We start from the raw sequence: 57,533 nt of genomic DNA on the forward strand, positions 1-57,533 counted from the left end.
GTGGCGGAGAACAGCTCCGACGGGGTGATCGCGCCGCTCTTTTTCCTGATGCTGGGGGGGCCGCTTGCCGCCCTTGCCTACAAGGCGGTCAACACCCTTGACTCCATGGTCGGCTACAAGAACGACCGCTATCTCCGTTTCGGCTGGGCCGCTGCCCGGCTGGACGATCTGGTCAACCTGCTGCCGGCCCGGCTGACCGGCTGCCTGATGGCGCTGGTCGCGCCGCTGGTCGGCCTTTCGGGACGTGGCGCATTGCGGGTGATGCTGCGCGACGGCCGCAACCACTCGTCCCCCAACAGCGGCATCCCCGAGGCTGCGGCAGCGGGGGCGCTCGGCGTACAGCTCGGAGGGACCAACCACTATTTCGGTAAACCGGTGGAGAAGCTGACCATCGGCGATCCGGTGCAGCCGTTGGGTGAAGCGGCATGGCGCGGCGCGGTGCGGCTCATGTACGGGAGCGGGGCGCTGCTCATGGGGGGCTGGCTGATGGTGACGATCTGGAGCAGAGGATGGCCATGACGACCTTCGACCATGGCGGCAATCTCTTTGCCGTTGCCCGGCAGCTGGGGCTGAAGCCCCAGGATCTCCTGGATTTTTCCGCCAGTATCAACCCGCTGGGGATGCCGACCGGGATGCGCCAGACGATCATCGACCAGGTCGACCAGCTGGTCCACTATCCCGATGCCGGGGCTCAACCGCTCAAAGAGGCCCTGGCAGCCTATCACGGGGTTCCCCCGGAGCAGGTCTGCCCCGCCAACGGCTCGACCGAGCTGATCTATCTCCTCCCCCGGCTGGTGAAGGGGGCGCGGGCGCTCATCGTTGCCCCGGCATTCTCCGAATACGCCCATGCCCTGAAAGCCGCCGGCTGGCAGGTGGCTTATCATTCCCTCTCCCCCTCCGATGGCTTTGCCCTCTCGCTCCCCCTGCTGGAGCAGCGGTTGGCCGAGCAGTATGACCTTCTCTTCCTCTGCAATCCGGGAAACCCCACCGGCGCGCTCTGCAGCCGCGCTGATATCGACGCCGTCCAGTCGCTCTGCAACGATTTCGGGACGATGCTGGTCCTGGACGAGGCCTTCATCGACTTCTGCGGGGAGGATTGCTCGGCAACCCGCTCAGTTTCCGGTAGCGGTAACGGTATCGTGCTTCGCTCCATGACCAAGTTCTACGCCATGCCCGGTCTGCGGCTGGGGTATGCCGTTACCGACGCCGAGACCTGCCAGCGGTTCGAAGCGGTGCGGGGTCCCTGGAACGTCAATGTCCTGGCCCAGGCTGCAGGGCTTGCCGCCCTGGCAGATGAGCGGTTTCGCGCGCAATCGGTTGTCTATGCGGCAGAGCAGCGGGAGGCGATGACCCGTCAGCTTGCTGCCGTGACCCCGCTCAAGCCGTTTCCGGGTGCGGCGAACTACCTGCTGCTCCGGCTGCCTGCCGGGTATCCGGCGGGCGAACTCTGCCGGAAGATGCTCGGGCGGGGTCTGCTGATCCGCGATTGCAGCACGTTTGTCGGCCTGGATGGGAGATTCGTCCGGGTGGCGGTCCGCACCCCGGACGAGAATGCACGTCTGATCGCCACCTTTGCCGAACTGTTCTGCTAATCGCCCGGCTTTTGTCTGTGAAATGTAAAATTCTCTGAACATGATGTCGGATTACTTTACATTTCCGGTGTCTCGGTTAGGCTTTGATACGCGTAACTACCATGTAATACAGGATTTGAGTTGCAGGTGTGCTATTTGCATGCTAATTAAAATGGTGGTCTGACAAATTTTATTGCGGATTGCGCTGTTATCCAGCCATGCTGGCGATGTGCCGGAAGGAGGAAGGTGTGGACAAGAGAAAATTCAGCAGGGTTTCGTTTCATGCCCCGGTCTACGTGAGCAGCAAAGGCAGGACCTATGCCGGAGAGGTCGAGAATGTCTGTCATGGCGGGATGTTCGTCAAGACGGTCGGTGATTTCACCAGCGGCGAGCAGGTCCTGGTCTCGGTCAACTTTCTCGAGGGGAGTTCCCAGCTCTCCGTTACCATGCCCGGCAGGGTTGCCAGGCTCTGCGCCGACGGCATCGGCGTCCATTCTCCCCACATCGACACCCACTCGCTCATCCATTTTGAATCCCTGCTGGCAAGTACCAGCGATAACCGGGAGCGGCTGGTGGAGGATTTCATAGATTACGTCACCACCCAGCAGGAGCGACATCTCCTTTGACCCCCTGCTGCACGGGGGATGCTGACACCGAACCGACATATGGCACCGGGAACCTTCGATTTTTTTGGTTTTTCCGATGAAGTCGCCGCAGTAGCCATCTCCCGGCTGCGATCTTGCGGCGATGCAGCAACCCTGTGCGCCCTGACCGCCGAGATTGTGGCCCTGGCGGAACAACGACTCGCCGCAGAACTTACCCCTCACGAACGATCCTTCATCGCCTGCAGATCCGGCTGCGGCCACTGTTGCCGGGTCCATGTCTCGATTCTCCCTCCTGAAGCTGCAGCCATTGCCCGTTTTCTGCACCGGTCGTTGTCTGCCGAAGCCTTGGCCGTTGTGACACGCCGCCTGGAAGATTCGTATGAGGTGGTCCGCTGGATGGACGACGAGGAGCGGCGGCGAAACGGCATACCCTGCCCGTTTCTGGCCGCTGACCAGAGTTGCGGGATCTATCCGGTCAGGCCGCTGGCCTGCCGGGGGATTACCTCCCTGGACCCCGAAGCCTGTGCCGTCGCCATGGCGGCCTCGTCCGCCTGCGACGACCTGCCGGTCATCGTCCAGAATATCACCCAACTGCTGCTCATGAAGGGGGCGTATGTGGGGTATGCCCGCGGATTGGCCGAGTGCGGGCTCGACAGCAGGGGGTTCGAACTGTCCGGAGCTGTCCTGACGCTCGTCCGCCAACCGGAGCAGATCGGCGCGCTGGCCGGGGGAAGTCTTCTTGCCTTGACCTGACGGCCTTCCGGCGGTACATTGGAAGTGTAAGAAGCTGTCTTTGGCTGGATACATGGTATGTCGCGTTGCCGAGGCCCGACTTAGCCTGAATCATGGAGGATCTGTTATGACCAATATCTGGCAGGAACGTGAAAAGGCGTTCGAGAACGAGTACATCTACCGGAAGGAAAAGGAAAAGATCGAGCAGATGAAAAAGGAGGCCCGGGAGCAGATGATCCGGGAGCTCTGCCGCAACCGGTGTCCCAAGTGCGGTGATCAGATCGAGGCCATGACCTTCCGCGGCGTACCTCTCGATAAATGTCCCGGCTGCGGCGGGGTCTGGCTCGGCCCCAACGATCTGCAGGTTCTTTCCTCGAAGGATCATCGCACCTGGTTCGACATGTGGTTCAGAGGCGAAGAGGATTGAGCGCCGGGTTGACGGCATTCCGCTGGCAGGTCATGCTGCTGCTTGCTGCCGCGTGCCTGGCGTTTTTCACGGGCTGCAGCCGCGAGACCACTTCCGGGCCCGCGGCCACCAACCGGCTGCAGGTGGTGACGACTCTGTTCCCGCTCTATGATTTTGCCCGGGCCATTGCCGGCAATCGTGCAGAGGTGCGCCTGCTCCTCCCGCCGGGCAGCGAACCGCATACCTTCGAACCGAAGCCCGAGGATATCCTGGCCATTAACCGGGCCGCCCTGTTCGTCTATACCAATCGGTTCATGGAGCCGTGGGCCGAGGATCTGGTGAAAGGTGTGCCCCGTGACCGGTTGACCGTGGTGGATGCCAGCGCCGGCTTGGTGCTGCTGGATGCCGCCGTTGGTCATGACCATGGGCATGGCGCAATGGAGGAGGGGAACCATGACGAACCGTCCGGCAAGGACCCCCACATCTGGCTCGATCTGACCAATGCCGAGGCAATGATCGACACCATCCTGGCCGGTTTCGTTGCCAGGGACCCTGCCAACCGGGACTACTACACGGCCAATGCCGCCGCTTATAAAGGGAAGCTGGCCGAACTCGACCGACGGTACCGGGCCACGCTGGGGACCTGCAAGAACAGGACGTTGCTCCATGCGGGCCATGCTGCCTTTGCCTATCTCGCCCGTCGCTACGGCATCACCTATGTCTCCGCGACCGGTGTGGCTGCCGATGCCCAGACCACGCCGACCCGCATGGCGGAGCTGGTGAAGCGAGTGCGGGCGCTGAAGCTGCAGTATATCTTCTCCGAGGAGCTGGTTTCGCCCCGAGTGGCCGAGACCATTGCCGCCGAGACCGGTGCCCACATCCTCCGCCTCCATGCCGCGCACAATATCAGCAAAGATGAGCTGGCTGCAGGGGTAACCTTCCCCGATCTCATGGAGAGAAATCTCGCTGCCTTGGCCACGGGGTTGCAATGCCGCCAGTAATCGATGTCAAGGGGCTGTATTGCCGCTACGGGGCGACCCATGTCCTGAGCGACATTACCTTCCGGGTCGAAGACGGGGACTATGTCGGCATCGTGGGTCCCAACGGTTCGGGGAAAAGCACCCTGGTCCGGGCTCTCCTGGGCCTGTCCAGCCGGGACGAGGGAGAGATCGGTCTGTTCGGCGTGCCGTTGTCGGAATTCGAGGATTGGCAGCAGATCGGCTATCTTCCCCAGCATTTCAACCTGTTCACGTCCAATTTTCCGGCCACCGTCACCGAGGTGGTCAGGCTGGGGCTCCTCTCAGGCAAGCGTTTCCCCCGCAGGATCAGCCGTGCCGATACCGCCCGGATCGATGATATCCTTGAGTACATGGGGGTCCAGGACCTGCGGCGCCGTCTCATTGGCCAGCTCTCCGGGGGGCAGCAGCAGCGCGTGCTCCTTGCCCGTGCCATGGTCAACCAGCCGAAGCTCCTGATCCTGGACGAACCGACTGCCGCCCTCGATCCCGAGACCCGCGACCGGTTTTACTCCCTGCTCGCGGAGGTGAACCGGGAGCGTAACACCACCATCCTGTTGGTGACACACGATTCGGCAACCATCGGCAGCTGCGCGTCAAAGCTCCTCTACCTGGACAAGCGGCTGGTCTTCTACGGGACCTTCCGGGAGTTCTGCGTCTCCTCTGCCATGACCAATCATTTCGGGGAACTTGCACAGCATCAGATCTGCAGGCTGCATTGATGCTTCTCACAGGTTCACGACGGGAGTCGACCCGACCCTTTCCCTTTGCATCTGACGAGCAACGGATCGCCCATTTATGGATATAGCCGAGATACTTTCCTATGGTTTCATGCAGCGTGCGCTTCTTGCCGGCTCGCTGATCGCTGTGCTCTGCGCCGTGCTCGGCTGTTTCCTGGTGTTGCGCCGCCTTTCCCTTATCGGCGACGGGCTTGCCCACGTCACCTTCGGCAGCGTTGCGCTGGCCCTCCTGCTCAAGTTCTACGCCGCATCGGCCCTCTTTGTCTCGCTGCCGGTGGTGATGCTCTGCTCGCTCGGCATTCTCAAACTGACCGAACGGGCCCGCGTGACCGGCGATGCCGCTATCGGCATTGTCTCCTCGCTCGGGATCGCCATCGGGGTCATCCTGGCGAGCCTCGGCGGCGGCTTCACCGCCGACCTCTTTAGTTACCTGTTCGGCAACATCCTGGCCATCAGCCGGGCCGAGGTGCTGCTGGCAGTGGTGCTCTGCACGACGGTCCTGCTCCTCGTCACCTTTTTCTATCACGAACTGGTTGCCATCACCTTCAACGAGGAGCTGGCGCGGATCAGCGGCATCCGCACCGGCAGGATCAGTTCCCTCCTGGTGCTGCTGACGGCGCTGACCGTGGTCCTGGCCATGAAGCTGGTGGGGATCATGCTGATATCCGCGCTGCTGATCCTCCCGTCGTCGGCTGCCCTGCAACTGGCCAGGGGGTTCAGGACGACCCTGGTGCTTGCCGCGCTGCTGGGGGTGATTGCCGTCATTGGCGGAACCTTTGCCTCGGTGATGCTGAACATCCCCACCGGGGCAACCATAGTGCTGCTCAATTTCATGATCTTCGGCCTTGCCTGTTTCGGGAAACGGCTGCTGGCCCAGGAATGACGATCGGGAGGAGGCTGGAATGGGTGAGACGGTCCGCTTTGGGGTCTCCATGGATGAGGAACTGCTCGGGAGTTTTGACCGGTTGATCGAGCAGAAGGGGTACGGAAATCGCTCCGAGGCGATCCGCGACCTGGTCCGTTCGGCGCTGGTGGAACAGGAGTGGGAGTCGGGCGAGGCAGAGACCGTGGGGACCGTGACCCTGGTCTACAACCATCATGTGGGGGATCTGGCTGAGAAATTGACCGAACAGCAGCATTCCCACCACAACGAGATCATCTCGGCGCTCCATGTCCACCTGGATGCCCACAACTGCCTGGAGGTGCTGGTGGTTCGCGGTCCTGCCCGTGACGTGCAGCAGATTGCCGACGAGCTGATCGGCGTCAAGGGGGTCAAGCACGGCAAGCTGGTGATGACCACCACCGGCAAGGAACTCCCTGCCTGAGGGGTGTGACTGCCGGAGCGTTCTGGCCGGCTGTCAGGGGAACTGGGGGGGGAGAGAGATCAGGTGCCAGCCGACCTGCTTCCCTTCGCTTTCGTACTCCCATTTTTGTTCGTCGATCACGGACTTCACGACGATCGTGTCGAGGTGGTGGTATTTGAACTCTACGGTGACCTGGGCCTTCATGTCCTTGTCGGTGAGTTCCACCCGCTTTATCTCGTATTCCACGATCTTGATCTTGTCCAGCGCCGCCAAGCGCTCAAGGTAATCGGCCCTTCGCCCCGGTTCGACGAATGCTGCCGCTCCGTTGGGCTCCTGCCAGCGGATCATCTGCTGGTAGCTGCGGATGCTGCTGTCGAGCATCTCTCCCGGCACCAGCATGGAGGCGCAGCCCCAGAACAGCAGTGCCGGAGCGAGTACCAGCAGTCGCACGACCTTTCCGTATGCCATGTTCATCTCCCTTCCCTGATGAAACGGATGAGTTCCACTGCCAGTTCATACTTGCCAAAGGGGGGGATGAGGTAGAATCCTCCCACCTCATGGCGCACCCCGTCGATGAATTCGCGGGCAATGGCCAGTCCTTCCCGCACTCCGGCTTCCTTTTCCTTGCCGCGCATCCGGCGGCGGATATGGTCCGGGATGACGATTCCCGGTACCTCGTTGTGCAGGTATTCGCAGTTTCGTTCGCTCACCAGGGGGAGGATGCCGGGCAGGAGCGGGATCGCCAGGTGGCGCGTCTGTTCTGTCATCTCCAGCAGGATCTCCCGGTCGTAGATCGGCTGGGTCTGGGCAAACCGGGCACCGGCAGCGATCTTTTTCTCCAGCCGGGCAACCTGAACCTCTGGTTTGGGCGAATTCGGATTGAAGGCGCAGCCGATGGTAAAGCCGGTCCCCTGGCCGATGGGCTGGCCCAGGGCATTGACCCCGGTATTCAGGTCGTGCATCAGCTTGAGCAGGCCGAAGGAGTTGAGGTCGTAGACCGACGATGCGCCTGCCTGGTCGCCGAGGCGGGCGGGATCACCGGTAACCGCCAGGAGGGTGCGGACCCCCAGCAGGCTCGCCCCCATCAGGTCCGACTGGAGGCCGAGGAGGTTGCGGTCGCGGCAGGTGATGTGGGCGATCACCTCGATCCCCACCTCTTGCCGGATCATGCTTCCCAGGGCGATATTTCCCATTCGGACCCGGGCCAGCGGGTTTTCCGCCAGGTTGATGGCGTCCGCGCCTGCCTCCTTGAGGGCACGGCTGCCGGCGAGGATTTTGTCGACCCGCATCCCCTGGGGCGGGTCGAGTTCAACGGTGATGACCGGCCGCCTGCCCCAATCCGCCAGGAACCCTGCCGGCTCCCGTTGCTCCTCCCGTGCTGCCGGGGAAGGCTCGGAACGGGGGACGCGCGAACGAAGCGCCGGCCGCATCCCTTTGAGGCGGTCCGCAACGGCGCGGATATGCGCGGGGGTCGTGCCGCAGCACCCCCCCACCAGGGTGGCGCCGGCTGCCACCATCTCTTCGGCCATGCTGGCGAAGTATTCCGGGGTGCAGCGGTAGATGTGGCGACCTTCGACGTATTCGGGAAAGCCGCTGTTGGCAAAGGCCGCAACCGGGAGGTCGGTGGCGGCTGCCAGTCGTTGCACGGTCCGCAGCACTTCCAGGGGGCCGGCACCGCAATTGGCGCCGATGGCATCAGCTCCGGCAGCGGTGAGCGTCATGGCCACCTGCTCGGCGGTGCAGCCGCAGGCTGTCCTGCCCCCCTCCTGGAAGGCCATGCTGGCTATGACCGGCAGACCGGTCGTCCTGGCCGCGGCAATGGCGTGACAGAGCTGTGCCGGGTCTGAGAAGGTCTCCAGGAGGAGAAGATCGACACCTCCGTCCGCCAGAGCGTTCACCTGGGTACGGAAGATCTCCTGCTGCTCGTCGGCGGAAAGCTCCCGCTCCTCACCTTTCAGCCGGACGAGAGGACCGACGGAGCCCGCCACCAGGGCCTCTGTTCCGGCGGCCCTGCGGGCAAGGAGCGCCCCCTGGCGGTTGATCTCTGCCAGTTTGTGGGCAAGGCCGATCGGCTGCAGCCGGGTGAGGTTGGCTCCGAAGGTATTGGTCTCGATGATCCGGGCACCGGCTGCCAGGTATTCGGCGTGGAGCTCCAGCACCAGTTGGGGACGGACCAGGTTCAGGTGCTCGAAGTTGGCGTCCAGTCCGACACCCTTGGCGTAGAGCATGGTGCCGATGGCGCCGTCTCCCGCCAGGACCTCGTTTTTCAGCCGTTCACGCAACGTCATGGAGACCATCCTGGGGTGGCGCGCCCTGCAGGTATCGGTTTTGCTGGTCTTTTCGCCTCATTTTGTTAGAATGCTCCGCCGATAGTCCGAACGAGACAGGAGACAATATGCTGCACGAAGTCATCAACTGGCTGCTGGCTACCATCCTGAAGATGGGGTATCCCGGTATTTTTCTGCTCATGGCCATGGAGAGCTCGGTCATCCCGATCCCCAGCGAACTGGTCATGCCCCCTGCCGGCTACTGGGCTGCCGAGGGGAAGATGAACATCTTCGTCGCCATTGTCTGCGGCACCCTGGGGAGCCTGGTCGGCGCCTATGCCAACTACTTTGCTGCCCATTACCTGGGGCGGCCGCTGGTGCTCCGTTACGGCAAATATGTCGGCATCACCGAACACAAGTTTGCCAAGGTCGAGGCATTCTTCCACAAACATGGCGAGATTTCAACATTCATCGGCCGGCTTCTGCCGGTGGTCCGCCACCTGATCTCGCTCCCGGCCGGACTGGCAGGGATGAACCACTGGAAGTTTTCCTTCTACACCCTCTTCGGTGCCGGGATCTGGTGCACGGTGCTTGCCTGGATCGGCTACATCATCGGCGAGAACCAGGACCTGATCATGCGTTATTCCCACCAGGCGGTCATCGGCGTGGTGATCTTCAGCGTGCTGCTGGTGGCGGTGTACGTCTGGGTGCACCGCCGCCGCTCACGATAGCGCCAGCACGCTGCCTGGGCCAGGTTGAACGGGCCGCTCTCCATAACGGGGGCGGCCCGTTTTTTTTGTCCTGAAAATCCGGGGAGCAGGGCATATGCATCTTGTCGGAATAATTTACATTTGTGGCGTAACCCGAAAATACACCCCGCTAAGGTCCCAAGAATTAACACAAAGTAATTATGGCACGAGAATTGAAAATGACTAATGATGCTGAGCTGTTGAGGTGGTTCAATGCACGAGTGCACGGACATTATCAATGAAAATATATGGGGGATGAAATGAGCAAAAAACTGTCGATTCTGGTTGTGACGGTACTGTTCTGCCTGGTTTCCAACGGAATGGCGCAGGCAACCTATTACCACTTCGAGGATTATCGCTGGGACGATGTCAATTACAGTGGCACGGGGGCCACAAATTCCTGGACCTATGATCTTGATCTGGACCAGATGTCGCTTTGGGCAATTTCGAGCATCCCCCTGCAGAGCGGCGGCTTGAGCTGGGATCCTGCACTGGCCACAACCGGTTCCATGAGCGAGAACGACATCCTCCATCGTGCCTATCTGACCATGCGTTTCTGCAAGGCAAACGGCGATGAGATCGATTTCTTTCTGGACGATGTGCTCTCGAACGACCTTACGAAGATCAGCACCGGCGGGACCGGAACCATCGATGTCTTTACCCAGTTGTACGACGATCACTTCCTGAAGGTGACCATAACGTCGGTCTTGGGCGATTTCAAGGTCGACTGGATGACCCTGGCGGGCTGCTACGAAACCGGCCCCGTTCCTGCTCCTGTCCCGGAACCGGGCAGCCTGGTGCTGCTGGGGCTGGGCCTGGTGGCGCTCTTGGCGGTGGTGTCGCGCAGAAAGGTCTGAGACAGGCTGACCGGCAGGATGTGCTAGAAACTGGTGCCTCCGGGGTTGACCGCAAGGGTCAGCCCCTTTTTTTATCCAGCAGCAGTATGGAAACTGCACGGTTCGAAAAGGGCCGCCCGCCATTCCGGAGGGCGGCCCCTTCTGTATGAGGTTTCTGGCGATTTTTATGCCATGTGCGACAAAAGCTTGCAGCATAATTTCCCTGATCGGCATACTAGTTTGTTGCCACAGAGCAGTAAATCAATTTACTGGTATACTGCAATCATACAACGTCGGAATGCCCTGTTGCGCAGTGTTTCGAAATGGTTGACTTTTTCGGTGTCAGAAAAAGAACTGCGGCGAATATCCGATCATGACACCTTATTACCGACAAGGCGCATGGGCATATCCTTGACAAAAGGAGGTGGTGTTATGACCATAAAATTCCGGCTCATCATCAACAACATCCTGGCAGCCCTGATCCTGGCGATTCTGATCGGCCTCAGCGGGTATTCCATGATGCATCTGGGGCGCCTGCAGGACGATGCGGCCCAAAAGGCCCATGCTGCCGAAGTCACCGCCCTGGCGAGCAAGGTCGGCATGTCGCAGTACCAGGCCATTGCGGATGCCATCATCAACCGGGACCTTTTACAATCCGACAAGGAGTGGGACAGAAAAAAGGAGCTGAACCTGAAGCGCATGAACGAGCTGGTCGCGTCGGTCAGTGCGCCCGAGGAGAAGCAGCTTGCCAGCGAGGCGAAAAAGTCGTTCGAGACCCTGGTCTCATTGTATGAAACCCGGCTTCATCCGCTGCTCAAGGCCAATGCCGGCATTACCGGCGAGATGCGGGAGATCGACGATTTGATGGACAAGGAGCTGGAGGTTATCCGGGTAAATACCAACAAGCTCACCGACTCATTCGCGAAATCTGCCGACAAGGCCGACAAGGATTTTGACGGCACCCGGGGCACGAGCATTTCCGTCATGCTGGCCGTCGGCATCATCGGCCTTCTCGTCCTGATCGGCTTTTCCGCCTGGATCTCGACGAGCATCATCGCGCCGCTGAAGAGATTCGATCTCTTTGTTGCCGACCTTGCCAGCGGGGAAGGCGACCTGACCAGGAAGGTCGAGTATCGGGGCAACGATGAACTGGGGTCGCTCAGCAGGAGCCTGAACCAGTTCATCGATACGCTGCACGAAATCGTGAAAAATGTCCTGAAAGACGGGATCCAGGTGGTGATCGGGGCGAGCAGGGTCCATGAAATGTCCGACGAGATCACGAAGGAGTCCGATGCCCTTGCCTCCCAGGCCATGGCAGTTGCCACAGCCAGCGAAGAGATGTCTGCCACCTCCAACGACATTGCCGCGAACTGCTCCCAGGCGGCTCAGGCGGGGGCTGTTGCCAATGGTACGGCCACCGATGGTTCATCAGTGGTTCAGGAAACAGTGGACGGGATGCAGAGGATTGCCCAGCGGGTTCAGGATGCCGCTTCCACGGTGGAAAGCCTTGGCGCTCGTTCCGATCAGATCGGCACCATTGTCGGCACGATCCAGGACATTGCCGATCAGACCAATCTGCTTGCGCTCAATGCCGCCATCGAGGCGGCCCGCGCCGGCGAACAGGGGCGGGGTTTTGCCGTGGTGGCGGACGAGGTGCGGGCTCTTGCCGAACGGACAACCAAGGCCACCCGCGAAATCAGCGAGATGATCAAGAGCATTCAGGCCGAAACCAGGAATGCGGTCGATTCCATGGAACAGGGGGTGTGCGAGGTCGAGAAGGGGTCGATCGGTGCTGCCCGCTCAGGCGAGGCGCTGCAGAATATCATCGAGCAGATCAACGCCGTCACCATGCAGATCAGCCAGATCGCCACGGCGGCAGAGGAGCAGACCGCCACCACCAGCGAGATCTCCGGCAGCATCCAGCAGGTGACGGACATTGCGCAAAAAGCGTCCGGCAGCGCCCATGAAGCGACATCCGCGTCCAACGAACTGCTAGTGCAGGCAGAAGAGCTGATGACGATTCTGGGTAAGTTCAAGATCAACGAAGATGTCTCGATGATCCTCAACAAGGCCAAGAGCGCCCACCTGATCTTTGTCGGCAAGATCAAGGCGCATGTTGACGGCCATAAGAGGGTTGACGGGAATGCACTGCCGACCCATCTGACCTGTGCGTTCGGCAAATGGTACCAGGACAAGGGGCAGGAACTCTGCGGCAGGTTACCGGTTTTCCGCGAGATCGAGGCGCCCCATGCCCGGGTGCACGAGCTGGGCAAGCAGGCCGTTGCTGCCTGCGATGCCAGGGACATGGCCCGCGCACAGCTCTGTTGCCAGGAGATGACGGAGAATTCGCAGAAACTGATCGGCATCATCGAACGATTGGAGCGTGAACGGCTCGGTTAACGGATGCCGCTCCCGGATTGTGTTTCCTGAACGCACAAGGGCCGCTCCCCGGCATGGAGAGCGGCCCTTGTGTCGTCATGAGTCGTGTGCCGTTATTTGGGCACTTTCTCCCAGTCTTCCAGGAACTTCTTGATCCCGGCGTCGGTAAGGGGGTGCTTGGCGAGCTGCACCATGACCGAGTAGGGGATGGTGGCGATGTCGGCACCGATGAGGGCCGACTGGAGGACATGGACCGGGTTGCGGACGCTGGCGACGATGATTTCGGCCGTGTAGCCGTAGTTGTCGAAGATGGTCCTGATCTCTTCGATGATCCCCATCCCGTCCTGGGAGATGTCGTCCAGTCGCCCGACAAAGGGGGAGACGTAGCTGGCGCCCGCCTTGGCGGCAAGCAGTGCCTGCATCGGGGTGAAGATCAGGGTCACGTTGGTCCTGATCTTCAACTTGGTCAACTCCTTGGTTGCCTTGAGCCCTTCGGTGGTCATCGGTACCTTGACGACGATGTTCTTGTGGATCTTGACCAGTTCTTTGGCTTCCTTGACCATCCCCTTGGCGTCCAGCGAAATGACTTCGGCAGAGATGGGGCCGTCGACGATGGAGACGATCTCCTTGATCACGTCTTTGAACTTGCGTCCCGACTTGGCGATGAGCGACGGGTTGGTGGTGACGCCGTCCACCAGTCCCAATTCGTGGGCCTCGCGGATCTCGTTGACGTCGGCGGTATCGATGAAAAACTTCATGGTGTTCCTCCCTGGCGGCCCGGCCGCATAGATTTATTGGTTGATGCTCTTGGCTGCTGCTTCCTTCTGTTCCAGTTGGTCGCGGTACTTTTCCAGGCACTCCATGGAGCAGAAGTAGATCCGCTCATCCTCCACCCGGCCGATCACCGCATCTTCCTCGCTGACGTAGACACCGCAGACCGGATCGCGCTTGGTCTCCTCACCTTTTTTGGGTGGCAGGGGCTCTTCGGTCTTGCGGCTTTTGAGGAACCCCTGGGCGACCTTGTAGATGACGTAGCCGATGACGGCGAAAAAAAGCAGGCGCATCAGTCCCATGTTGGTTCCTCCAGTTTTCTGATGCCGGGCTTACGGGGGAGTCGGCTCAGGAGCGTTGCCACCGGTTCCTGCAGAACCGGATGGCGAAGATTCGGGGCTATCTCGGCAAGCGGCGCCAGGACGAAGCGTCGTTCGTGCAGGCGCGGATGCGGGAGGGTCAGATCGGCTGTCTGCAGGACCTGGTCGTTGTACAGGAGCAGGTCCAGGTCCATCCGCCTCGGGCCTCCCGGCACCTCCCGAGTCCGCTGGAATACTTCCGACTCTATCCGCAGCAGTTCGTGCAGAAGGGGTTCGGGGGCGAAATCGGTTTCCAGGCGCAGCACCGCGTTGTAAAAGTTTTCCTGGGGAAGGGTTCCCACCGGTTCGGTTTCATAGAAGCCGGAAAGGGCGGAGATCTTCGATCCCGGCAGTCTGCCGATTTCAGCAACGCCCCGCAGCAGGTTCAGTTCCCGGTCACCCTGATTGGAGCCGAGCGCAATATATGCCGTGTGCATAGTCGAACGATTAGAGCATAAAACGGGGGTTTTTTCAACCGCAAGGAGTCGTCGCGTCCCAATGCACTGCCAGCCAGACAGTCTGCAGGTTCGGATCTGTCCATGCCACCCGGTGGCGGCAATGCGCGGGTATCAGCACGTGGTCGCCGGGCAGGAGCCGAAGCGGCGACCTGCCATCTTCAAACTGAAGGTCTGCGCCCCCCTGGAGGAGCAGGACCCACTCGTGCCGTTCCTGGTCGTACCACTCCCCTTGCGCTGTCGTCTGCCCTTGCGAGGTGATCCGTTCGATGCGCACCCCTTCCAGTTCGACGAGATTCTCGAACACCTCGGCTGAGACCGCTGCCGGAAGTGTCGCAAAGATGTTTCCCTGCCGGATGTTCATCCGTGTTCCTCCATGAATGCCCTGATGGCTGTGGCGCAGTCTGATGCCCGTTCCTCGTGGGGGTTGTGGCCCGCGTCCAGGACCACCAGCCGCGAACCGGAGATCTCGCGATGCAGCCGTTCCCCTGCGGGCAGGCGGATGACGCGGTCGTGGCGGCCCCAAACGATAAGCGTCGGGATGGTGACCTTCCCGTAATCCGGGAGGCGGTGCTGGTAGACAGCGGGATCGAGCTGCCGGGCCGTGGCGATGAGCGCATAGGCGGTATTTCGCCCCGTGAAGCAGCCGGAGTAGCGCGCTATCCGCTCTTCGGTAACTTCGTCGGGGGTGTGGTAGACATGCTCCAGGTTATAGCGGACCATTACCTTGAGCGGCAGGAGGTGCAGGATGAGGCTACCGGCAACCGGCATGCGCAGGTAGGCGAAAAAGCGGGGGAGCCGCTGGGGATAGGCTGCCGCATCGATGAGGACCAGTCTGCCGATGAGCCGTTCGCGCCTGGATTCCCGCGCCATCTCCCAGGTGAACAGGGCGATCCCTCCCCCCAGGGAGTGGCCGACCAGCACGGCATCATGCAACTGGAGTCCTTCCATGAGGTCAAGGACCAGGGCTGCATGGTCTTCGGGCCGGTAGGCGCCGTCACGGGGCTTTGCCGAGAGGCCGGCACCCTTGAGATCGGGCAGGTAGAGCCGGTAACGGTCAGAAGGGAAGTACGGACGCAGCTCCTCCCAGGTTACCGACGATGCGGCAAAGCCGTGGAGCAAGAGGAGCGTTGTCGGGCCGTCACCCTGGATCCGGTAATGCAGTTGCACGCCATTGGCGCAGGTGTGGGTTTTCCCGTGATGGATGCTTGTGCTTGAGGGGGAATCCGTGCTAAACAACTGAGAACTCCCCGGTTTGCCGGGATATTGTCAACAGGAGGGACCCTTTCGTGAAGAAACCGCAGATCATCTTCAAGTACCTGTATGCAGAAGATTATAACCCGGTCTATGTGAACGGTGCCCACGGCGGGATTTCGCCGCGCGGTGAGCTGGTTGTCCATTTTTACCTGGAGCGGCCCGGCGTGCCGGTTTCCATCACCCACGAGGTGACTCCCGGCGGAACGATCGGCGCCGAACTGGACGAGGTCCCGGCCGATTTCAAGCAGACCCTGTACCGGGCCGTGGAGTCGGGCATCGTCATGAACTACGAGAGCGCCCGCACCTTCCATCTCTGGCTCGGCGAGCGGCTGAAGGAGCTGGAGGCACTGCACCAGGCCCGTGAATCCATGCAGTTTGTCAAGCAGGACACGTCTACTGACATTACCCACTGACCGGCCAAGTGGAACCTAGCAGGTTGTTTGAAAATTCCGGTTGTTCAAAAGCAGTCAGATCGTCGCACCCGCAGAAAGCCCCGCGGAGGCATAGTACCCACAGGGCATAAACAGCGCTACGCCGCACAAGGCGGCTTTTCAAGGCCGGCGGCGAGATGGCTGCTTTTAGCTGCGCTGAAACTTCGTTTTCAACAACCTGCTAGAGCCAGCGCCGTTTCCTGAACCAGAGGAGCATGACGCAGGCGACAACCGTCATGATGCCGAGAGCTGCCGGATAGCCCCACCGGAGTTCCAGTTCCGGCATCACCTTAAAATTCATCCCCCACAACGACGCCAAGAAGGAAAGGGGCATGAAGACCGTGGCGATGACGGTCAGCACCCGCATGATCTCGTTGGTGCGGGTGTTTATGCTGGAAAGGTATGTGTCCAGGGTGCCGGAAAGGATGTCCCGGCTTGTCTCTATGGCATCGATGGCCTGAACCGTGTGGTCGTAGAGATCACGCAGGTAGATGGCGACCGGTGCCGAGATCAGGTGCGACTCCAGCCGTTCCAGCGACAGTATGACCTCCCTGAGCGGCCAAACGGCTCGACGCAGGAATATGGCGTTTCTTTTCAGGCGGTGGATCTCCCTGGTCGTCATGGGGGTCGGTTTTGCCACCACCTTCTCCTCCAGGGCCTCGATCCGTTCCCCCATCTCCTCCAGCACCGTGAAATACTGATCGACGATAATGTCCATCAGGGAATAGGCGAGATAATCCGCTCCCATCCCCCTGGTCCTCCCCTTGCCGCTCTTGATCCGATCCCTGATGGAGATGAATAGATCGCCCCTGATGCCTTCCTGGAAGGAAAGGACAAAGTCCGGGCCGAGCACGAGGCTGACCTGTTCGGCGGCGATGCTGCCATTATCGCGGGGGTAGAGCATCTTCAGGACGATGAACAGGTAGTTGTCGTATTCTTCCCGCTTTGGTCGCTGGCTGGTGTTGAGGATGTCTTCGAGGACCAAGGGGTGGAGATGCAGGCGTTCGCCGATCTCCCGGATCATCTCCACGTCGCTGAGCCCTTCGATGTCGTACCAGGTAACGGCAGAGGGGGGGAGAGCCATGGTCGGGACCTCGGTGCTGGAGCCGATCTGCTGTTCCGTGATGCTCTCCTGGCTGTAGGAGATGACACGGACCGCGGTTGCGTGCGTGCTCTGCTCGCCGATATGGATCAGGGTGCCGGGGGGAAGTCCGGACTTGACGGATCGGTGCGTGGCGCTGCCGTTCATGAGCGATCCCCCGGTTTCTTACGTTGTTGCGGACATTGCCGGCGCAGTGTCGCAGCAGGAGAAACCCCTGGGCGTCGATGGCCGTTGCCGTGCCGTTTCGCGCTCATATGTCCAGGACCACCATGGCCCGCCAGCTCCCGTCAGGCTGCTGCTCCAGGCAGAACCGGTGCAGGGTTACCGCCTTGACATCCACGTTCAGCGGGTGACGGGAGACATCGATCGCTTCGCCGCAGAGCTCTGCCGCCAGTTCCCAGGCGCCATCCTCTTCGGTGAGGGAGAGTTCCTTCGGTCGCAAGAGGAGCCGCCCGGCATCCTTGTGGAATATCAGTTCGCCGAGAAAGTCGAACAGAAGCAGATCCAGCGCGGTGTTCTCCAGGAAGCAGGGAACCGTCTCCGTGCAGCGGACCGTTTCCAGCTCTTCCACCATGACATTGAGGGTGGCGTCGGCTGCCGCTTTGAACAGCTCTGCCAGCGTCGCGCCCCATGCCTCGAAGGCTATGTCGGCAGTGGCAATGTCATCACGATAGCGATACGGCATATATTCCTCCGATCCTGGGGGTGCGGTTCATGCCGGCTGCCTGCTGCGGCCGACTCCGGTCCTCAGCCTTTGATATTGCCGATCGGGACCAGCCTGGCCACCCGCCTGCTCAGGCCGGCTGTCTCGGTGGCGGCAGCGACCTCGTCGATATCCTTGTAGGCAGCCCCGGCCTCCTCTGCCAGCCCGCCCCAGGAATCGGTCCGGATGTAGATCCCCCGTTCTTCCATCTCCTGCTGCAGTTTCTGCCCCCGGTAGAGTTTCTTTGCCTGGTGGCGGCTCATGGTTCTGCCGCTGCCGTGGGCCGTGGTGGCAAAGGTGGCACTGCTGCTTTCGAGTCCGGCAAGCAGATAGGAGCCGGTCTCCATGCTGCCGCCGATGATGACCGGCTGGCCGGTCTCGCGGTAGCAGGGGGGGAGTTCCGCTGCACCGGGTCCCAGGGCGCGGGTGGCACCCTTGCGGTGCACCAGGACCTCGCGTTCTTTCCCTCCCACCATGTGCCGCTCCAGTTTGGCGGTGTTGTGGGCCACGTCGTAGACCATCCGCATCCCCAGGTCAAAGGGGTCGCGGCCGAATGTTTCGCTGAAGACCTCCCGGATGCGGTGCAGGATCACCTGGCGGTTGGCAAAAGCCAGATTGACGGCGCACTTCATGGCAGCGAAGTAGGCTTGACCTTCGGGTGATTGAAACGGGGCGCAGGCAAGTTCGCGGTCATTGACGGAGATGCCGTATTTTGCTCCCATCACCTTCAGGAAGAGCTGGAGGTAGTCGGTGGCCACCTGGTGGCCGAACCCCCGGCTGCCGCAGTGGAACATCACCACCACCTGGTTGGGGATGGTCAGGCCGAATGCGCGTGCCAGGCTCTGGTCATGGATGTTTTCTTCGCGGGCGACCTGGATCTCGCAGTAGTGATTACCGCTGCCGAGCGTGCCGAGCTGGCTGATGCCCCGCTCGACAGCCTTTTTGCTGACAGTTGTCGCATCCGCCCCGGCAAAACATCCCTCTTCCTCGGTCCGTTCCAGATCTTCGGGGATGGCATACCCGTTCTTCAGGCACCAGCGCGACCCCTGTTCCACCACCCGCCTGAATTCCGCATCCTTGAGCTTGATGAACCCCTGGCAGCCGACGCCGGTCGGTATCCGGGCAAAGAGGCGGTTGACCAGCCCGTGCAGCCGCGGGGTCACCTCTTCTTCGGTCAGGTTGGTGAGGACCAGCCGCATGCCGCAGTTGATGTCGAAGCCGATGCCACCGGGGGATATGACGCCGGTGCGCGGGTCCATGGCTGCAACGCCGCCGATGGGGAAGCCGTATCCCCAGTGGCCGTCAGGCATGCAGAAGGCATAGTCGAGGATCCCCGGCAGGCACGCCACATTCGATACCTGCTCGAAGACCCCGTCATCCATTCCGGCAATCAGCCCGTCGGACCCGAAGATCCGTGCCGGCACCAGCATCCCCGGCTTATAGCCGAGCGGCAATTCCCAAACTCCCTCGCGGACTTTCCTGAGTTGGCGCGGCATGGTCATGGCGAACCTCCGTTGCCACGGGAACCTCTCTCCCGTATATGCAAGCATACACAACCCCGTCCTGCTCCACAACTGCCCAACCGGATCGCCTGGCACAACCTGCGAATAAGAGCAGCAAATTGACAACGGCATGGTATATTCTATCCCATATATGGAATGCTGATTGCTTGATTTGATATGAATTAATGTGAGCCGTACGCCAGTATTCGTAACATGCCGAAGTAGAGGGGTTTTGATTTGGGCTTGCGTGGTCGGGGCCAGTCATTTCACCGGCAATCAACAACAGCAGCCGGAATTTGCCGGAGCGTGAATCAGTGTGGGACGATCAAGCAGGTATCTGCCGAAAAATATCGAAGGAGGTGAGTAACCATGAAAAAGCGTTATGTCCCACCGCGCGTGGTGGGGAGCGCAGCCGTGCATCCCTGTTGATGCGCGGAACAGTGCTGGATCGGGGCAACCTCCACTACGGAACGTTGCCCCATTTTTTTGTCGAAACAGCTGCCCCGTGCGAAGAGGTTGAACGGTATGCGCTTGGGAATCGACTCCACAGGTCTGCCCCGGTTTCCACGCAGGAACCTGCTGATCAGGATGCTTCCGCTGCTGGTCCTGGCCATCTCTTTGTCAACCACGTTTATCACATGGGACATGGTCAAGGGCAGTATCCGGCAGAAGGCATTTACCGTCTACAAGAGACGGACATCGGACGTGATTTCCCATATCGTGAACCGGATGCAGAATCATGAACTGATTCTCCTGGGAGGGAAAGGGCTGTTCACGCTCGGCATTGACGTCGACCGCAGGAAATGGCGCAGCTATGTCTCCTCGCTGCAGCTCGATCAGAACCTGCCCGGTATTCTCGGTGTCGGCTATGCCCAATGGTTGACTCGGGAGCAGAAGGACGCACATCTCCGGAAGATCCGGTCAGAGGGTTTTCCCGAATACAATATCCTGCCGGCCGACGATCGGCCGGTCTATTCCTCCATCGTCTATCTCGAACCATTCAACTGGAGAAATCAACGGGCATTCGGCTACGACATGTATTCGGAACCGACCCGTCGTGCCGCACTGGATCGGGCGAGGGACACGGGGGTTACGACCGTGTCCGGCAAGATCACCCTTGTGCAGGAAACCGAACGGAACCGGCAGAGCGGCATCCTGATGTGTGTCCCGGTCTATCGTCCCGGCATGCCGACCGATACCGTTGTGCATCGCAGGTCAGCGCTGCAGGGTTTCGTCTACAGCCCTTTTCGCATGAACGACTTCGTGTATGGCGCTGTTGACACGACTCCCATCGGGATTGCCTTCGAGATTTTCGATGGTGATACCACCCAGTTGGTCCGGATGATGTTCAGCAGCATCCCCAGCGATCCGTCGGCATTGCCCGGCGGGTATCAGCCGGATTTTGCCCATACGACCACGGTCGAGGTCTATGGCCGCACCTGGACGATCTCCTTTCTCAGCCTGCCCGAATTTGCCCGCGAACTCGACCAGGGGCGGTCGACCGGGGTCCTCATCGGTGGTCTGATCGTCAGTGTGCTCCTGACGCTGATCACCCTTATCCTGCAAAACACCCGGGAAAAAGCGCTTGCCCTGGCAGGAAGCATGACCAATGAACTGCAGTTGAGCGAGAAGCGCTATCGCGAGCAGTTCCAGGAACTCAGCCAGATCTATGCGAATACCCCGGCAGGGATCTTTGCGGTCGACCGGGAGTTGCGTTTCCTCCGCATCAACGAATATCTGGCAAGTTTTGCCGGAAAAAGCATTGAGGAGCATATCGGCCGCACGATTGCAGAAATCCTGCCTGCAGATTTTGCCGACTACCTTATGAATCTCTGGCGGTCTGTCATCGAGCAGGGTGCATGTGTCGACAATCTCGAATTCGAGGCTCTGCTGCCGAACGATGCATCTGTGCGCAGATCGTTCCTGGCCAGTTTCTACCCGCTAAGAACCGATGGTGGCGGAGTTGCCGGGCTCATGGGGTCCGTGCTGGACATCACGGAGCGCAAGCAACTGGAGGCCCGGCTGCACCTGACCAACGTCGCCATGGATAGCATGTCCGATGCCGTTCACTGGGTGCTGCCGGATGCAACCATCTATGATGTCAACTGTGCCGCCTGCCGGATGCTGGGGTATAGCCGTGAAGAGTTTCTGCGCCTGAGCCTGAAGGACATCGACGGCTACTTCACCTATGACGGGCAGCTGCGTCCCGGTTGGGACAAGCTGAAAGAGCTCGGTGAAACCAGGTTTGAAACGAGCCATCGCACCAAGGACGGCCGGGATGTCCCGGTGGAGATTTCGGCCAATTACATCACATTCAACGGCACTGAATATTCCTGCGCCATTGTCCGTGATATCTCCGAGCGGAAACAGTCGGAACTGCTCAGGGAGCGGCTTATGCTCCGGCAGTGGGATATTCTTGACAACCTGCCGATGCAGGCATGGCTTACGGATGCGGACGGGAGATTCGAGATCGTCAATGACGCATTTGCCGATGCCTGTGGCCGTCCGGTGCATGAGATCGTCGGCAGACGTCCCTGCGATATCCTGCCGCCGACTCTGGCCGAATACCATGAAGCTGAAATACAGACTATTCGCTGTTCACAGGCGAGAACGGTTGTTGAACGGGAGATGTCGGACGAAAACGGCGTCCGCTGGTATCGTTTCTGTGCGACGCCGCTGTTCGATGAACTGGGGACAGTAGTAGGTGCAACGGGTATCATTCAGGAGATCACTGCGCACAAGCGAACCGAGGAAATCCTTGAACAGGCACGTGTCGAGCTTGAACGCCAGGTACGGGAACGGACGTTGTCGCTGCTCACTACCAACTACCAGCTGCAGCAGGAAGTGGAAGACCGCAAACGGATAGAGAACGATCTGCGCGAATATCAGAAGAGGCTGGAAACCATGGCCCTTGAGTTGTCGCTTGCCGAGGAACGGGAGCGATGCCGCATTGCCAGCGAGCTGCACGATCAGGTGAGCCAGCGCCTCATCCTGAGCAAGATCAAAATCAGCACACTGGCGAGCCGGTTCTCCGATAACTGCCACGAGCAGGCGTTTGAAGAGCTTCTGCAGCTGGTCGACCAGTCGATTCATGACATCAGGACACTGACATTTCAGATGCGGCCGCCCGTCTTGGCCAATGCTGGGCTGGAGGCGGCCGTGGCATGGCTGGCAGAGGAGATTCAGGAACAATACGGTATCGCGGTCGATTATGTCAACCTGGGGGCCGATGACCAGAAACCGGTGCATTTTGAATATGAAATCCGTTCAACGATTTACCAGGTGGTGCGCGAACTGCTCTTGAACGTGGTCAAGCACGCCGGCACCCAATCAGCGCGAATCTGCATGGATCGCCAGGCCGACTCGCTCGTCATAACCGTTGCCGACGACGGCGCCGGCTTCGATACCTCCGGCCCGGTGGTAAAAAGCCTGAATAAAGGCGGTTATGGCCTGTTTAACGCCCAGCAGAGGATCGAATACATGAGGGGAGAGTTGAAGCTGGAATCGGTTCCTGGGAAAGGGACGCAGGCCACTATCATGGTGCCTATGGCCATTGTCTGAGCAAGGAAGAGGGGACGATTGTGAGTCTGAAGATATTGATTGCCGACGATCATCGGATAGTGCGTGAAGGGTTGCGGGCTCTCTTGGAAAAGGAACCTGATTTCCAGGTTGTGGCCGAGGCGTGCAATGGCGAAGAGGTGTTGCGGCTTGCCCGCGTACACCATCCTGACGTCATAGTCATGGACATTACCATGCCTGATCTGAACGGGATAGATGCGACTCGCCAGATCGTCAGCGAAATGAGTTCGGTGCGTGTCCTGGCCCTATCCATGGAATCAGACCGCAGGTTTGTCGTTGAGGTGCTGAAGGCTGGCGCTACCGGTTATGTTTTGAAGGACACCGCCTTTGCCGAACTGGCGACGGCCATTCGGACAGTTGCCGCTGATGAGCCGTATCTCGGGCCGGGCATTACGGAGCTGATCATCAAGGATTATCTGCAAAGGATTCCTGAAAACGTTTCGGTCGTCTATGAAAATCTAACCCTGCGGGAACGCGAGATCCTCAAGATGATTGCTGACGGCAAAAACGCCAAGGAGATCGCCTTTGCATTTCACGTCAGTGTGAAGACCGTTGACAACCAGCGGCATAGCATCATGAAAAAACTCAATCTCTACAGCATTGCCGAACTCACCAAGTATGCCGTGCGCGAAGGGCTGACCTCTCTGGCAGGACATTAGCCGCAGGGGGAACAGCTCGCCGGGGCACGGATACTAGCCGAGCAGGTTGTTTTTCGTGAAGTAGAGGGCCAGCTCCGCATTGCTTGAAATATGCAGCTTCTGCATGATCCGCGTACGGTACGTTGCCACGGTCTGCTTGCTCAGGCACATTTCTTCGGCAATGCTCTTTGGTTTTCTCCCCTCGACGATCCTGCGTGCGACCTCGAATTCCCGGTTGGATAGTGCCGGTGGCGATGCAGGAGTGTCGTTCGAGCGGAGCAGCTCCTTGCAGAGCAGGTCCCCCAATTGCGCTGTGACATAGGTATCGCCGTTTAGCAGCTTGGTGACGGCTACAGCGATCTCCTTCAGAGGTGCCCCCTTGTTCAGATAGCCGCGCGCTCCGGCCCGCATGGCCCGTATGGCATATTGATCTTCCGGGTGGACGCTCATGACGAGAATCGGCGGCATGGTCCGGCTGTCCATTTTTTGGATGGTCTCGATGCCGCTCATCCCCGGCATTGAAATATCCATGATTACCAGGTCGTATCGTTTTGCGGCAGTCTTCAACAATGCCTCGCTTCCCATCGAAGCTTCGTCGAATGCGGGATTGGGGACAATCTCCGCAAGAATGCAGATCATTCCCTTGCGCACGATGGCATGATCGTCGACAATCAGAATCTGCTTCATATTCCCCCCCCCCCGCTTCCGGATTCCCTGCAATCACGCTACAGAACAAACCGGTTGGCTGTGCGAGCCTCTGTCAGTGAATCGCATTAAAGTATATAAGGTTTACTGCTAAGCAAAATAGGGGGTTTGGTACCCATGGGTTCGCAATTTCCCAGAATCATCATAGGTTGGATCACTCTGCCGATGTCCGCGCAGCCTTGATCCCGTTCGCAAGATCAGCGGCAATTCAGCTGCGCCAGGCAAGGCCGGGCTGAATCATGCCCTCGACGGCATCTTCCGATTTTTTCACGGCCCACATTTCCCCTCCTGACAAAGGGACGTCAGTCCACCGCATGTAGGTGAAACAATTACAGGTAATTCATTGAAACTGGGTATTAGTCGGCATTCATTATTCCCGATACAATGAACACGGCGAAACAATGAAATGTACCTTTGTGCCAAGGTTTAGCAATGGAGCATGAAGTTGGGGACGGTGAGCGGAATATAACTGTCAAGGGGGACACCATGCATTTTTGGAGAAACATGAAGATTCGCAACAAGCTCCTGGTACTGATCGTAATGAGTTCTTTAACGCTGATCGCTACCGGTATTCTCGGCATTGTCAATATGGGGCGGATAAACAGCGGCCTTGGCGAAGCCAACGCAAACATGCAGCAGGTGTCGCTGTTGGATGAGATGAAAAGTGAGTTTCTCGGCATGCGCCTCGATATCGTCTATCTCATGGCGCTGAGGGATCGAAACCTGGTTGCCGAGAGAATAGGCAAATTCGACGAGAAGGTTGCTTCGGTTCAAGAGAAATTGCAGAAGATCGAACAAGTGGAGCACACAGCCGAAGAAAAGGCCTGGATCAAGGAGTTTCATGACGGCTTCGCCGCCTATGTGGCAAACAGTGCGACGATGAAGACCCTTGCCCGGCAGGCGAGTCTGACCGGAGCGGAAGCGCAGTATGCGGATCTGCGGGAATATGCACAGAAGAAACTGGCTCCGCTGTATGCCGCACCAGCCGAAGCGATCTCCCGTGTGGTGCAGTTCAATATCAAGGAGAGCGAGCAGGAGTATCTGAACGATACCCGCATGTATCACCGGATCGTGACCTTTACGGGAATCCTCATTGCATTCTGCGTCCTGGCCGCGGTTGGCATGGGCATCCTGATCATGACATCCATAACCAGGCCGCTGGCAAAGGTTTCAGCGGTCGTGGCCCGCGTTGCTGCAGGCGACCTGAGGGTGGCAACCGAGGTCGAAAGTCGGGATGAGATGGGGGAACTGGCAAAGGATGTGGACTCCATGGTGACGAATCTGCGGGAAATCGTTTACAGCCTGGATGCCAGTTCTACCCAGGTTGCTTCTGCCGCATCAGAGCTCTTTGCCATAGCCGATCAGATGGCCACCGGAACCAATGAAGTGGCTGCCCAGGCCACGACCGTTGCCACGGCCGGCGAGGAGATGGCCGCTACATCGACCCAGATAGCCAGCAATTGCTGTGCATCCGCGGATAATGCCAACGAAGTGAGCGCCTCGGCACAACGGAGTGTCGGCATTATTCATGAAACCATTGAGGGGATGACGCGGATAGCCACCAAAGTCAGCGAGACAGCGAAAACCATGGGGAAGCTCGGCGAGCGAAGCGACCAGATCGGCGTCATCGTCGGCACTATCGAGGATATTGCAGATCAGACTAACCTCCTGGCATTGAATGCAGCTATTGAGGCTGCCCGGGCCGGTGAGCAGGGACGGGGGTTTGCCGTGGTTGCGGATGAAGTCCGGGCACTGGCGGAGCGTACCACAAAAGCCACCAGGGAGATCGGCGAGATGATCCATGCCATTCAGAAGGAGGTAAAAGATATCGTTGTTGCCATGGAGGACGGGGTTGCAGAAGTGGAGAGCGGCACAAGGAATGCCGGGCGATCAGGGGATGCGTTGCAGGCGATTCTCGAACAGGTTTCCGCCGTTACGGAGCAGATCAGCCAGATTGCAACGGCAGCCGAGCAGCAGACATCTACAACAGCCGAAATAGCAAACAACATCATGCAGATAACCCAGGGTATCGAGCAGACATCCCAAGGGACCCAGGATGCATCGGCTGCCGCAAACGAACTGTCAACGCTGGCCGAAGCCCTCAAGGGGATAGTCGGCCGCTTCCAGGTCGAGGGAAAAGCCATGGCTGCTTGACACCGGCATGGGCGGCTTCCGTGATATCCAACAGCTGTCCGCTGGCCATTGCAACTCTTGCTTGTGGCAAAAGCGGCGAGACGGTCACCATATACCGTGATCGCACTATGGGGGTATTATCTTTATGAAGACCGCAAAGGCCATGGATAGGTCCTCGCAGCACAACGCGTATGTTACGACAATCTGTCCGTTTGTCGTGAATCCCATGGTGGAATGTTATTGCATCATTGTTGGCAGCAACAACATCAGGCTGGAAAAGGCCTTGTACTATTGTGGCGATAATTTCAGGCAGTGCACGTATTACAAGCAGCAATGCAAATAAAAATAACCGTTTCTGAACATTCCTGTGATGTGATGATACTTAATGTGGGGAGGAGTGATGGAGAATATTCGAGTCATGGTTGTTGATAATGATCCAAATGATGAGATTATTACCATGAAAGCATTACAGTTGAATAACATTGGGAGCCAGATCATAAAGATGCAGGATGGGGTAACGGCCCTTGAGTATCTCATCCAGGGACGAGAGATTCCGGATGGCGAAGGTCCGCATGTCCCGGGATTACTGCTTCTGGACCTGAACATGCCGGGAATGGCCGGGATGGAAGTGCTGACGCGGTTGCGGGCTGAGGAGAAAACAACCTCGCTGCCGGTTGTCATCACGACCTCATCGACCGATCATCGGGAGATCAGTGCCTGTTTTGCCGCTGGAGCGAATGGCTATCTGCATAAGTCCGTACGGTTTGACGAGTTCGTGAAAAATATGGGAGAGATCGTCTCAAAGTGCATAAAGGGATACGCTGCTGCGCTGCAGGGAGCTCCCGGGCAGTGTTTCCCGGAAATCACAGATGTCGGGAACTGTGCGGCGCTGAACCTGCTGGAGTCCGGGATTGATACTTGTGGTGAATATGGTTGAGAGGCGATGTCGTGCGGGAAAGCCGATGAATGGATGCTATCTCGCACATGAACTCCTGAAAGTGCATAGATGACGATTCGCGTAAAATCTCTGGCCATTGTTCTCGTTGCGTGGGCAGGTCTCATGGCTATCTCGTATGGGGCCTCTCAGCTTATCCTCATGAAGAGCTTCCGCTCTCTGGAAACGGAAGAGCTGCATCGTAATCTCGGCAGAGTGGTCGATGCCATTAATGAGGAACTGTGCGCCCTCGAACGATCGACGCAGGACTGGGCGGAATGGGGTGACACATATGCATACATGAAAACCCGGGATGCAGCATTTATCCGGAAAAACGTGAACAGCACGCCGTTTATCTCCCTGAAACTGAATTTGATGCTCTTTGTGGATTCTCGCGGGAGACTGGATTACGGCAAGGCATTTGACCTGCAGCGAGGGGTGGAGGTTCCCCTTTCGGAATCGGTTCGACGGTACATACTAGCCAATCGCCGAATTATCGGTATTGGCGACAGCAGGGTCGTGGCACGGGGTATCGTCTGTCTCCCCGAGGGGCCAATGCTCTTGTCGGCGCGGCCGATCCTCGACAATGAGCGGAGGGGACCGTCCCGCGGCACCCTTGTCATGGCACGCTTCCTTGATAAGGCCGGGATCCGGGCAATCGGCGCGCGGACGCATCTGGCCGTGGATATCTCCCCACTTTCGATTGCTCAGCAAAATGAGGCGCTGCACTCCCCGCCTCCCGGCATACTTTCGCCTAAGGATAGAGACCCCATATACCTGGAAGAGCCGCAAGAAAATACCATCTCCGGTTATACCTTTTTCAAGGATGTGAATGGTGCGGATGCTCTCCGCGTCAGGGTCGCCCTGTTGCGGGACATCTATCACTCAGGGGCGGCAAGTGTACGCTATTTCATCATCACGCTTCTCGGGGCAGGCGTGGTCTTTTCGACCCTCATTCTCCTGCTGCTGGAGAAGCTGGTCCTTTCACGTGTTGCCGTGCTTGGGCAGGAGGTCCATGAGATCGGCGTCTCCGGGTATCTGGGCAGCCAGGTTGCCGAAACCGGCAATGACGAGCTGACAACCCTGGCGGCATCGATCAACGGGATGCTCAGGGCGCTCTGCACGGCCGAAGCGCACTACAGGTCGCTTGTGGAACAGCTTCCAGCGGTTATGTACATCCTGTCGGCCGATCTGACGAACAGGGTCCACTACATGAGCCCCCAGATCGTCTCTCTGCTGGGGTATACCGCGGAGGAATTCAAGGCCGATCCACTGTTCTGGTTGGGGAAGATCTTCCCGGAAGATCGGGAGCGCGTCCTGACCCGGCTTTCCTACTGTCAGGCAGAGAACCTTCCTTTTTGCGATGAGTACCGAATGGTGGGGAGTGATGGCGAGATTCGCTGGTTTTCCGATCAGTATGAGTACGTGCGGCACGGATTAGGTTCCGACCATTACGTCCTCGGGTTGATGTTCGATATAACCAGATTGAAGCAGTGCGAGGACTCTCTCAGGCTTTCGTTGGCCAAGGCAGAAGCGGAACGGGCGAAAAACGAGGCGTTCATTGCCGGGTTGGGAGATCCGATCAGTGTCCAGGATACGGATTACAGGATACTTTTTCAGAACCATCTCAGCAGAGAGGAGATGGGCGACCACGTGGGAGAATTCTGCTTCCAGGCCTATCACGGCCTGAATGCCGTGTGCGATGGCTGTCTCATGGTGGAAGCCGTGCGCGACGGGAAAGTCCACCAGGGGGAATATGAGGCGGACCGGGGCTATGGGAAGCGTTCCCTGGAGGTAACCGTATCGCCGGTCAAGGATTCAGCAGGTAACATCATTGCGGCCATTGAGCTCACCAGGGACATCTCCGAGCGCAAGGAAGCCGATGGCAAGCTCTTGTACATGAGTACGCATGACTTGTTGACCGGTCTTTACAATCGTGCATTTTTCGACGAAGAGTTGACCAAGTTGTCGCGGGGAAGGCAGTATCCCGTGAGTATCATTGTTGCCGACCTGGATGGCCTGAAGGCCGTTAATGATACCATGGGGCATGCGACCGGGGACCGGTTGATCCAGATGGCGGCACAGGTGCTGAGCGAAGCATTTCGAGCCGAGGATGTGGTTTCCCGGATCGGAGGGGACGAGTTTGCGGTCTTGCTGCCGGATACCGATGACCTGGCTGCCCAGGTTGCCGTGGAACGGATTCGGCACTGCCAGAACCAGATGAATGAGTCTGGGCGCGGGCTGAACATCAGCGTGTCCCTCGGCGTCGCGACCGCGAAGACGAAAAAAGAGCTGGTATCGGCGTTGAAGCTGAGTGACGAACGGATGTACCGCGATAAGTATGCCAAGAGCTGCAGGCGGATGGATAATGGTTGCCCTGCCAGCGTGTGACTCCGTGTCGAACAAAGATGGCAAATGCCACGGTCGCGAGTATTTCTAAATCATCAAAGAGGAGATGGGCTGTCTGCCGGAGTCCTGGGGTTTTCATTTTCCTGCTTGTTTGATATGCTTTGGGCATTGTTACATTGATGCGGAATCCCTGAAGCGATGGAGGGGATATGGTCAGGTATATCGAGGTGAAAAGCCGGGCACGGTCTGAGTTTATCGATATCACCGAACAGGTGCATGAGGTTGTGCGGAGTTTTGGCGTACGAAGTGGCATGTGCCACCTTTTTGTGCTGCACACGACTGCCGGGATCACCGTGAACGAAGGAGCAGACCCTGCTGTTCAGCGGGACATTGTCGGTTTCCTCAATAAACTGGTCCCCAACGATCCCTATTTCACCCATGCTGAAGGGAATTCGGACGCCCATATCAAGTCCATGCTGGTGGGGACTTCACAGCGGATCTTCGTTGACAATGGCAAGCTGGTGCTCGGCACCTGGCAGTCCATTTATTTTTGCGAGTTTGACGGCCCCCGTGCACGTAAGGTGGCGGTCAAGATTACTGCCGATGAAGTCTGAACTGCCCATCTTGCGGAAATGAGGCTCTCACCTCATGCCGGAGCCAGCGTTTCGTCGCACAGTCGACGATAGCGTTCCTCGCCGGACAGAAACCGTTCGATCCTCACACCAAACCCGCTTTTCTTGACCAGCCGGATCATCTGAGGCGGGACCTTTTTTGCCCACATCACCCGTCCCACCACGGAAACCACCTGCTCGTCGGCAAGTATCAGGTTGATCGTCACCCTGCTGCCCGGTGGGGCGATATTCGTTGTCTTGATAAACATTCCATCGGGGCTGATATCTTCGGTAAAGGCCAGTCGGTTGGGATCATCGATGCCGAAGCGGAGCGCAAACCTCCTGCGGCGGCGTTTCAGAATGCGTTTCTCGGCCATAATCTCCTGCTCGTGTCGGTAGGATGTTTGCTGCGGGGAAGTATACCACTACCTTTGGAGTGTGCAATATGCTGGCGCGGGGGCTTCCCTGTGCATGTGCAATTCTGATGCTCGCTGTATGGGAAGTGTGCAGCATCGGTGATCCGCAGACATTGGCGCGCGCTTAAAAAAATAAACTTTACTGTTGGTTATGTTTGAAAATAAGATGGCATAGGACGTGATAGAAGTTTGTCTGCGAAGCAGCACCACATTGAACTGCCGGAGAGAAACTGCCATGGAAAAACGGAGATTCGTTCGGGTTCCCCTGAAGGTGGAAGCATACGTCAGCTGTCGATCCATTGCCTTCAAAGGCGAGGTGGCAAACCTGAGCCTGAATGGGATGTTTATCGCCTGCAAGGAAACCCTTGAGGAAGGAGATATTGCCAGGATTACCCTTTATCTGACCGGTACCAGCAGGAGACTGGATGTTTCCATTACTGCAAACGGTCGGGTCATCAGGGTCGGCGAGGGGATGGTTGCATTCCAGTTCCAGGATATGGATCTCGATTCGTTTACCCAGTTGCGCAATATCATTTCATTCAATGCCGGTGATGCCGACCGGGTCATAAACGAGTTCATGCATGCGGTGGTGCTGGCGGACCATGAGGAAAGGAAGGCTTCCTAACCGACTATACAATCGCCGGCGTAACAAAAGAGGCCGTTTCCCGTGGGGGAGGCGGCCTTTCGTTTTTCGGATGGATAGTCCCGACAGGGAAACGGTTATTCGATCACCTTCGGGACGCGGAAGAAGTCGCCCACCCGGTCAGGCGCGGCGGCAAGCGAGAGGTCCACCGCAAGTGACGGTGACGTGACATCTTCACGGAAGGCGTTTTCCATGGGAACTGCATGTGCCGTGGGTGAAACCTGGGAGGTGTCGAGTTCGTTCAGTTTCTCCACATAGGCCAGTATGGCATCCATCTGGCCGGTGAAGGTGTCAACCTCCTGTTCGCTCAAATCGAGTCGCGCCAATTTGCCAACGTGTTCCACATCTCCCCTGGTTATCTTCATCTGCCGGTTTCCTCCCTATGCCTGCAATTGCTCTATCGTTTCTAACACGGCTGGCGGAAAAAGGCAATGTCCTGCGGTCCGGTCAAGCCATTGCCGGCGCTTCATGAGCGTGATGATTGTGCAGGAAAGATGGCCGGCAGGGAATTCTTAACGGTTCGCTCCCTTGAATTAGCCACAGCGGCTGTTATACTTCAGCCAATGGGCTGTATGCCCTTTACAGGAGGGGTGTTTGGACTGGACGTGCTGCTGGCACAAGGATGTGATTGCCCCTGAGGAATGCCCCTATATCGAGGAAGGGGAGGAGTACCTTTACGCCGCTCAACGGAGACGGATTCTGGAGAAGTGTCTCGAATGCCCCCGCTTCACCGTTGATGTCCAGCGGATGAGAGAGTCCGGAGAGCCGCTGGCCCCGCTCTTTTCCATCCTGACCAATGAATTTCTCGACATGAGGATCCGCCTCCAGTCCATGGATGGATTCCTCAACAGCAAAACGCGTGAAATCCGTTTCCTCCACGAATTGAACACCGTCCTGCAGACCTCCATGGACCTGGATGAGATCCTCTCCGTGGCCATGACCGCCATTACCGCCGGCAAAGGTTTCGGGATGAACCGTGCCTTTTTGCTGATGTGCGACAAGGAGCAGCAATACCTTCGGGGCTATCTGGGGGTCGGGCCGCGCACCTACGATGAGGCCTGGCACATCTGGGAGGAGGTCAGCCGCAACGACCTTTCGCTCAAGGAGATGGCCCGCCAGTTCCAGATCAACAAGCTCTCTTCCGAGAAGGTCAAGTTCCACGATATTTTGGAACGGCTCACCATTCCTTTAAGCGACCAGGATCACATCCTCAATCGGGCTCTGCGCGAAAAACGACCGATCATGGTGGAAGATGCATTCCACAACTCTCAGGTAAATTTCCAGTTTGCCCAGACCCTCGGCGTCGACAGCTTTCTCGTCATGCCCCTCGTTTCCAGCAACCGGCGGATCGGGGTCATTATTGCGGACAACTGCATCACCCATCGGCCCATCACCCAGCAGGATATTCAGTCGTTGGAAACCTTTGCCTTCCCGGTGGGGTTTGCCCTGGTGCGGGCTTCGCTGTACGAACGATTGCAGGAAGAGGTCGACAAGCTGACAGTGGCGAACCGGAAGCTGCAGGAACAGCAGGAACTCATCGTCAAGATGGAGAAGATGGCCCTGGTGGGGAGGATCACGTCGAGCATCGCCCACTCCATCCGCAACCCGCTGATGGTCATCGGTGGCTTTGCCCGCTCCCTGCTCAAGGATGTTACTGTTGACGACCCGAAGAAGGAGTATCTCGGCTCCATCGTTCAGGAGGCAAGGCAATTGGAGGATGTCCTGGAAGAGATCCTGAACTATTCGGAATCGCTCTACCCGGTCAAGGACCGCTGGGATATCAATCAGGTGGTGGCAGGTATCTGTCGTGAACTGCAGGACCGTTTCGAAGTGGAGCAGTGCGGCTGCCAGATGGAGCTGGCAAATGAGCTCCCCATGCTGTTCATAGACTACAAGCAGATATCCTATTGTATCCGCACCATCCTGAGCAGCGCTCTCGACTATCGTGTGCGAGGGGGGAAGATCATTGTCAAGACCTGGCACGAGGGGGATGCAGTGTTCATCTGTGTGGACGATCGGTTCAGCACACTTACCACCTCAGCTTGGGATTCGCTGGTGACTCCGTTTGCCGAAACACAGGAGCTTGGCGTGGGGGTGGGCCTTCCGCTCTGCCGGACTATCCTGGAAAAATCGGGACACCGGTTGTCGCTCGAAAATCTGCCCGAAGGCGGCATTCGTTACATCATTCAGTTGCTGCAACATAAGGAGGAATGAACAGATGGCACGGTTATTAGTTGTGGACGACGAGGCCAGCATCAGGCTCCTCTATGCCCAGGAACTCAGCGAGGAAGGCCATGATATTGTGACTGCAGGGACTGCGGTCGAGGCGGCGGAGAAGCTGAAAGGCGAACACTTCGACTTGATCGTACTGGATATCAAGCTGAAGAACGAGAGCGGGCTGGACCTTTTGCAGAAAATCGTCAAGGAACGGCATGACATGCCGGTGATCCTCTGCACGGCCTTTTCGTGTTACAAGGACGATTTCTCCGCCTGGCTGGCCGATGGGTATGTGGTGAAATCCAGTGACCTGCAGGAGCTGAAGGACGAGATCAAGCGGGTCCTGGAAAAGAAGAAAACTGTCCGCGGCTGATACCACGGGCATGTCCTGCATTGTAATGTCTATAGATAAAGGAGAAACGCATACATGAAAGCTGTCATCATGGCGGGGGGGTTCGGTACCCGCATCCAGCCGCTCACCAGCAACATCCCGAAGCCGATGATTCCGCTCCTGAATCGTCCCATCATGCTGCATATCGTCGAACTGCTGAAGAAGCACCAGATTACCGATCTGGTGATGCTCCTCTATCATCAGCCGAGCGTGATCAAGAATTTTTTCCGGGATGGAGCCGATTTCGGCGTGAAGATCACCTATGTCACGCCGCTGGAAGACATGGGGACCGCCGGAGCGGTGAAGTGTGCCGAAAAGTTCATTAATGAACGTTTCCTGGTGATCAGCGGCGATCTCCTTACCGATTTCAACCTGCAGAAGATCATCGATTTTCATGCCGACAACAAGGCGCTCGCTACCATCACGCTGACGCCGGTGAAGGACCCACTCCAGTTCGGGGTGGTTATCACCGACAAGAACCGCCGGATTACCCAGTTCCTGGAGAAACCGGGGTGGGGCGAGGTTATTTCCGATACTATCAATACCGGTATCTACGTGTTCGAGCCGGAAATCTTCAAGTACATCCCTGCAAACGAGAACTTCGACTTTTCCCAGGATCTTTTCCCGAAGCTGCTGGAGAAGCAGGAACTGCTCTTCGGTTATACGGTGAAGGGATACTGGCGCGATATCGGCAATACCGACTCCTACCGTGAGGCTCACCACGACATTTTTCGCGGCAAGATCAATGTGAAGATCGATGAACCCAAGCAGGATGTGGTGGGCCGGGATCTGCGCATCGGCGCCGATGTCAGGCTGGACGACTCAGCAGTGCTCGACGGCACGGTCGTGATCGGCGACAACTCGCAGATATTCGGCAGCGCTCACATCAAGGACTCGGTCATCGGCCGCAACTGTACCATCGAGCCCGGGGTGAAACTCTCCCGTTGCGTCATCTGGGACAACGTCTACCTGAAGAAGGGGGCAAAGGTCAACGATTCGGTCCTCTGCAACAATGTCAGCGTTGGGCACGGCGTCGTGATCGAGGAAGGCGGCATTATCGCCGACGATACCGCCATCGGCGAGGAGGCCTACATCAAGCGCGATGTCAAGGTCTGGCCTCGCAAGGTGATAGAGGCCGGGGCGACGGTCACAGACAACCTGATCTGGGGAGAGAAATGGAAGAAATCGCTCTTTGAGGGGGCGATCATCCGGGGGCTCACGAACGTCGAACTGACCCCCGAATTCGTGGCCAAGCTCGGCTGCGCCTACGGCACCTCCCTGCCCAAGGGGAGTTTCGTCCTTGCCGGCCGGGATGCCTTTCTTGCCTCGCGGATGCTCAAGAGGAGTTTCCTGGGGGGCATACTCTCCGCCGGGGTCAACGTCCGCGATCTGAAGATGATCCCCCTGCCGGTTGTCCGTTATAAACTGAAAACCTTCGGCGAGGTGGGGGGGGTACATTTCCGCCAGTGTCTGGATGACCCGGCGCTGACTGAGATCGTCTTTCTCGACAACGACGGGCTCGATTTCTCCAGTGCCATGGGAAAGAACGTGGAGCGGATCTTCTACAAGGAAAACTTCCGCCGCGCCCACCATATGGAACCGGGCGGGATCACCGAGCTGCCTCAGGTCATGGATTTTTATCGCGAGGGGTTCATCCGTTCGATCAATGTGGAGATGCTCAAGAAGCGGAAGTACAAGGTGGTGGTCGACTTCAACCATTCGCCCGCAGGTCAGTTGCTGCCCGCCATCATGAATAGCATGGGGATTGAGGTGATCTCTCTCAATGCCTATGTGGACGAGGAGCGGGGGATCAAGAATGCCGAGGAAAAGCCGCGCAGCCTTACCCAGCTGGCCAAGATCGTTGCCTCCCTGGAGGCCCAGGCGGGGTTCTGGCTCGATCCCACGGTGGAAGAGGTCATCCTGGTCGACGAGGCCGGCAGGATCTACAACGCGGCAGAGACCCTTCCGCTCATGGTTGCGCTCCAGCTCAAGGCCGGCTGCAAGGGGGCCTTTGCCGTCCCGGTGTCGGCACCGTCGGTCGTCGAGCTGATGGCCAGCGAAAAGGGGTGCGCGGTCAGGCGGACCAAGAATACGGAACGGGCAATGATCGAGGAGACCCTGTCGTCGGAAGTGATCATGGCAGGCTCCATGGACGGCCGTTTCGCCTTTCCCAAGTTCCAGTCGGCATTTGACGGGATGTATGCCATTGCCAGGGCCATCGAATTGCTGGCGACCTGCGGCACCTCCCTTTCGGCAATCTGGGGAGAGATCCCGCGCCGTACCTTCCTCCAGGGCAGGGCAAACTGCGCCTGGGAGATGAAGGGGGGGATCATGCGCAAGATGAGCGAGGACAGCCTCGACTGCGAAGCGAGTTTCATCGATGGGATCAAGGTCCATTTCGGCGAGGATTGGGTCCTGGTCCTGCCGGACCAGTATCAGCCCTATGTTCACATCGTTGCCGAAGGGAAAGAGCCGAAGGGAGTGCAGAAGCTGCTTTCGGAATACCTGACTAAGGTCGAAAAATGGAAGAAGGAACTCCAGTAGGTATGTGCCGGTGAACAGGAGCAGATATGGCTGAGCCGCTTTCCATCGTTTTCATCTGGCACATGCACCAGCCATATTACAAGGACCCCCTGCGGGATGAGTACGCCCTCCCCTGGACCTATCTGCATGCAATCAAGGACTATTACGACATGGCGGCCATCGTTGCGGAGACAGCGGGGGCGAAGGCCGTCTTCAACCTTGTCCCATCGCTGATCGAGCAACTGGAAGATTATGCGGCAGGGACCGCTGTCGATCCGGTCCTGGCTATCGGGCAGAAAGACCCCGCGGATATGGAGGAGCACGAACTCCTCTTCATGCTGAATACGTTTTTTTCTGCCAATCGGCAGCGGATGATCGAGCCGTATCCCCGTTACCTGGAACTGCTCAGGCTTGCCGGCGACGGTGACCAGGAACAGCGGGCAGGGCGCCTGCACAGCTTCCGCCACCAGGAGATCCTCGACCTGCAGGTCTGGTTTTTCCTCTCCTGGACCGGTGAGGCCGCACGTCACCGCTGGCCCGAATTCCAGGAACTCATCCGCAAGGGGCGAAACTTCAGTCGTGCGGACAAGGAGCTGCTGTTTGCACGGCAACGGGAGCTCTTGGCCGCGATTATCCCCCTGTACCGGGAACTCCACGACCAGGGGAAGGCCGAGCTGTCGGTATCCCCGTACTACCACCCCATCCTGCCCCTGTTGTGTGACATGAAGAGTGCGCTGGGGGCCATGCCGCGAGCCAATCTGCCGACTGCGCGCTTCCAGCATGCCGAGGATGCCCGCAGCCAGATCGAGGAAGGGATTGCCTGCTTCAAGCGGGTATTCGGCTTTACCCCGGTCGGCATGTGGCCATCTGAAGGCTCGGTGAGCGACGAAGCCCTGGCGCTCATTGCTGCCAGCGGTCTTACCTGGGTCGCCACCGACGAGGGGGTCCTGGCCAACACGCTGGCAGGATGCCATGCCGGAGGGCGGGACTGGCTGTATCATCCCTATGCCTTTAAAACTGGCGGCAGAAAACTGAACATGCTGTTTCGCGACCACGCCCTCTCCGACCTGATCGGCTTTACCTATTCCCAATGGGAACCCGAGAGGGCCGTTGCCGATTTTGTCGATCGGTTGCGCCAGATCAGGAGCCAGTTCAGCGACAGCCGGGTGGTGCCGGTCATCCTGGATGGCGAGAATGCCTGGGAATACTACCCGGAGAACGGCTACGGTTTTCTGTCCCGCCTGTACGGCACCCTGGCCGCTTCCCCGGAATTCCGCCTCTGCACGGCCAGCGAGATACTTGCCGATACGCCGGTGCGCCAGCAGATTACCCATATACATCCCGGTTCCTGGATAAACGCCAATTACGGGATCTGGGTGGGGCATCCCGAAGAAAACCTCGCATGGGATTACCTGGAGAGGGCGCGTGAGGCCGCCATCAGTCGCAATCCACAGGTAGCCGATCTGCTCGGCCGGGCCAAAGGCGTCGGCAATGGCGACGTGGAGGTCGATGTCACGGTCCGCAATGTCTGCCGCTCTCTTTTTGCCGCCGAAGGGAGCGACTGGTTCTGGTGGTACGGAGACGACCACTTTTCTGTGCACAGCGACCGTTTCGATGCCCTGTTCCGCAAGCATCTGATGAATGTGTACCGTCTGCTCGACCTTGAAGTCCCCCGCGAACTCTATGAGCCGATCAAGAAAAAAGGGGTGGCCGGTTTTGTCCGCGAGCCGTCGTCGTTCATTACGCCGCAGCTGGATGGGCTGGTCAGCGACTATTTCGAATGGCTCGCCGCCGGGCTGTTCGACCTTTCGCGGCAGTCGTCTGCCATGCATGTGTCGGAAAGCATCCTGCAGTCGTTCTTTTATGGTTATGACCGGGAAGCACTCTATTTCCGTATCGACGGGGCCAAGGATCTGGATCGCATCCTGCGGGCCGATGAAGTGCTTAACCTTCACCTGATTGCCGGGAAAGAATACCGGCTTGCCATGGAGGTTGGTGTCACAAGCGGCCTGCTGCAGGTGAGGGGGAAATCCGGATTCCGTGCAACAAGGAAGGGTTTCAGCTGGAAGATCACCCGCATCTGCGAGGTAAGAGTTCCGCTGTCTGCCGTGAAACTCGTGGCGAAAGACCCGTTGAGCGCCTATCTCACCCTTGTACGGGGGCGGGAAGAAGTCGGGCGTTGGCCCGTGGATGCGCCGATGGAGCTCACGTATCAAGGAGAAGAGCTGGAGTTGGACAATTGGCTGATATGATTGATAATGGTTGACGACACTGTCTGTCGAGTGTGGGGCACAATTTTGAGGAGACTGCATGTCAGAACTACGTTGGGATCCATTGAAGCAGCACTGGGTCATCATTGCCACTGAACGTGGCCGGCGGCCGCAGGATTTCCATCAGGAAACCGATTCATGCACCATGACCAGCTGCCCGTTCTGCTATGGGAATGAAGACAAGACCCCCAATGAGATCTTTGCCATCCGTCCGTCCGGTCCCCCGAACGGCCCGAACTGGAAGGTCAGGGTCATTCCCAACAAGTACCCGGTCCTTCGGGTCGAAGGTGAGTTGAAAAGCCGCGCCTATGGTCTGTATGACGTCATGGAAGGTATTGGCGCCCATGAGGTGATCATTGAGACGCCCGACCATCACAAGGGGCTGGCCGATCTTTCGACGGCTGAAATCACCAATGTGCTGCAGGCGTATCGCGCCAGGTTGCTGGACCTTCGCCAGGACTTCCGCTTCCGCTACATGGTGCTGTTCAAGAACCACGGTACCAGGGCTGGCGCTACGCTCCACCATTCCCACAGCCAGCTGATCGCCGTGCCACTCGTCCCGCCGGTGGCTGCCACTGAACTGAAGGTCTGTCGCGACTACTTCTCCAGCAAGGAGCGCTGCATCTACTGCGATCTTATCCGCTTTGAGCTGGAGAGCGGCGAGCGGGTCGTGAAGGAGTTTGCCAATTTTGTTTCGGTAACGCCCTATGCCTCATCGTCTCCGTTCGAGCTTCGTCTGTATCCCAAGCATCATGCCCATGACTTTGCCCTGTCCGGCGACTCAGACCTGGCCGAACTGGCCGTTGCCCTCAAGGATATGCTGGTGCGGCTCAAACTGGTTCTCAAGGACCCGCCGTTCAATTTCATCCTCCATACCGCACCACCCATGCACCAGCGGCTCGGCAAGCCCGATTACTGGAGTTCTCTCGCCTATGACTACCACTGGCACATCGAACTGGTTCCAAGGTTGACCCAGGTCGCCGGCTTTGAATGGGGTACCGGATTTTACATCAATCCGACGGCACCGGAAGATGCTGCCACATTTTTGCGTGATGCGAACATCTGAGGAAAAGGGGGAACGGCAAGGGATGGAGCGCGATCGCCAACAGCTCGACGATCTGACCAGGGATATCCAGCGGGTTCTGGCTGATAACCGCACCTTTCTCGACAGGATACTCGACGACGATTTCGAGGTGGGAGAGGAACCGGACGAAGCGGAACCGGAAGAGGAACTTTAGCCGCTGATGGCAACTGATACAGAAAAACCCCCGGATAGTTACATCCGGGGGTTTTGTTTGTTCGGGCCCTGGCGGATCAGTGGCCGGTTTGCGCGGAAGCGCTTTCGCCGCCGCCCGGCACGTCATGCCCTTTGACCATGTGGCACTCGCTGCAGTTCGTATTCATGAGCTCTTCGCCGATATCGACCGGGTGCACGAACTCCTTGACCTGTGTCCCGGCGGGGATGTTCTCCTGGACCTGGCTGATTACGGTGTGGCAGATATTGCAGTCCTTGGAGATGATCCTGCCCTCGGAGGTCTTGTGTTTGCCGTCGTGGCAACGGAAGCAGCCGGGTGTATAGAAATGGCCGATGTGGTTGGGGTAGGTGTTCCATGACACCTTCATCTCCGGGAAATAGTTTCGCTTGTACATGTCAAGGATATGTTCGATGGCCTTGCTGATGGTTGCTGCCTTTTCCTGTGCCAGTTTGGGGTAGTTCTTGGCGTAGAAATCCCTGATGCCCGCGGGGATGGACGAAAGCGCTTCGGGAGTCGTCCGGTACGGTTTTTCCAGGACTTCGACGGCGATCTTCTTTATGTAGGGGAGTGACGGATCGATATTACCGGAGACAATATTCTCGTCCATCTCCTGACCTGGCGACTTGTAGATGTGCGTCGGCCGGTTGTGGCAGTCGGTACAGTCCATCAGCCGTTTTTTCCCGTTGGCGACTTCGTCTCTGGTGAGCGGGTTTGCGGTATCCATGTATTCGGTGATGGAACCGTCCTTTTCCTTGACTGCTATGTAGGGGATGTCAAAGCGCTTCTTGTCCCTGGCAATGTAGCGCACCTCGGTGCCGATATGCCAGTGGATGCCCATGGCATGAGGGGATTTCGGGGTGCCGCCGATCTTGATGAGCAGGTTGACCTCGCGGGGAGTGTTCTGTTCATTCGGGGCGAAGTGGTAGAATATTTTCTGACGGCCGGAATAGAATTTCTCGGGCCAGTGGCAATGCTCGCAGGTATCTCGGGCAGGACGGAGGTTTTCGATCGGGGTTTCGATGGGAGAGGGGAAGGAATGGGTGAGCACGGCCCAAACCTGGCGCAGTCCCGATATCTTGGCCTTGACATACCACTCTGCTCCCGGCCCCACATGGCATTCGACGCACTTGACCTTGGCATGGGGCGAATTGCTCCAGGCAGTATGCTCGGGAGTCATGACCTGGTGGCAGAGCTCGCCGCAGAAGACGGTCGATTCGGTGAATTCGAACCCTTTGATGGTGGCAATGGTGATGAGCAGGACGAAGATGACCGTGGCGATGGAGAAAAAGACCGTCAGCTTCATCTTGTGCGGGTCGTTCAGGTCGAGCCTCGGCAGGGGGGGGATTTCTGCGTCCTTGCCCTGGTCTCGCAGCTTGCTTCTGACCCGCCACATCCCGAGCGGGATGATGAGCAGGCCGGTGACCAGCATTGTGGGGAAGAGAAAGAAGGTCAACAGCCCCAGGTAGGGGTGATCGATCCCCATGATCACTTCCATCGCCAGGAAAGCGATGATAAGGCAGGTGGATACGATCGCCAGGAGCATCCCGGCGAGGCTGATCAGGTTCCAGGCGTACCTGAAGGTTCTGTGCATAACGGCTCCTTGAGGAAAAGATTGCATAACGGCAACTAGTGAGATTAACGCACTAAAATTACAACAATTTATATCGCCAACTGATTGGTTGTCAAAACAAAAATTTATAATATATGACGATTCATCTGGTTCTCGCGCAGACCTGGGAACGGTTGCAGCGGACCGCAAAAAAATCTAGCAAGTTAGGCAATTGCATTTCATAAACGATGTTATATTATGGTTATTGGCAAGCTAATTTGTCGACTTTTCTGGTCGGTCTGGTGGGGTGTCATGCCGGCTGGATGCAGAGGGGAATTTCTGTCTAATCCTTTGATCTGCCGGAGGGGGGAGGCGCATGAAGAACCATGTGCTACGGCCGTTGTTCGTTGCAGTGGGGGTGGTGGTCCTGATCCTTTTGGCCAGAGAGGTCCTGGTTCCGGCGGATTTTGGCGTCCAGGAGCGGGGATATATGTATGGTTGGCACCGGAAGGGGAATGAGGCCGACTGGAAGAACGTCAGGGCCAAGTACCGGACCACTGCATATTGCAAGGAGTGCCATCAAGACAAATACGCCGATATTACGGGGTCTCCCCATGAAACGATCATGTGCGAAAACTGCCATGGACCCGGCCTCGCACACCCTAACGACCCGCAATCCCTGCACATTGACAGGCGAAGAGAGCTCTGCATCAGATGCCACTTTCGGCTCCCTTACCAGGCCAGTGGGCGGGGCAGGATCCGGGGGGTCGATCCAGCGACGCACCACCCGGAAGCAGAATGCGTCCTCTGCCATTACCCACACAATCCCCGGTGGACTCCCGGCAAGGAGGCCAGACGATGATATCGCGCCGCTCGTTCTGTAAAAAATCCATCCTTATCCTCGGGGGGATCGCAGTGCCGCTGGCAGCACTGGAGCTCTTCGATCCGAAAAAGCTGGCTGCGGACAGATCTGGCCCATCCACGGTTCGCTGGGTCTTTCTGGTGGACACGCACAAATGCGTGGGGTGCGGCTTCTGCGTCAAGGCCTGCAAGATCGAAAACGAGATACCTTACGATGCCAATGTCTCCCGCACCTGGGTGGAGCGCTATGTCGTGACCAGGGACGGCAAGGTGCATATCGATTCGCCCAAGGCTGCCCGGGATGGATTCACGAGCACGTCGATCGATCAGGGAGCGCTGGGGATGTTGAAGATAGAGAACAGCGATATCGACAAGGCATTTTTTGTCCCCAAGTTGTGCAACCAGTGCGACAACCCGCCCTGTGTACAGGTCTGCCCGGTCGGTGCCACCTATCAGACTTCCGATGGCGTGGTGCTCGTGGACAGGTCATGGTGCATCGGTTGCGGTTACTGCGTCATGGCGTGCCCCTATGGGGTCCGCTTCTTTCATCCGGTCTATCACGCGGCTGAGAAGTGCAATTTCTGCTACCATCGCATATCCAAGGGTATGAAACCTGTCTGCGTCGAGGCGTGCCCCTTTGGCGCCCGCAGGATCGGCAACATCAGGGACCCCAATGACCCGGTAACCAGGATCATCATGACAGAACGGGTCAACGTGCTGAAGGAAGAGTATGGGACAAAGCCCCAGGTCTTCTATGTCGGGCTTACCAGGGAGGTGAAGTGATGGAAATGAAGAACTCCCCGTTTCCCCGCCAGGGGAGGGCGTAGCCATGGTGCATGGAGAAGCCTGGACCGTCAAGGAACTGTTCGTCTATCCCAATGAGTATATCTACTGGACTATCCAGATTGTCATGTATCCGTTCATGACCGGCCTGGTAGCCGGCGCGTTCGTCCTTTCCTCGCTCTACCATGTCTTTGGGGTGAAGCAGCTGAAAGAGATCGCCCGTTTTTCCCTGGTTTTCTCCTTTGCGCTGTTGCCGGTAGCCATGATGCCGCTCCTGTTGCATCTCCAGTTTCCGCTCCGTGGCATCGAGGTCATGCTGACTCCCCATTTTACGTCGGCGATCGCCGCATTCGGCATCGTCTTCACCTCCTATGGGATGATCGTCGCGTCGGAGCTCTGGTTTGTCTATCGCCGCTATTTTGTCGAGACGGCCCTGGATCTCCGCAAGGCAACACAGCGAGGAGTTACGCAGCAGGCACGCTATCTGCTCTATTCGCTCCTGACACTCGGGGCGTGGGATATCGGTGAACATGCATTGGAGAAGGATGAGCGGGCAGTGAAGATGCTGGCCGGGCTCGGAATTCCGGTAGCGTGCTTTCTCCATGGCTATGCCGGGTTCATCTTCGGGTCGGTCAAGGCCAATGCACTCTGGATGACCCCTCTGATGCCGGTCATCTTTATCTGCTCCGCCGTGGTGTCGGGTATCGCCCTCTGCATCATTACCTATATCGCCACCATGGAGCTTCGAACCCTGCGGGCACGCAAGCGACAGCAGCGTCCGGAATCTGGTGCTGACACGGAGATGCAGAGCAACGAGATACAGGTCGTCACCATGACCTCCCGCTATCTTCTCATGTTCCTGGTGCTGGCCATCACCCTGGAGCTGCTCGATCTGATCTTCCGCGGCTATACTGCCGTGAAATCATGGGATATCCTGCGCAGCGTCATCTATGGCAAGGACTTCGTCAACATCTTCGTCATCCAGTACGGTCTGGGCAATCTGTTGCCGTTCATTCTGCTCCTCCTGCCGCGTCTGACCATCCGGCGGACAGTTGCGGGTACTCTCCTGGTGCTTCTCGGTGTCTTCATGATGCGCTGGAATGTCGTAATCGGCGGCCAGGCATTCTCCTCATCGTTTGCCGGATTTATGCACTACCACCTGCCGATCTGGCCTGAAAGCCTGGAGACTTTCAAAGAAGGGCTGGCTGGTGCCCTGCTGGTGGCAGCGACCCCGTTCGTCCTTTTCTGGGGGCTCTGTAAAATACTGCCGGTCTTCCCTGTTGATGAATCCCGCTAGTTTCGGGTTCCGGGCGATTGCAGAGATCGGCACAGTGTAAAACGTCATTCTGTTGATTAACGCAACGTCTGTGGTATGGTAAATAGATCCAAGGTCCGGGTGGTGTTGCCTCAGGTCATATTTCCTCTTTCGGGAAGGGCGTTGTCTCCCGAAGACTCCGGTCGGAAGGCAGGGGTGCCCTTGACAAGCTGCTTCGGCATCTGCTAGCTTTTGCCATTCAGCCGTAGCGGTCAGGGCGGACTTTACCTGGACAAGGAGCAGCCATGCACAAGAAACTTTTCATCCCGGGACCGGTGGAGGTCGCACCGGAAATCCTGCAGGCGATGGCCATGCCGATGGTGGGTCATCGGATGCCGGAGTACGCAGTCGTACACAAGCGGGTCAAGGAGAACCTCAAGCGTCTTCTGTTCACGGAGTCGAGGGTATTTCTGGCCACCTCCAGCGCATTCGGGGTCATGGAGGGGGCGGTTCGCAACCTGGTGGCCAAGAGATGCGCCAACTTCTGCAACGGGGCCTTTTCGGACAAGTGGCACGATGTGACTCGGCGCTGCGGCAAGGAGGCAGATGCCGTGAAGGTTGCCTGGGGGCAGCCCATAACCCCCGAACTGGTTGAGCAGACCTTGTCCAGCGGCAGGTACGATGCCATCACCCTGATTCACAACGAGACCTCGACCGGTGTCATGTCACCGCTGCCCGAGATTGCAGAGGTGCTCAGGCGCTATCCGGATGTCGTCTCCATCATCGATACGGTCTCCTCCATGAGTGCCCTGAAGATCCCGGTGGACGAACTCGGGATCGACTGCTGCATCTTCGGAGTCCAGAAGGCGCTGGCTCTGCCTCCCGGACTGGCGGTCTTCACTGCCAGCACCAGGGCGCTCGAACGGGCAAACGGGGTGGAAGGGCGCGGCTATTATTTCGATTTTCTCGAATTCGCCGCAGCGGATGAAAAGGACAATACCCCGTCTACGCCGTGCATCTCCCAGATCTATGCGTTGGACAGGCAGCTCGAACGAATCTTTGCCGAAGGACTCGAAAGTCGTTGGGCTCGCCACAAGGCATTGGCGGAGCGTGTGCGGTCATGGGTCGCTGACAGGGGCTATGGATTCTTCCCTGATGAGCCATACCGCTCGCTGACCCTTACCTGCGGCAGGAATACAAAAGGGACAGATCTGTCTGCCCTGAAGAAGAAGCTCGGCGCGGCAGGGTTTGCATTCGACGACGGCTATGGAAAAATCAAGGGTGAAACATTCCGGATCGCCCACATGGGTGATATGCAGATGACGGATATCGAGGAGTATCTGGCCGCGATTGACCGGGCACTTGCCGAGTTGTGACGCTACGGAGCGTAGATTGCCCGGACTGGCCGGGCAATGGCGGCAAACTCCCGGGGATGACCCTGGCTCGTGCACGTCCGGAGCCAGCAGTGCCGGCAGTGAGTAAAACGATCTTTTGCAAAGGGAGAACCGAAGATGAAATGTCCGAATTGTGGTGGCAGGGATGCAGTGGAGATAGACCTTCACTCCGAGGGTTTTTCGGCCGAAACGTCACCGGTAAAGGAGTGCGGCACCTGTGGCCTGGTCTGGAGGATAAAGGTGGTCGGCGGGCAGAATGAAGTGGATATCATCAAGCCGGCAGGAAAAACGACATCTTCCTGACATCCGGCAGGTCTGGACTGCGGTTGTACGTCAGGTAAGGAAAACCGGTGGATCTGCGCCTTCATTGGGCTGCGGCAGCAGCACCGGGCAGAGGATTGTCTTGTGAGCCCATGGACCGATCATTCCCGCCAGGAAATGCACTGGACCGGGCATCCGTCTATGGCCTCCTGGATCTCTTTTTCGCTGGCGCCAGCGGAGTCGTAGCACTCGGATTTCGACGCATCGTCAAATCTGAAAACGCCGGGGCAGACTGAAACGCACAGCCCGCAGCTGATACATGATTCCTTGTCAACCCAGGGGTATTTCGCCATTGTTTCGGCCTCCTTGTTATACATAAGGTTGCAGCCATTGTAGCAGGTCGTCATATGCTGTCAATTTCGGGAACTGAGCGTATTCTCTGTAATTTTATCTTGCTTTTAGAAAATGCTGTGATATTTTAGTTGAACTAAAAAACGCTCGAAGGGGAGAATAGTAAGAAAACATGGCATCCCGACGGTGCGGGACCCGAGGAGGAGGTTGCGGAATGACGGCCATGGTTTGTCCGACCATGCAGCTCGCTACCGCGAACCGGGAGCCCCTGGTTCCGAACCACGAGGTGAGTCAACCTTCTGACTCCCGGGCAGCTGGGGCTCCAATCGCAGCTTTCCGGTGTTTTCAGCCGGTCGGGCAGAGCCGGTTCGAGGATGCAAGGAAATCACTGGACGATCGATCCTCTTGCCCCTCGCAAAGCTCTGCTTCATGTGACAAGTTGATGTCTCTCCGTTCCTCCGTCTCTTCCGCCTTCTCCCTTCGATTCGAGCACCGCGCCTTGTGTGTGCGTGCTCATCCTGACTCCGGACGGTTCATCGTTTTCTCATCCAGTTCCAGAGCAGTGTCTGGGCGTTTTGAAGTGCCAACGCGGTTACATAAAAATCCTAATGACGTGGGGAGGAGTTTGGAATGAGTTATGAGGTCCCGAAGAACGAGCAGCTCTTGAAGTGGGTGGAAGAGGTTTCAGCTCTATGCGAGCCTGAAAGAATTCACTGGTGTGATGGTTCGCAGGAGGAGTACGACGAACTGTGCAATCTGCTTGTTGCATCCGGGACCTTCAAGAAGCTGAATCCCGAGAAAAGGCCCAACAGCTATCTTGCCTGGTCCGATCCGATCGACGTTGCCCGCGTCGAAGACCGTACCTTCATCTGCAGCCTTTCCAAGCATGATGCCGGGCCGACCAACAACTGGATGCATCCCAAGGAGATGAAAGAGACCCTGCATAAGCTCTTCAAAGGGTGCATGCGCGGCAGAACCATGTATATCATCCCGTTCAGCATGGGGCCGCTGGGATCCAACATCGCCAAGATCGGCGTGGAGATTTCTGATTCCCCTTATGTTGCCGCCAACATGCGGATCATGACCCGCATGGGCAGGGCGGTTTTGGATGTCCTCGGCAAGGACGGCGAATTTGTCCCCTGCGTCCATTCGGTCGGCGCGCCGTTGCAGCCGGGCCAGAAGGATGTCTCCTGGCCCTGCAACAAGGAAAAATATATCGTCCACTTCCCTGAAGAGCGCGCCATCTGGTCGTTCGGCAGCGGTTACGGCGGCAACGCCCTGCTCGGCAAGAAATGCCTGGCTCTGCGCATCGCCTCCAAGATCGGCCTGGACGAAGGGTGGCTGGCCGAGCATATGCTGATCCTCGGGGTCGAGTCTCCGGATGGAGAAAAGACCTATGTCGGCGCGGCCTTCCCCAGCGCGTGCGGCAAGACTAACTTCGCCATGCTGATCCCCCCCAAGCCGTTCCAGGAAAAGGGGTGGAAGGTGACCACCATCGGCGACGATATCGCCTGGATCAAGCCGGCCGCGGACGGTCAGGTCTATGCCATCAACCCCGAATACGGGTACTTCGGCGTGGCCCCCGGCACCAACGTCAAGACCAATCCCAATGCCATGGCCTCCTGCGCCGCCAATACCATCTTCACCAACGTTGCCCTGACCGAGGATGGCGATGTCTGGTGGGAAGGAATGACCGACGAGCCGCCGGCAAAGCTGACCGACTGGCAGGGGAACGAATGGACCCCCGGTTGCGGCCGTCCTGCCGCTCACCCCAATGCCCGCTTTACCTCGCCCGCTTTCCAGTGCCCGTCCATCGACCCGGACTGGGAAAATCCCAAGGGGGTGCCGATCAGCGCCTTTATCTTCGGGGGTCGCCGCAAGAATACCATTCCGCTGGTCTATCAGGCCTTCAACTGGAGCTATGGGGTTTACCTTGCCGCCACGCTCGGTTCGGAAACCACGGCAGCCGCTGTCGGCGCCACGGGCAACGTCCGTCGCGATCCCTTTGCCATGCTCCCCTTCTGCGGTTACCACATGGCCGATTACTTTGCCCACTGGCTGCAGTTCGGACGTTCCATTGCCAAGCCGCCCCGTATCTTCAGCGTCAACTGGTTCCGGAAGGACGAGAACGGCAAGTTCCTCTGGCCGGGGTATGGCGATAACATGCGGGTGCTGAAGTGGATCGTCGACCGCGTGCAGGGGCATGCCGGGGCCGTGGAAAGCCCACTGGGCTGGATGCCCCGCTACGACGACATGGAGTGGGACGGACTGAACCTGAGCCGCGAGCAGTTTAACGAACTGACGTCCGTTGATCGCGATATGTGGAAGGACGAGGTCCTCTCCCACGAGGAGCTGTTCGTCAAGATGTACGATCGCCTCCCCAAGGAATTCCTCCATATGCGGGAACTGATCCTCTCCAGCCTCTGGCGTTCGCCCGAGCACTGGGAGCAGATCGGCGATGTCCATCCCGAGGGGTGGAATGAGTAAGAACTGACATGAACTGTTGACAGTATCCGTTCTGCGAGAGGTCTGGCAGAACGGAAACGGGTTGGCGGGAAACAGAAAAGGCTGGGCGACATTATCGGAGAATTTCGGGTGTTCGCCCGGCCTTTTCGCATAACAGGCCTCTGCAGGGCGATGGGGCCGTACAATGGTCGGGGTCAACTTTTCCACAACAGAGGAGATCTTGCGATGAAATTGAACGACATTACCCGTGGCACGGGGCTTGAAGAGCATGGCATCACCAACGCGAACCTCATCTACTGGACGCCGCCCACATCGGTGCTCTACGAGCAGATCGTCCGGCGTGGCGAAGGTCTGGTGACCCATCTCGGTGCGGTTGCGGTCAAGACCGGCCATTATACGGGGCGTGCTGCGAATGAGAAGTTCATTGTCGATGAGCCCTCCTGTCACGATCATGTCAACTGGGGCAAGGTCAACCGGCCCTTCGATCCTGCCCGGTTCGAGGGACTCTACAAGCGGATGATGGCCTACCTGCACGGCAAGGACCTGTTCGTCCAGGACTGCTTTGCCGGTGCCAGCCCGGATCACCGCCTGCCGGTACGGATCATTACCGAGCGGGCCTGGCATTCTCTCTTTGCCCGCAACATGTTCGTCCGTGCCACCCCCGAAGAGCTGGAGACCCACAAGCCGGGATTCACCGTCATCGACATGCCCAGTTTTCACGCGGTCCCCTCGATTGACGGCACCAACACCGAAACCTTCATCATCGTCAATTTCGCCAAACGGGTCATCATCATCGGCGGCACCAGTTATGCCGGCGAGATCAAGAAGTCGATCTTCACCATCCTCAATTACCTCCTTCCACATGACAAGCAGGTCATGTCCATGCACTGTTCCGCCAATGCGGGGGAGAAGGGCGATGTGGCCATATTCTTCGGGCTTTCGGGTACCGGCAAGACCACACTCTCTGCCGACCCCCGGCGCAAGCTGATCGGCGACGACGAACATGGCTGGGACGACAAGGGGGTCTTCAATTTCGAGGGGGGCTGCTATGCCAAGATCATCAAGCTCTCCAAGGAGTCCGAACCGGAGATTTACGAGACCACCCGGCGGTTCGGCACCATTCTGGAGAATGTTGCCATCGACACGGTCAGCCGGCGGATCGATCTCGACGACGATTCCTTCACGGAAAATACCCGGGCATCCTATCCCATCACCCATATCCCCAATATCATCAGGTCGGGCATGGGAGGGCATCCCACCACGATCATCATGCTGACCTGCGATGCCTTCGGCGTGCTTCCCCCCATAGCGAGGCTTTCTCCCGACCAGGCGATGTACCACTTCCTCTCCGGCTATACCGCCAAGGTGGCCGGAACCGAAGCCGGGATCACCGAACCGCAGGCAACCTTTTCCACCTGTTTCGGCGCGCCGTTCATGGCTCTGCATCCATCCGTCTACGGAAACCTGCTCGGCAGGAAGATTGCCGACCACGCTGTCAACTGCTGGCTCGTCAATACCGGCTGGAGCGGCGGGGCATACGGCGTTGGCTCGCGGATGAAGATCTCCTACTCCCGTGCCCTGGTAAATGCGGCCATAGACGGGACCCTCGGCGAAGTCGACTATGAAAAGGACGCATTTTTCGGGCTCGATATCCCGAAGGTCTGTCCGGGCGTTCCGGCCGAGATCCTGAATCCGCGAAATACCTGGGCCGACAAGGCGAGTTACGACGAAATCGCTGCCGATCTTGTCGAACGGTTCCGCAAGAATTTCGAGCAGTACCGCTCTTCCGTGTCAGAGGCGGTGGCACGGGTGCTCTGATCCGCTGCCGCCGGTATCCCCGGCATACCTGCTCCGAGAGGGATGGCACTGTGTCATCCCTTTTTTTATGCCGGATACTGTCAGTCAGGTGTGGCAGGTCCCTGTTGCCGCATTGACGTTTGCCCGTGCATGGGCTGTCGGGGATGTCCGGACAGGAGGGTGTATAATTTTCTTGACAATGTATGAGAGTTCGAGAAAATGATAAAACAATAGTTTGAAATTCTCTGTCAACCGCAGTCTTGAGGAAGGGGGTTGTCGGATGGCTCGGAAACAGGGCAGTGACACTGAAGCGACTAACGGTCTTGAATTTCAAGACAGCGTTTCTACGCTTCTCGAGCGGCGGGGGGTTACACGCCGGGAGTTCATGAAGTTCTGTACCGCCATGTCTGCCGCACTGGCCCTTCCTCCGGCGTTTGCGCCGAGGATCGTCCGTGCGCTGGACGAGGTGAAGCGGCCGACCCTGGTATGGCTCGAATTCCAGAGCTGTACCGGCGATACCGAGGCCCTGTTGCGGGCCTCGAACCCGACCGTGGCCGAGATCGTCCTCGACATCCTGTCCATCGACTATGCGGAGACGATCATGGCGGCGGCTGGCCATCTGGCCGAGGCGAACCTGGACAAGGTGGTCCGGGAGGAGAAGGGGACATACATCGCCGTGGTGGAGGGTTCCATCCCGATGAAGGATGATGGGATCTACTGCTGTATCGCCGGCCGGACGGCGCTGGATCGCGCCCGTGAAGTCTGCGGTGGCGCCTTCGCGACCCTTGCCGTCGGCACTTGCGCCTCCTACGGCGGCATCCCCGCTGCCGCGCCCAATCCCACCGGCGCGGTGGGGGTCAAGGCGGCGGTGCCGAGCGCCACTGTGGTCAACCTGCCGGGGTGCCCCCTGAACGCCGACAACCTGACCGCAACCGTCGTCCATTTTCTGCTGTTCAAGAAGCTGCCCGCCACCGACGGCCTCGGCCGGCCGCTGTTCGCCTATGGCAAGCGGATACACGACAACTGCGAGCGCCGCCCCCATTTCGATGCCGGCCAGTACGTGGAGGCCTGGGGAGACCAGGCACACCGCCACGGACACTGCCTCTACAAGATGGGGTGCAAGGGGCCGGAAACCTTCCACAACTGCCCGACGCAGCGCTACAACGACAAGACCAGCTGGCCCGTGGCTGCCGGGCATGGCTGCGCCGGCTGCTCGCAGCCGATGTTCTGGGATTCCATGACCCCGCTCTACAAGCGGCTTCCCAACGTGCCGGGATTCGGCATCGAGGCTACTGCCGACAAGATCGGTCTGGGGCTGGCCGTGGGGACCGCTGCTGCCTTTGGCGTTCACGGCGTGTTGAGCGCATTCCGCCGAGGCGACGATTCCGAAGGCGCAAAGGAGGATTGAGGAGATGGCCAAGATCGTCGTTGACCCGATCACCCGTATCGAAGGACACCTCCGGATCGAGGCGGAGGTGAACGGCGGCAGGATTACCGATGCCTGGAGCGGCAGCACCATGTTCCGGGGGATCGAAAAGATCCTGCAGGGGCGTGACCCCCGCGACGCCTGGTACTTCACCCAGCGCTTCTGCGGGGTCTGCACTACGGTCCATTCCATTGCCTCCATCCGGGCCGTGGAGAATGCGCTGAACATCACGGTCCCCCCCAATGCGGATCTGATCCGCAACATCATCATGGGGGTCCAGAACGTTCAGGACCATGTCATCCACTTCTACCACCTGCATGCCCTGGACTGGGTGGACATCACCTCGGCTCTCAGGGCCGATCCCGCCGGGACTGCGTCGCTCGCCGCTTCTCTGTCCGAATGGCCGCTCAATTCCACCACCTATTTCAAAGAGGTGCAGGAAAAGCTGAAGGCCTTCGTTGCCAAGGGGCGTCTGGGGCCGTTTGCCAATGCCTACTGGGGACATCCGGCCATGAAGCTGCCACCCGAGGCGAACCTGATGGCCACTGCCCATTACCTTGAAGCGTTGCAGTGGCAAAAAGACATCATCCGGATACACGCCATCCTCGGAAGCAAGAACCCCCATCCGCAGACCTTCCTGGTGGGGGGGATGGCGATCCCGATCGACCTGGATTCGCAGAACGCCCTCAATGCGGACAAACTTGCCGAGATCGGCGGCCTGTTGAAAAAGACCAGGGACTTTGTCGAGAAGGTCTATATCCCCGACCTGCTGGCCGTGGCCTCCTTCTACAAGGAGTGGGCCGGGATTGGCGGCGGCGTGGGGAATTATCTCAGTTATGGCGAGTTTCCCGACCCGGCAAGCGGCAGGATGTTCTTCCCGGCAGGGATCGTCCTCGGCAGGGACCTGTCCAAGGTGCATCCGGTGGACCAGAAAAAGATCGCCGAATACGTGGACCACTCCTGGTACGAGTATTCCGGGGGGAGCGGCAAGGGATTCCACCCCTGGGATGGCGAGACCGAGCCGAAATATACCGGCCCCCGGCCCCCCTACGAGCATCTGGACACCGACCGCAAATATTCGTGGGTCAAGTCCCCCCGCTACGAGGAGCGCTCCATGGAGGTGGGGCCTTTGGCCAAGCTGCTGGTGGCCTATGCCGCCGGACACAAGGAGACCAGGGACGCGGTCGGTCTCGTGCTGAAGCATCTCAACGTGGGACCCGAGGCCCTCTTTTCCACCCTGGGGAGGACCGCCGCCCGCGGCCTCGACTGCCTGATCACGGCCCAGCAGCTGCCCGGCTGGCTTGCCCAACTGGAGGACAACATCGGCAAGGGTGACCTGCGGATCCACGCAGGCGAGAAATGGGATCCGGCCACCTGGCCCGGGGATGCTGCAGGTTACGGCTGGCACGAGGCACCGCGGGGGGCGCTCGGTCACTGGATCAAGATCCGGGGGGGGCAGATCCTCAATTACCAGGCAGTGGTCCCCTCCACCTGGAATGCTTCGCCGCGCGACCACAAGGGGCAGCGGGGACCTTACGAAGAGGCGCTGGTCGGCACACCCATTGCCGACCCGAACAAGCCGCTGGAGATCCTGCGCACGATCCATTCCTTTGATCCCTGTCTCGCCTGCGCCGTCCATGTTCTCGATGCCGCCGGCAACGAGACGGTGCGGGTCCGGGTAACGTAGGAGGGGGTATGGGACATCTCTACGAGAAGTATGTCTGGGAGATACCGGTCAGGGCGACCCACTGGGTCAACGTGCTCTCCATCGCGGTACTGACGCTGACCGGCATCTATATCGGCTCCCCTGCGACCCTGGGGGCGACCCCGTCGGATTATGTGATGGGCTGGGTCCGCTTTGTCCACTTCACCGCGGCCTACCTGTTTGCCGTCAGCGTCGCAAGCCGCATCTACTGGGCGTTCAGGGGGAACCGCTATGCGTCCTGGCGGGAGTTTTTCCCCATCCTCACCCCGGCGGGGCGACGCAACATGCTGGCGACCTTTCGCTACTACACCTTCCTCTGCAAAAAGGGGCCGCAACCGGTCGGGCACAACGCACTTGCCGGCACCACCTATGCGCTGGTCTTCGTGCTCTACCTGGTGATGATCGTGACCGGTTTCACCCTCTATGCCGAGCATGCGCCGCTGGGAACCATGCACAAGCTGACCGGCTGGCTGCTGGTGCTCTTTTCCAACCAGACCCTCCGGCTGACGCACCACTGCGTCATGTGGCTTCTGATCGGCTTTGCCATCCATCACGTCTACAGCGCCTGGCTGATGGATGTCAAGGAGCGGGGCGGGGTCATGTCCAGCATGTTCAGCGGCTACAAGGCCGTGCGTACGAAGGACTGACAGCCTGGCGCACGTGCAACGCCGGGGATATCAACAGGCAGCAGGGGAGGCGGTCTGGCAGTTCTCGTCCTTGGCATCGGCAACCTGGTCATGTCCGACGACGGCGTCGGCGTCCGGGTGGTGCAGCGACTGGCAACCGGCTATCGCTTTCCGCCGGAGGTGAGCCTGCTGGATGGCGGCACCCTGGGGCTGGATCTCCTGCCCCGGCTGGAGGGGGTGGAGCGGCTTCTGGTGGTGGATGCCATCGATTCGAGTGAAGCACCGGGGACCCTGGTGCGCCTGTCCGGCGAGGAGGTGCCGGTGGCCCTGGCAACCAGGCTGTCACCGCACCAGATGGGGCTGAAGGACCTGCTTGCCGTTGCCGACCTGCAGGGATTCTGCCCGGCAGAGGTGGTGCTGGTCGGGGTTCAGCCCGCCTGCATCGAGATGGGAATGGAGCTGTCGGATGTCGTGGCGGGGAGGTTCGACGAGCTCACGCAGCGGGTGCTCGTCGAACTGTCGGCATGGGGAATCGATCCGCTTTCCTGCTGAGAAAAAGAGACGCCCCAGAAACAAAAGGCCCGCCCGGATACCGGACGGGCCTTTCTCATTGCAGGAGAGGCAGTTCAGGATTTGAGGTATGCGTCGATCTTTTTCGCCAGGGTCTTGTAGATCCGCTCGCATTCTGCCGGGTCCCGCTCCAGCAGGGTCACCCGGAACCCTTGCAGGGGGGTGGAGAACGAAGAGAGCGGGACGATGCAGATCCCGGTGCTGGCAAGCACATAGTAGACGAAGCGCTTGTCCGGCGACACGCCCGGCGCATTGACCAGGTCTTCCACCAGGGCTCTCACCTCCGGGTTTTCTATGGGGAGCGACTGCCGGCTGGTGAGCAGCCCCTCCTCGAAGGCGACCGCCATGTAGAAGGCGCCGTTGGTCCGGTTCACCATCAGCCCAGGCACATCCTTGAGGAAGTTGTAGGTGATGTTGCTCATCTGCTCATAGCGGCTGGTCCGCTCAGCAAGGTAGACCGGGTATTCCGGATGGCTCATGATCGCCGGGATCACCTTCTGCGGCAGGGTGGTGGAGCAGACCTCGTTCATCTTGGTGTTGAGGATGGCGTTGACGTAATGCTGGAATCGCTCGTCCCGGCTGAAGTTGTAGACCTCGATCCAGCCGCAGCGCGAGCCGGGCCAGGGCAGCTCCTTGGAGATCCCCTTCATGGCGATGCCCGGCACGTCGCCGATCACGTCGGAGAGCGGCACGGTCTTCTCGCCGTTGTAGACGATGTTGTTATAGACCTCATCGGCCAGGATGAAGAGGTCGTACTCGCGGGCAATGGCGACGATCTGGCGCAGAAGCTCCTCCGGGTAGGCCATGCCGGTCGGGTTGTCCGGGTTGATGATCATGATGCCGGCCACGTTCGGGTTGTACTTCACCAGGTTGCGGATCTCCTCGATGTTCGGATACCAGCGGTTTTTGGGATCGAGGCTGAAGCAGAGCGGCGCGGTGTGGGCATGGGCAGACTCCGCCGACGAGTGGGTGGTGTAGGAGGGGGAGGCCATGAGGATGCGCGTCTCGGGGTTCAGCACGCCATAGAGCTTGGCAATGGCATCGCCCAGGCCGTTGAAGAAGATGATGTCCTCCGGCGTGATCTGCGCTCCGCCGCGCCGGTTGGTCAGCCCGCAGATGAACTCCCGCGTCTCCAGGACGCCGCGGGTATGGGCGTAGCCATAGGAGTCGTTCTCCATGGCGGCCGCGGCAACGATCCCCTTCATCCAGTCCGGGATGATCTCACCCTTGACGATCGGGTCGCCGATGTTCTCCCAGTTGATCTTTACCCCGTGCTTCTGCAGTTTCTCGGCTACGTTGACGATGTTGCGGATTTCATAGGTGATCCTGCCGGCGCTGGGGGGGACGAGTTCGTTTCTCATGCATTGCCTCCGAAGATGGTCTGGCAGCACCCGCAAAGGGTGCAGCGAAAATGAAAAGGCCGCGGGATAGTCCCGCGGCCTTTTGAGCTGGTAGTGTCGTAAAAGGTGAACGCTACCGGAAAGCGGGCATACCTGCGGCATCCGACGCCGCTGCGCCGGTAGCTCGTGCTGCTGCAGAATATGCGATCATTCCGGTGAATTTCATAATATACCCACATAACATAGTCGCAACCCGCCGTCAACGAATATATGCAACCTCAGCCGGTCACTCGCAGGAAACCAGGAACCTGCCGTCGTCGTCGCGCCATTTGATCCAGCCGGAATCGGTCAGGTCGACGAGCACCAGGATCCAGCTGCCGCTGACTTCCACCACGCGCAGGCTGCTGCGGCTGCTCAATGCTCCCAATGCAGGCGCATGGAGGTCGGGCGAGCTGCGCAACTGGGTGAGCTCCTTGCGGAGACCGGGCAGCATCCGCACCTCGCGCCCTCTCAGATAGCTCCCCCACGATTCGTAGCGCCAGTGCCGGGCCATTTCCAGCCACCCCTCGCGCCCCCCCTCGTCGTAGATCACCTTCACCCAGTCTCCCTTCTTGCGGGTGACCACTGCCAGAAAGGAGTTTGCGGCGCATTTGAGCGCGGGTGAGAGCTGGGGGAGGTCGAGCGGGTCCAGCTCGCCGATCCTGCCGATGCCCGGTTCGCGGTAGAGATGGAGTGGAAGCTGGTCAACGGCGGTTTTCGCGGGGATGCAGCGGATGGTGAGGATGCCGTTGCCCGCCAGCGGGCGTGGCTTCGGTGGGGCGGAACGTGCCGGGCCGGCTGTGGCAAGGAGCAGCAGGCATATGAGCAGGAAGGCCCGGCGCACCGGATCAGCCCAACAGTCGGGTAACGAGGCCGGCCAGGTAGGCGGCTGCCTCGGGGGTGCCTTCTTCCGGTGCCCACGACGCGGTTTCATCAGCAGAGAGGGGGAGGTAGGGGCCGGCCTTTGCCTCGAAAAAGACCGTGCCCGGTGCCAGGCAGACGGCACCGTGAAACAGGCCGTGGGGGATATCCACGGCAACCGCCGGCCCGCCGGGGGTGAGCACCACCGAGTCGAGGACCGTGCCGGCCTCGTCGAAGAGGATCACGCCGAGTGCCCCCCTGACGATGGTGAAGGTCTCGTCCTTGGCCTCGTCCAGGTGGCGGTGCGGCCGGATGTAGGAATTCGGCTCGATGGCGTTGAACAGCCTGTGGCAGCAGAATTCGTCGGTCGGGTGAAGATTGAGGTTCTTCCGCTTTCGC

54 protein-coding genes (2 of these 54 only partly in view) are annotated in these 57,533 nt (G+C 58.8%); 36 read left to right on the forward strand and 18 right to left on the reverse strand.

Going from position 1 to position 57,533, the window contains the following annotated elements:
• The 9 genes from cobD to nikR form a co-directional block, all read left to right on the forward strand.
• Positions 1 to 519, forward strand: the 3' portion of a protein-coding gene (gene cobD, locus GJT30_12025) for a cobalamin biosynthesis protein CobD (protein ID MSM40337.1). 438 nt of this gene lie to the left of the window's left edge; 519 of the gene's 957 nt are visible here — the last part of the coding sequence; its start codon lies beyond the left edge, outside the window; the stop codon is at positions 517 to 519.
• Positions 516 to 1,592, forward strand: a complete 1,077-nt coding sequence (locus tag GJT30_12030; protein ID MSM40338.1) for a threonine-phosphate decarboxylase — start codon at positions 516 to 518, stop codon at positions 1,590 to 1,592. Before cobD ends, GJT30_12030 begins: the two co-directional genes overlap by 4 nt.
• 197 nt (positions 1,593 to 1,789) lie before the next feature.
• Entirely contained in the window at positions 1,790 to 2,197 is a 408-nt protein-coding gene (locus GJT30_12035) for a hypothetical protein (protein ID MSM40339.1), read from the forward strand.
• A gap of 18 nt (positions 2,198 to 2,215) precedes the next feature.
• Positions 2,216 to 2,929: a YkgJ family cysteine cluster protein gene (locus GJT30_12040; protein MSM40340.1), complete on the forward strand. Its 714-nt coding sequence runs from the start codon at positions 2,216 to 2,218 to the stop codon at positions 2,927 to 2,929.
• Positions 2,930 to 3,035: 106 nt separating this feature from the next.
• Positions 3,036 to 3,335: a hypothetical protein gene (locus tag GJT30_12045; GenBank protein ID MSM40341.1), complete on the forward strand. Its 300-nt coding sequence runs from the start codon at positions 3,036 to 3,038 to the stop codon at positions 3,333 to 3,335.
• 32 nt (positions 3,336 to 3,367) lie between these two features.
• On the forward strand, positions 3,368 to 4,315 hold the full coding sequence (locus GJT30_12050; protein MSM40342.1) for a zinc-binding protein: 948 nt from the start codon (positions 3,368 to 3,370) through the stop codon (positions 4,313 to 4,315).
• Complete coding sequence (locus GJT30_12055) at positions 4,303 to 5,052, forward strand: ATP-binding cassette domain-containing protein (GenBank protein MSM40343.1); 750 nt, start codon at positions 4,303 to 4,305, stop codon at positions 5,050 to 5,052. Before GJT30_12050 ends, GJT30_12055 begins: the two co-directional genes overlap by 13 nt.
• Positions 5,053 to 5,128: 76 nt before the next feature.
• Positions 5,129 to 5,953 (forward strand): metal ABC transporter permease, encoded by an 825-nt coding sequence (locus GJT30_12060; protein MSM40344.1) that lies wholly within the window; start codon positions 5,129 to 5,131, stop codon positions 5,951 to 5,953.
• 19 nt (positions 5,954 to 5,972) lie between these two features.
• Positions 5,973 to 6,395, forward strand: coding sequence for a nickel-responsive transcriptional regulator NikR (gene nikR / locus GJT30_12065; GenBank protein ID MSM40345.1), 423 nt, complete (start codon positions 5,973 to 5,975; stop codon positions 6,393 to 6,395).
• 33 nt (positions 6,396 to 6,428) lie between these two features.
• Here nikR and GJT30_12070 read toward each other — a convergent pair whose 3' ends face one another.
• Both GJT30_12070 and GJT30_12075 read right to left on the reverse strand, forming a co-directional pair.
• Entirely contained in the window at positions 6,429 to 6,842 is a 414-nt protein-coding gene (locus GJT30_12070; protein MSM40346.1) for a hypothetical protein, read from the reverse strand.
• Between the two features lie 2 nt (positions 6,843 to 6,844).
• Positions 6,845 to 8,662: a bifunctional homocysteine S-methyltransferase/methylenetetrahydrofolate reductase gene (locus tag GJT30_12075; GenBank protein MSM40347.1), complete on the reverse strand. Its 1,818-nt coding sequence runs from the start codon at positions 8,660 to 8,662 to the stop codon at positions 6,845 to 6,847.
• Between the two features lie 110 nt (positions 8,663 to 8,772).
• On the opposite strand from GJT30_12075, the gene GJT30_12080 reads away from it, so the two are divergent.
• The 3 genes from GJT30_12080 (at position 8,773) to GJT30_12090 (ending at position 12,626) form a co-directional block, all read left to right on the forward strand.
• Positions 8,773 to 9,372, forward strand: coding sequence for a DedA family protein (locus GJT30_12080; GenBank protein ID MSM40348.1), 600 nt, complete (start codon positions 8,773 to 8,775; stop codon positions 9,370 to 9,372).
• Positions 9,373 to 9,638: 266 nt separating this feature from the next.
• Positions 9,639 to 10,247: a PEP-CTERM sorting domain-containing protein gene (locus GJT30_12085; protein MSM40349.1), complete on the forward strand. Its 609-nt coding sequence runs from the start codon at positions 9,639 to 9,641 to the stop codon at positions 10,245 to 10,247.
• A 171-nt stretch (positions 10,248 to 10,418) separates the two neighbouring features.
• Positions 10,419 to 12,626 carry a HAMP domain-containing protein gene (locus GJT30_12090; GenBank protein ID MSM40350.1) on the forward strand — a complete coding sequence of 736 codons (2,208 nt, stop codon included), beginning with the start codon at positions 10,419 to 10,421 and terminating at the stop codon, positions 12,624 to 12,626.
• A 92-nt stretch (positions 12,627 to 12,718) separates the two neighbouring features.
• Here the strand turns inward: GJT30_12090 and fsa are convergent, their stop codons facing one another.
• From fsa to GJT30_12115, 5 genes are read right to left on the reverse strand one after another with little or no spacing between them, the layout of a single operon-like run.
• Positions 12,719 to 13,363, reverse strand: coding sequence for a fructose-6-phosphate aldolase (gene fsa / locus GJT30_12095; GenBank protein ID MSM40351.1), 645 nt, complete (start codon positions 13,361 to 13,363; stop codon positions 12,719 to 12,721).
• A gap of 33 nt (positions 13,364 to 13,396) precedes the next feature.
• Complete coding sequence (locus tag GJT30_12100; protein ID MSM40352.1) at positions 13,397 to 13,669, reverse strand: transcriptional regulator; 273 nt, start codon at positions 13,667 to 13,669, stop codon at positions 13,397 to 13,399.
• The gene (folK, locus tag GJT30_12105; GenBank protein MSM40353.1) at positions 13,669 to 14,172 is read right to left on the reverse strand and encodes a 2-amino-4-hydroxy-6-hydroxymethyldihydropteridine diphosphokinase; all 504 of its coding nucleotides are present in this window, start codon (positions 14,170 to 14,172) and stop codon (positions 13,669 to 13,671) included. The genes GJT30_12100 and folK overlap by 1 nt, the downstream gene beginning before the upstream one ends.
• Before the next feature lie 34 nt (positions 14,173 to 14,206).
• Positions 14,207 to 14,554, reverse strand: a complete 348-nt coding sequence (locus GJT30_12110) for a cupin domain-containing protein (protein ID MSM40354.1) — start codon at positions 14,552 to 14,554, stop codon at positions 14,207 to 14,209.
• Positions 14,551 to 15,429 carry an alpha/beta fold hydrolase gene (locus GJT30_12115; GenBank protein MSM40355.1) on the reverse strand — a complete coding sequence of 293 codons (879 nt, stop codon included), beginning with the start codon at positions 15,427 to 15,429 and terminating at the stop codon, positions 14,551 to 14,553. Before GJT30_12115 ends, GJT30_12110 begins: the two co-directional genes overlap by 4 nt.
• Positions 15,430 to 15,479: 50 nt before the next feature.
• On the opposite strand from GJT30_12115, the gene GJT30_12120 reads away from it, so the two are divergent.
• Positions 15,480 to 15,860, forward strand: coding sequence for a hypothetical protein (locus GJT30_12120; protein ID MSM40356.1), 381 nt, complete (start codon positions 15,480 to 15,482; stop codon positions 15,858 to 15,860).
• A gap of 199 nt (positions 15,861 to 16,059) precedes the next feature.
• Here GJT30_12120 and corA read toward each other — a convergent pair whose 3' ends face one another.
• From corA to GJT30_12135, 3 genes are all read right to left on the reverse strand, one after another.
• Entirely contained in the window at positions 16,060 to 17,127 is a 1,068-nt protein-coding gene (gene corA / locus GJT30_12125) for a magnesium/cobalt transporter CorA (protein MSM40357.1), read from the reverse strand.
• A 103-nt stretch (positions 17,128 to 17,230) separates the two neighbouring features.
• Positions 17,231 to 17,665 (reverse strand): archease, encoded by a 435-nt coding sequence (locus tag GJT30_12130; GenBank protein MSM40358.1) that lies wholly within the window; start codon positions 17,663 to 17,665, stop codon positions 17,231 to 17,233.
• Positions 17,666 to 17,727: 62 nt separating this feature from the next.
• Entirely contained in the window at positions 17,728 to 19,185 is a 1,458-nt protein-coding gene (locus tag GJT30_12135) for an RNA-splicing ligase RtcB (GenBank protein ID MSM40359.1), read from the reverse strand.
• Between the two features lie 525 nt (positions 19,186 to 19,710).
• Between GJT30_12135 and GJT30_12140 the strand changes: the two genes are divergently transcribed.
• Positions 19,711 to 22,746, forward strand: coding sequence for a PAS domain-containing protein (locus GJT30_12140; GenBank protein MSM40360.1), 3,036 nt, complete (start codon positions 19,711 to 19,713; stop codon positions 22,744 to 22,746).
• 20 nt (positions 22,747 to 22,766) lie between these two features.
• Positions 22,767 to 23,423 (forward strand): response regulator, encoded by a 657-nt coding sequence (locus tag GJT30_12145; protein MSM40361.1) that lies wholly within the window; start codon positions 22,767 to 22,769, stop codon positions 23,421 to 23,423.
• 33 nt (positions 23,424 to 23,456) lie between these two features.
• Here GJT30_12145 and GJT30_12150 read toward each other — a convergent pair whose 3' ends face one another.
• Positions 23,457 to 24,089 (reverse strand): response regulator, encoded by a 633-nt coding sequence (locus tag GJT30_12150; GenBank protein ID MSM40362.1) that lies wholly within the window; start codon positions 24,087 to 24,089, stop codon positions 23,457 to 23,459.
• Between the two features lie 450 nt (positions 24,090 to 24,539).
• Here GJT30_12150 and GJT30_12155 point away from each other — a divergent pair, with 450 nt between their 5' ends.
• From GJT30_12155 to GJT30_12170, 4 genes are all read left to right on the forward strand, one after another.
• Positions 24,540 to 26,261, forward strand: coding sequence for a HAMP domain-containing protein (locus GJT30_12155; protein ID MSM40363.1), 1,722 nt, complete (start codon positions 24,540 to 24,542; stop codon positions 26,259 to 26,261).
• A gap of 364 nt (positions 26,262 to 26,625) precedes the next feature.
• Positions 26,626 to 27,177 (forward strand): response regulator, encoded by a 552-nt coding sequence (locus tag GJT30_12160; protein MSM40364.1) that lies wholly within the window; start codon positions 26,626 to 26,628, stop codon positions 27,175 to 27,177.
• A gap of 69 nt (positions 27,178 to 27,246) precedes the next feature.
• Positions 27,247 to 29,565: a diguanylate cyclase gene (locus tag GJT30_12165; GenBank protein MSM40365.1), complete on the forward strand. Its 2,319-nt coding sequence runs from the start codon at positions 27,247 to 27,249 to the stop codon at positions 29,563 to 29,565.
• 167 nt (positions 29,566 to 29,732) lie between these two features.
• Positions 29,733 to 30,137 carry a YjbQ family protein gene (locus tag GJT30_12170; protein MSM40366.1) on the forward strand — a complete coding sequence of 135 codons (405 nt, stop codon included), beginning with the start codon at positions 29,733 to 29,735 and terminating at the stop codon, positions 30,135 to 30,137.
• Between the two features lie 32 nt (positions 30,138 to 30,169).
• Here GJT30_12170 and GJT30_12175 read toward each other — a convergent pair whose 3' ends face one another.
• Positions 30,170 to 30,511, reverse strand: coding sequence for a pilus assembly protein PilZ (locus tag GJT30_12175; protein ID MSM40367.1), 342 nt, complete (start codon positions 30,509 to 30,511; stop codon positions 30,170 to 30,172).
• Between the two features lie 274 nt (positions 30,512 to 30,785).
• Between GJT30_12175 and GJT30_12180 the strand changes: the two genes are divergently transcribed.
• Positions 30,786 to 31,175, forward strand: a complete 390-nt coding sequence (locus GJT30_12180; protein MSM40368.1) for a PilZ domain-containing protein — start codon at positions 30,786 to 30,788, stop codon at positions 31,173 to 31,175.
• Between the two features lie 95 nt (positions 31,176 to 31,270).
• Here GJT30_12180 and gatC read toward each other — a convergent pair whose 3' ends face one another.
• Positions 31,271 to 31,558, reverse strand: a complete 288-nt coding sequence (gene gatC, locus GJT30_12185) for an Asp-tRNA(Asn)/Glu-tRNA(Gln) amidotransferase subunit GatC (GenBank protein MSM40369.1) — start codon at positions 31,556 to 31,558, stop codon at positions 31,271 to 31,273.
• A 229-nt stretch (positions 31,559 to 31,787) separates the two neighbouring features.
• Here gatC and GJT30_12190 point away from each other — a divergent pair, with 229 nt between their 5' ends.
• From GJT30_12190 to galT, 5 genes are read left to right on the forward strand one after another with little or no spacing between them, the layout of a single operon-like run.
• Positions 31,788 to 33,407 (forward strand): GAF domain-containing protein, encoded by a 1,620-nt coding sequence (locus GJT30_12190; GenBank protein MSM40370.1) that lies wholly within the window; start codon positions 31,788 to 31,790, stop codon positions 33,405 to 33,407.
• A 4-nt stretch (positions 33,408 to 33,411) separates the two neighbouring features.
• Entirely contained in the window at positions 33,412 to 33,783 is a 372-nt protein-coding gene (locus GJT30_12195; GenBank protein ID MSM40371.1) for a response regulator, read from the forward strand.
• 54 nt (positions 33,784 to 33,837) lie between these two features.
• Positions 33,838 to 36,345, forward strand: coding sequence for an NTP transferase domain-containing protein (locus GJT30_12200; protein MSM40372.1), 2,508 nt, complete (start codon positions 33,838 to 33,840; stop codon positions 36,343 to 36,345).
• A 26-nt stretch (positions 36,346 to 36,371) separates the two neighbouring features.
• Entirely contained in the window at positions 36,372 to 38,576 is a 2,205-nt protein-coding gene (locus tag GJT30_12205; protein ID MSM40373.1) for a glycoside hydrolase, read from the forward strand.
• 58 nt (positions 38,577 to 38,634) lie between these two features.
• On the forward strand, positions 38,635 to 39,660 hold the full coding sequence (gene galT, locus GJT30_12210; GenBank protein ID MSM40374.1) for a galactose-1-phosphate uridylyltransferase: 1,026 nt from the start codon (positions 38,635 to 38,637) through the stop codon (positions 39,658 to 39,660).
• A gap of 248 nt (positions 39,661 to 39,908) precedes the next feature.
• On the opposite strand, the gene GJT30_12215 is transcribed toward galT, so the two are convergent.
• The gene (locus GJT30_12215) at positions 39,909 to 41,441 is read right to left on the reverse strand and encodes a cytochrome C (GenBank protein ID MSM40375.1); all 1,533 of its coding nucleotides are present in this window, start codon (positions 41,439 to 41,441) and stop codon (positions 39,909 to 39,911) included.
• 334 nt (positions 41,442 to 41,775) lie between these two features.
• Here GJT30_12215 and GJT30_12220 point away from each other — a divergent pair, with 334 nt between their 5' ends.
• The 5 genes from GJT30_12220 (at position 41,776) to GJT30_12240 (ending at position 45,995) form a co-directional block, all read left to right on the forward strand.
• The gene (locus GJT30_12220; GenBank protein ID MSM40376.1) at positions 41,776 to 42,261 is read left to right on the forward strand and encodes a cytochrome C; all 486 of its coding nucleotides are present in this window, start codon (positions 41,776 to 41,778) and stop codon (positions 42,259 to 42,261) included.
• Complete coding sequence (locus GJT30_12225; GenBank protein MSM40377.1) at positions 42,258 to 43,043, forward strand: 4Fe-4S dicluster domain-containing protein; 786 nt, start codon at positions 42,258 to 42,260, stop codon at positions 43,041 to 43,043. Before GJT30_12220 ends, GJT30_12225 begins: the two co-directional genes overlap by 4 nt.
• Before the next feature lie 46 nt (positions 43,044 to 43,089).
• The gene (locus GJT30_12230) at positions 43,090 to 44,340 is read left to right on the forward strand and encodes an oxidoreductase (GenBank protein MSM40378.1); all 1,251 of its coding nucleotides are present in this window, start codon (positions 43,090 to 43,092) and stop codon (positions 44,338 to 44,340) included.
• Positions 44,341 to 44,603: 263 nt separating this feature from the next.
• Positions 44,604 to 45,674 (forward strand): aminotransferase class V-fold PLP-dependent enzyme, encoded by a 1,071-nt coding sequence (locus tag GJT30_12235; protein MSM40379.1) that lies wholly within the window; start codon positions 44,604 to 44,606, stop codon positions 45,672 to 45,674.
• A 135-nt stretch (positions 45,675 to 45,809) separates the two neighbouring features.
• Complete coding sequence (locus GJT30_12240) at positions 45,810 to 45,995, forward strand: hypothetical protein (GenBank protein MSM40380.1); 186 nt, start codon at positions 45,810 to 45,812, stop codon at positions 45,993 to 45,995.
• A 119-nt stretch (positions 45,996 to 46,114) separates the two neighbouring features.
• On the opposite strand, the gene GJT30_12245 is transcribed toward GJT30_12240, so the two are convergent.
• Entirely contained in the window at positions 46,115 to 46,306 is a 192-nt protein-coding gene (locus GJT30_12245; protein ID MSM40381.1) for a ferredoxin, read from the reverse strand.
• 628 nt (positions 46,307 to 46,934) lie between these two features.
• On the opposite strand from GJT30_12245, the gene GJT30_12250 reads away from it, so the two are divergent.
• From GJT30_12250 to hybD, 6 genes are all read left to right on the forward strand, one after another.
• Complete coding sequence (locus tag GJT30_12250; GenBank protein MSM40382.1) at positions 46,935 to 48,791, forward strand: phosphoenolpyruvate carboxykinase (GTP); 1,857 nt, start codon at positions 46,935 to 46,937, stop codon at positions 48,789 to 48,791.
• A gap of 204 nt (positions 48,792 to 48,995) precedes the next feature.
• Positions 48,996 to 50,588 carry a phosphoenolpyruvate carboxykinase (ATP) gene (gene pckA / locus GJT30_12255; protein ID MSM40383.1) on the forward strand — a complete coding sequence of 531 codons (1,593 nt, stop codon included), beginning with the start codon at positions 48,996 to 48,998 and terminating at the stop codon, positions 50,586 to 50,588.
• Positions 50,589 to 50,847: 259 nt separating this feature from the next.
• Positions 50,848 to 51,975 (forward strand): hydrogenase small subunit, encoded by a 1,128-nt coding sequence (locus GJT30_12260; GenBank protein ID MSM40384.1) that lies wholly within the window; start codon positions 50,848 to 50,850, stop codon positions 51,973 to 51,975.
• 4 nt (positions 51,976 to 51,979) lie between these two features.
• Entirely contained in the window at positions 51,980 to 53,680 is a 1,701-nt protein-coding gene (locus tag GJT30_12265) for a hydrogenase 1 large subunit (protein ID MSM40385.1), read from the forward strand.
• 8 nt (positions 53,681 to 53,688) lie between these two features.
• The gene (cybH, locus tag GJT30_12270) at positions 53,689 to 54,345 is read left to right on the forward strand and encodes a Ni/Fe-hydrogenase, b-type cytochrome subunit (protein MSM40386.1); all 657 of its coding nucleotides are present in this window, start codon (positions 53,689 to 53,691) and stop codon (positions 54,343 to 54,345) included.
• Between the two features lie 54 nt (positions 54,346 to 54,399).
• A complete protein-coding gene (gene hybD / locus GJT30_12275; GenBank protein MSM40387.1) occupies positions 54,400 to 54,876 on the forward strand; it encodes a HyaD/HybD family hydrogenase maturation endopeptidase in 477 nt (158 codons plus the stop codon).
• A gap of 74 nt (positions 54,877 to 54,950) precedes the next feature.
• Here hybD and GJT30_12280 read toward each other — a convergent pair whose 3' ends face one another.
• The 3 genes from GJT30_12280 to GJT30_12290 all read right to left on the reverse strand — a co-directional run.
• The gene (locus tag GJT30_12280) at positions 54,951 to 56,255 is read right to left on the reverse strand and encodes a pyridoxal phosphate-dependent aminotransferase (GenBank protein ID MSM40388.1); all 1,305 of its coding nucleotides are present in this window, start codon (positions 56,253 to 56,255) and stop codon (positions 54,951 to 54,953) included.
• Between the two features lie 265 nt (positions 56,256 to 56,520).
• On the reverse strand, positions 56,521 to 57,117 hold the full coding sequence (locus tag GJT30_12285) for a hypothetical protein (GenBank protein ID MSM40389.1): 597 nt from the start codon (positions 57,115 to 57,117) through the stop codon (positions 56,521 to 56,523).
• Positions 57,118 to 57,121: 4 nt separating this feature from the next.
• On the reverse strand, positions 57,122 to 57,533 hold the 3' portion of the coding sequence (locus GJT30_12290; protein ID MSM40390.1) for a cupin fold metalloprotein, WbuC family. 59 nt of this gene lie beyond the right edge of the window; only the last 412 of its 471 coding nucleotides appear in the window; its start codon lies beyond the right edge, outside the window; the stop codon is at positions 57,122 to 57,124.

It is taken from the genome of Geobacter sp. (assembly GCA_009684525.1).
Lineage (GTDB): Bacteria > Desulfobacterota > Desulfuromonadia > Geobacterales > DSM-12255 > Geoanaerobacter.

Excerpts from the sequence above, each read along its gene's own strand:
- GJT30_12030 (MSM40338.1), top strand. The coding sequence starts at position 516 with ATGACGACCTTCGACCATGGCGGCAATCTCTTTGCCGTTGCCCGGCAG.
- GJT30_12035 (MSM40339.1), top strand. The coding sequence starts at position 1,790 with ATGCTGGCGATGTGCCGGAAGGAGGAAGGTGTGGACAAGAGAAAATTC.
- GJT30_12040 (MSM40340.1), top strand. The coding sequence starts at position 2,216 with ATGCTGACACCGAACCGACATATGGCACCGGGAACCTTCGATTTTTTT.
- GJT30_12045 (MSM40341.1), top strand. The coding sequence starts at position 3,036 with ATGACCAATATCTGGCAGGAACGTGAAAAGGCGTTCGAGAACGAGTAC.
- GJT30_12050 (MSM40342.1), top strand. The coding sequence starts at position 3,368 with ATGCTGCTGCTTGCTGCCGCGTGCCTGGCGTTTTTCACGGGCTGCAGC.
- GJT30_12055 (MSM40343.1), top strand. The coding sequence starts at position 4,303 with ATGCCGCCAGTAATCGATGTCAAGGGGCTGTATTGCCGCTACGGGGCG.
- GJT30_12060 (MSM40344.1), top strand. The coding sequence starts at position 5,129 with ATGGATATAGCCGAGATACTTTCCTATGGTTTCATGCAGCGTGCGCTT.
- nikR (MSM40345.1), top strand. The coding sequence starts at position 5,973 with ATGGGTGAGACGGTCCGCTTTGGGGTCTCCATGGATGAGGAACTGCTC.
- GJT30_12070 (MSM40346.1), bottom strand. The coding sequence starts at position 6,842 with ATGGCATACGGAAAGGTCGTGCGACTGCTGGTACTCGCTCCGGCACTG.
- GJT30_12075 (MSM40347.1), bottom strand. The coding sequence starts at position 8,662 with ATGACGTTGCGTGAACGGCTGAAAAACGAGGTCCTGGCGGGAGACGGC.
- GJT30_12085 (MSM40349.1), top strand. The coding sequence starts at position 9,639 with ATGGGGGATGAAATGAGCAAAAAACTGTCGATTCTGGTTGTGACGGTA.
- GJT30_12090 (MSM40350.1), top strand. The coding sequence starts at position 10,419 with ATGTGCGACAAAAGCTTGCAGCATAATTTCCCTGATCGGCATACTAGT.
- fsa (MSM40351.1), bottom strand. The coding sequence starts at position 13,363 with ATGAAGTTTTTCATCGATACCGCCGACGTCAACGAGATCCGCGAGGCC.
- GJT30_12100 (MSM40352.1), bottom strand. The coding sequence starts at position 13,669 with ATGCGCCTGCTTTTTTTCGCCGTCATCGGCTACGTCATCTACAAGGTC.
- folK (MSM40353.1), bottom strand. The coding sequence starts at position 14,172 with ATGCACACGGCATATATTGCGCTCGGCTCCAATCAGGGTGACCGGGAA.
- GJT30_12110 (MSM40354.1), bottom strand. The coding sequence starts at position 14,554 with ATGAACATCCGGCAGGGAAACATCTTTGCGACACTTCCGGCAGCGGTC.
- corA (MSM40357.1), bottom strand. The coding sequence starts at position 17,127 with ATGAACGGCAGCGCCACGCACCGATCCGTCAAGTCCGGACTTCCCCCC.
- GJT30_12130 (MSM40358.1), bottom strand. The coding sequence starts at position 17,665 with ATGCCGTATCGCTATCGTGATGACATTGCCACTGCCGACATAGCCTTC.
- GJT30_12135 (MSM40359.1), bottom strand. The coding sequence starts at position 19,185 with ATGACCATGCCGCGCCAACTCAGGAAAGTCCGCGAGGGAGTTTGGGAA.
- GJT30_12140 (MSM40360.1), top strand. The coding sequence starts at position 19,711 with ATGCGCTTGGGAATCGACTCCACAGGTCTGCCCCGGTTTCCACGCAGG.
- GJT30_12150 (MSM40362.1), bottom strand. The coding sequence starts at position 24,089 with ATGAAGCAGATTCTGATTGTCGACGATCATGCCATCGTGCGCAAGGGA.
- GJT30_12155 (MSM40363.1), top strand. The coding sequence starts at position 24,540 with ATGGAGCATGAAGTTGGGGACGGTGAGCGGAATATAACTGTCAAGGGG.
- GJT30_12160 (MSM40364.1), top strand. The coding sequence starts at position 26,626 with ATGTGGGGAGGAGTGATGGAGAATATTCGAGTCATGGTTGTTGATAAT.
- GJT30_12165 (MSM40365.1), top strand. The coding sequence starts at position 27,247 with ATGACGATTCGCGTAAAATCTCTGGCCATTGTTCTCGTTGCGTGGGCA.
- GJT30_12170 (MSM40366.1), top strand. The coding sequence starts at position 29,733 with ATGGTCAGGTATATCGAGGTGAAAAGCCGGGCACGGTCTGAGTTTATC.
- GJT30_12175 (MSM40367.1), bottom strand. The coding sequence starts at position 30,511 with ATGGCCGAGAAACGCATTCTGAAACGCCGCCGCAGGAGGTTTGCGCTC.
- GJT30_12180 (MSM40368.1), top strand. The coding sequence starts at position 30,786 with ATGGAAAAACGGAGATTCGTTCGGGTTCCCCTGAAGGTGGAAGCATAC.
- gatC (MSM40369.1), bottom strand. The coding sequence starts at position 31,558 with ATGAAGATAACCAGGGGAGATGTGGAACACGTTGGCAAATTGGCGCGA.
- GJT30_12195 (MSM40371.1), top strand. The coding sequence starts at position 33,412 with ATGGCACGGTTATTAGTTGTGGACGACGAGGCCAGCATCAGGCTCCTC.
- GJT30_12200 (MSM40372.1), top strand. The coding sequence starts at position 33,838 with ATGAAAGCTGTCATCATGGCGGGGGGGTTCGGTACCCGCATCCAGCCG.
- GJT30_12205 (MSM40373.1), top strand. The coding sequence starts at position 36,372 with ATGGCTGAGCCGCTTTCCATCGTTTTCATCTGGCACATGCACCAGCCA.
- galT (MSM40374.1), top strand. The coding sequence starts at position 38,635 with ATGTCAGAACTACGTTGGGATCCATTGAAGCAGCACTGGGTCATCATT.
- GJT30_12215 (MSM40375.1), bottom strand. The coding sequence starts at position 41,441 with ATGCACAGAACCTTCAGGTACGCCTGGAACCTGATCAGCCTCGCCGGG.
- GJT30_12220 (MSM40376.1), top strand. The coding sequence starts at position 41,776 with ATGAAGAACCATGTGCTACGGCCGTTGTTCGTTGCAGTGGGGGTGGTG.
- GJT30_12225 (MSM40377.1), top strand. The coding sequence starts at position 42,258 with ATGATATCGCGCCGCTCGTTCTGTAAAAAATCCATCCTTATCCTCGGG.
- GJT30_12230 (MSM40378.1), top strand. The coding sequence starts at position 43,090 with ATGGTGCATGGAGAAGCCTGGACCGTCAAGGAACTGTTCGTCTATCCC.
- GJT30_12235 (MSM40379.1), top strand. The coding sequence starts at position 44,604 with ATGCACAAGAAACTTTTCATCCCGGGACCGGTGGAGGTCGCACCGGAA.
- GJT30_12240 (MSM40380.1), top strand. The coding sequence starts at position 45,810 with ATGAAATGTCCGAATTGTGGTGGCAGGGATGCAGTGGAGATAGACCTT.
- GJT30_12245 (MSM40381.1), bottom strand. The coding sequence starts at position 46,306 with ATGGCGAAATACCCCTGGGTTGACAAGGAATCATGTATCAGCTGCGGG.
- GJT30_12250 (MSM40382.1), top strand. The coding sequence starts at position 46,935 with ATGAGTTATGAGGTCCCGAAGAACGAGCAGCTCTTGAAGTGGGTGGAA.
- pckA (MSM40383.1), top strand. The coding sequence starts at position 48,996 with ATGAAATTGAACGACATTACCCGTGGCACGGGGCTTGAAGAGCATGGC.
- GJT30_12260 (MSM40384.1), top strand. The coding sequence starts at position 50,848 with ATGGCTCGGAAACAGGGCAGTGACACTGAAGCGACTAACGGTCTTGAA.
- GJT30_12265 (MSM40385.1), top strand. The coding sequence starts at position 51,980 with ATGGCCAAGATCGTCGTTGACCCGATCACCCGTATCGAAGGACACCTC.
- cybH (MSM40386.1), top strand. The coding sequence starts at position 53,689 with ATGGGACATCTCTACGAGAAGTATGTCTGGGAGATACCGGTCAGGGCG.
- GJT30_12280 (MSM40388.1), bottom strand. The coding sequence starts at position 56,255 with ATGAGAAACGAACTCGTCCCCCCCAGCGCCGGCAGGATCACCTATGAA.